Source organism: Dorea sp. OM07-5, from assembly GCF_003481355.1.
GTDB classification, from domain to species: domain Bacteria; phylum Bacillota; class Clostridia; order Lachnospirales; family Lachnospiraceae; genus Dorea_D; species Dorea_D hominis.
The window spans coordinates 1-57,443 of record NZ_QUKZ01000015.1; the positions used below are offsets into that span (position 1 = coordinate 1).

The 57,443-nt window shown below is 39.9% G+C and carries 63 protein-coding genes, 1 tRNA gene, 3 pseudogenes and 1 riboswitch (1 of these 68 running past the window's edge); of the genes and pseudogenes, 54 read left to right on the top strand and 13 right to left on the bottom strand.

The window, feature by feature from the left end:
* Positions 1-268: 268 nt before the first annotated feature.
* On the top strand, positions 269-562 hold the full coding sequence (locus DXC04_RS12375; RefSeq protein ID WP_330426472.1) for an MGMT family protein: 294 nt from the start codon (positions 269-271) through the stop codon (positions 560-562).
* 130 nt (positions 563-692) lie between these two features.
* Positions 693-1,757 (top strand): coiled-coil domain-containing protein, encoded by a 1,065-nt coding sequence (locus DXC04_RS12380; RefSeq protein WP_117538080.1) that lies wholly within the window; start codon positions 693-695, stop codon positions 1,755-1,757.
* 113 nt (positions 1,758-1,870) lie between these two features.
* Here DXC04_RS12380 and DXC04_RS16220 read toward each other — a convergent pair whose 3' ends face one another.
* Positions 1,871-2,017, bottom strand: coding sequence for an IS3 family transposase (locus DXC04_RS16220; RefSeq protein WP_226976841.1), 147 nt, complete (start codon positions 2,015-2,017; stop codon positions 1,871-1,873).
* Positions 1,978-2,106 (bottom strand): annotated as a pseudogene (locus DXC04_RS16300) (hypothetical protein); the annotation flags it as partial. The gene DXC04_RS16220 and the pseudogene DXC04_RS16300, both read right to left, overlap by 40 nt.
* Before the next feature lie 359 nt (positions 2,107-2,465).
* Between DXC04_RS16300 and DXC04_RS12390 the strand changes: the two are divergent.
* Entirely contained in the window at positions 2,466-3,761 is a 1,296-nt protein-coding gene (locus DXC04_RS12390) for an aminotransferase class I/II (protein WP_021860044.1), read from the top strand.
* A gap of 352 nt (positions 3,762-4,113) precedes the next feature.
* A complete protein-coding gene (locus tag DXC04_RS12395; protein ID WP_242992958.1) occupies positions 4,114-4,545 on the top strand; it encodes a 2'-5' RNA ligase family protein in 432 nt (143 codons plus the stop codon).
* Between the two features lie 107 nt (positions 4,546-4,652).
* On the opposite strand, the gene DXC04_RS12400 is transcribed toward DXC04_RS12395, so the two are convergent.
* Both DXC04_RS12400 and DXC04_RS12405 read right to left on the bottom strand, forming a co-directional pair.
* Entirely contained in the window at positions 4,653-5,411 is a 759-nt protein-coding gene (locus DXC04_RS12400) for a GntR family transcriptional regulator (RefSeq protein WP_117538001.1), read from the bottom strand.
* Positions 5,412-5,422: 11 nt separating this feature from the next.
* The gene (locus tag DXC04_RS12405) at positions 5,423-6,451 is read right to left on the bottom strand and encodes a DegT/DnrJ/EryC1/StrS aminotransferase (protein ID WP_117538002.1); all 1,029 of its coding nucleotides are present in this window, start codon (positions 6,449-6,451) and stop codon (positions 5,423-5,425) included.
* Between the two features lie 524 nt (positions 6,452-6,975).
* Between DXC04_RS12405 and DXC04_RS12410 the strand changes: the two genes are divergently transcribed.
* From DXC04_RS12410 to DXC04_RS12445, 7 genes are all read left to right on the top strand, one after another.
* The gene (locus tag DXC04_RS12410; protein ID WP_118520405.1) at positions 6,976-7,737 is read left to right on the top strand and encodes a creatininase family protein; all 762 of its coding nucleotides are present in this window, start codon (positions 6,976-6,978) and stop codon (positions 7,735-7,737) included.
* Between the two features lie 12 nt (positions 7,738-7,749).
* The gene (locus tag DXC04_RS12415) at positions 7,750-8,826 is read left to right on the top strand and encodes a M42 family metallopeptidase (RefSeq protein ID WP_118661153.1); all 1,077 of its coding nucleotides are present in this window, start codon (positions 7,750-7,752) and stop codon (positions 8,824-8,826) included.
* A 286-nt stretch (positions 8,827-9,112) separates the two neighbouring features.
* Complete coding sequence (locus DXC04_RS12425; protein WP_021860039.1) at positions 9,113-9,400, top strand: hypothetical protein; 288 nt, start codon at positions 9,113-9,115, stop codon at positions 9,398-9,400.
* Positions 9,401-9,562: 162 nt separating this feature from the next.
* On the top strand, positions 9,563-9,724 hold the full coding sequence (locus tag DXC04_RS16225) for a hypothetical protein (protein ID WP_243060538.1): 162 nt from the start codon (positions 9,563-9,565) through the stop codon (positions 9,722-9,724).
* Positions 9,725-9,748: 24 nt separating this feature from the next.
* Positions 9,749-10,450, top strand: coding sequence for a gamma-glutamyl-gamma-aminobutyrate hydrolase family protein (locus DXC04_RS12435; protein WP_021860037.1), 702 nt, complete (start codon positions 9,749-9,751; stop codon positions 10,448-10,450).
* Positions 10,451-10,517: 67 nt separating this feature from the next.
* Complete coding sequence (locus DXC04_RS12440) at positions 10,518-10,808, top strand: sugar nucleotide-binding protein (protein ID WP_118288648.1); 291 nt, start codon at positions 10,518-10,520, stop codon at positions 10,806-10,808.
* A gap of 161 nt (positions 10,809-10,969) precedes the next feature.
* Positions 10,970-12,109: an iron-containing alcohol dehydrogenase gene (locus DXC04_RS12445; protein WP_118661155.1), complete on the top strand. Its 1,140-nt coding sequence runs from the start codon at positions 10,970-10,972 to the stop codon at positions 12,107-12,109.
* Positions 12,110-12,313: 204 nt separating this feature from the next.
* Here the strand turns inward: DXC04_RS12445 and coaBC are convergent, their stop codons facing one another.
* Positions 12,314-13,525, bottom strand: coding sequence for a bifunctional phosphopantothenoylcysteine decarboxylase/phosphopantothenate--cysteine ligase CoaBC (coaBC, locus tag DXC04_RS12450; RefSeq protein ID WP_118661156.1), 1,212 nt, complete (start codon positions 13,523-13,525; stop codon positions 12,314-12,316).
* Between the two features lie 164 nt (positions 13,526-13,689).
* On the opposite strand from coaBC, the gene DXC04_RS12455 reads away from it, so the two are divergent.
* The 9 genes and pseudogenes from DXC04_RS12455 to DXC04_RS12495 all read left to right on the top strand — a co-directional run bounded on the left by DXC04_RS12455 (position 13,690) and on the right by DXC04_RS12495 (position 19,141).
* A complete protein-coding gene (locus tag DXC04_RS12455; RefSeq protein WP_118661157.1) occupies positions 13,690-13,953 on the top strand; it encodes a hypothetical protein in 264 nt (87 codons plus the stop codon).
* A 138-nt stretch (positions 13,954-14,091) separates the two neighbouring features.
* Positions 14,092-14,748: an ECF transporter S component gene (locus tag DXC04_RS12460; protein WP_021860032.1), complete on the top strand. Its 657-nt coding sequence runs from the start codon at positions 14,092-14,094 to the stop codon at positions 14,746-14,748.
* Between the two features lie 182 nt (positions 14,749-14,930).
* Positions 14,931-15,001: transfer RNA gene (locus DXC04_RS12465), tRNA-Trp, on the top strand.
* Between the two features lie 523 nt (positions 15,002-15,524).
* Positions 15,525-15,677 (top strand): annotated as a pseudogene (locus tag DXC04_RS12475) (metal ABC transporter solute-binding protein, Zn/Mn family); the annotation flags it as partial.
* A 20-nt stretch (positions 15,678-15,697) separates the two neighbouring features.
* The gene (locus DXC04_RS15590; protein ID WP_158549911.1) at positions 15,698-15,868 is read left to right on the top strand and encodes a hypothetical protein; all 171 of its coding nucleotides are present in this window, start codon (positions 15,698-15,700) and stop codon (positions 15,866-15,868) included.
* The gene (locus DXC04_RS12480; RefSeq protein WP_243112152.1) at positions 15,865-17,022 is read left to right on the top strand and encodes a YibE/F family protein; all 1,158 of its coding nucleotides are present in this window, start codon (positions 15,865-15,867) and stop codon (positions 17,020-17,022) included. Before DXC04_RS15590 ends, DXC04_RS12480 begins: the two co-directional genes overlap by 4 nt.
* On the top strand, positions 17,016-17,765 hold the full coding sequence (locus DXC04_RS12485; RefSeq protein ID WP_021860028.1) for a YibE/F family protein: 750 nt from the start codon (positions 17,016-17,018) through the stop codon (positions 17,763-17,765). Before DXC04_RS12480 ends, DXC04_RS12485 begins: the two co-directional genes overlap by 7 nt.
* 122 nt (positions 17,766-17,887) lie before the next feature.
* A complete protein-coding gene (locus tag DXC04_RS12490) occupies positions 17,888-18,211 on the top strand; it encodes a hypothetical protein (RefSeq protein ID WP_021860027.1) in 324 nt (107 codons plus the stop codon).
* Between the two features lie 21 nt (positions 18,212-18,232).
* Positions 18,233-19,141, top strand: coding sequence for an EamA family transporter (locus tag DXC04_RS12495; protein ID WP_118661158.1), 909 nt, complete (start codon positions 18,233-18,235; stop codon positions 19,139-19,141).
* A 184-nt stretch (positions 19,142-19,325) separates the two neighbouring features.
* On the opposite strand, the gene DXC04_RS12500 is transcribed toward DXC04_RS12495, so the two are convergent.
* From DXC04_RS12500 to DXC04_RS12520, 5 genes are read right to left on the bottom strand one after another with little or no spacing between them, the layout of a single operon-like run.
* Entirely contained in the window at positions 19,326-21,086 is a 1,761-nt protein-coding gene (locus tag DXC04_RS12500; RefSeq protein WP_118520383.1) for an ABC transporter ATP-binding protein, read from the bottom strand.
* A complete protein-coding gene (locus DXC04_RS12505) occupies positions 21,083-22,834 on the bottom strand; it encodes an ABC transporter ATP-binding protein (RefSeq protein WP_021860024.1) in 1,752 nt (583 codons plus the stop codon). Before DXC04_RS12505 ends, DXC04_RS12500 begins: the two co-directional genes overlap by 4 nt.
* A gap of 26 nt (positions 22,835-22,860) precedes the next feature.
* Entirely contained in the window at positions 22,861-23,550 is a 690-nt protein-coding gene (locus tag DXC04_RS12510; protein ID WP_021860023.1) for an LrgB family protein, read from the bottom strand.
* On the bottom strand, positions 23,547-23,924 hold the full coding sequence (locus tag DXC04_RS12515) for a CidA/LrgA family protein (protein WP_021860022.1): 378 nt from the start codon (positions 23,922-23,924) through the stop codon (positions 23,547-23,549). Before DXC04_RS12515 ends, DXC04_RS12510 begins: the two co-directional genes overlap by 4 nt.
* 3 nt (positions 23,925-23,927) lie before the next feature.
* Positions 23,928-24,368, bottom strand: a complete 441-nt coding sequence (locus DXC04_RS12520; protein WP_021860021.1) for an RrF2 family transcriptional regulator — start codon at positions 24,366-24,368, stop codon at positions 23,928-23,930.
* A 139-nt stretch (positions 24,369-24,507) separates the two neighbouring features.
* Here DXC04_RS12520 and DXC04_RS12525 point away from each other — a divergent pair, with 139 nt between their 5' ends.
* The 8 genes from DXC04_RS12525 to DXC04_RS12560 all read left to right on the top strand — a co-directional run bounded on the left by DXC04_RS12525 (position 24,508) and on the right by DXC04_RS12560 (position 32,132).
* Complete coding sequence (locus tag DXC04_RS12525; protein ID WP_117538082.1) at positions 24,508-25,422, top strand: LysR family transcriptional regulator; 915 nt, start codon at positions 24,508-24,510, stop codon at positions 25,420-25,422.
* A 175-nt stretch (positions 25,423-25,597) separates the two neighbouring features.
* Complete coding sequence (locus tag DXC04_RS12530) at positions 25,598-26,716, top strand: 5-methyltetrahydropteroyltriglutamate--homocysteine S-methyltransferase (protein WP_118520381.1); 1,119 nt, start codon at positions 25,598-25,600, stop codon at positions 26,714-26,716.
* A gap of 55 nt (positions 26,717-26,771) precedes the next feature.
* Positions 26,772-26,886: riboswitch (FMN riboswitch) on the top strand.
* Between the two features lie 276 nt (positions 26,887-27,162).
* Entirely contained in the window at positions 27,163-28,272 is a 1,110-nt protein-coding gene (gene ribD / locus DXC04_RS12535; RefSeq protein ID WP_118661159.1) for a bifunctional diaminohydroxyphosphoribosylaminopyrimidine deaminase/5-amino-6-(5-phosphoribosylamino)uracil reductase RibD, read from the top strand.
* A complete protein-coding gene (gene ribE, locus DXC04_RS12540; protein WP_117538016.1) occupies positions 28,254-28,946 on the top strand; it encodes a riboflavin synthase in 693 nt (230 codons plus the stop codon). The genes ribD and ribE overlap by 19 nt, the downstream gene beginning before the upstream one ends.
* 81 nt (positions 28,947-29,027) lie before the next feature.
* Entirely contained in the window at positions 29,028-30,224 is a 1,197-nt protein-coding gene (locus tag DXC04_RS12545) for a bifunctional 3,4-dihydroxy-2-butanone-4-phosphate synthase/GTP cyclohydrolase II (RefSeq protein WP_021860296.1), read from the top strand.
* A 105-nt stretch (positions 30,225-30,329) separates the two neighbouring features.
* Positions 30,330-30,791 carry a 6,7-dimethyl-8-ribityllumazine synthase gene (ribH, locus tag DXC04_RS12550; RefSeq protein ID WP_021860297.1) on the top strand — a complete coding sequence of 154 codons (462 nt, stop codon included), beginning with the start codon at positions 30,330-30,332 and terminating at the stop codon, positions 30,789-30,791.
* An 83-nt stretch (positions 30,792-30,874) separates the two neighbouring features.
* Positions 30,875-31,351 (top strand): MATE family efflux transporter, encoded by a 477-nt coding sequence (locus tag DXC04_RS12555; protein ID WP_118661160.1) that lies wholly within the window; start codon positions 30,875-30,877, stop codon positions 31,349-31,351.
* Positions 31,352-31,514: 163 nt separating this feature from the next.
* Positions 31,515-32,132, top strand: coding sequence for a flavodoxin family protein (locus DXC04_RS12560; RefSeq protein ID WP_118661161.1), 618 nt, complete (start codon positions 31,515-31,517; stop codon positions 32,130-32,132).
* Positions 32,133-32,234: 102 nt separating this feature from the next.
* Here DXC04_RS12560 and DXC04_RS12565 read toward each other — a convergent pair whose 3' ends face one another.
* Complete coding sequence (locus DXC04_RS12565) at positions 32,235-33,593, bottom strand: MATE family efflux transporter (RefSeq protein ID WP_021860300.1); 1,359 nt, start codon at positions 33,591-33,593, stop codon at positions 32,235-32,237.
* Positions 33,594-33,788: 195 nt separating this feature from the next.
* Here DXC04_RS12565 and DXC04_RS12570 point away from each other — a divergent pair, with 195 nt between their 5' ends.
* From DXC04_RS12570 to DXC04_RS12610, 10 genes and pseudogenes are all read left to right on the top strand, one after another.
* On the top strand, positions 33,789-34,145 hold the full coding sequence (locus tag DXC04_RS12570; protein WP_021860301.1) for a hypothetical protein: 357 nt from the start codon (positions 33,789-33,791) through the stop codon (positions 34,143-34,145).
* A gap of 69 nt (positions 34,146-34,214) precedes the next feature.
* On the top strand, positions 34,215-34,883 hold the full coding sequence (locus DXC04_RS12575) for an HAD family hydrolase (protein ID WP_118661162.1): 669 nt from the start codon (positions 34,215-34,217) through the stop codon (positions 34,881-34,883).
* A 64-nt stretch (positions 34,884-34,947) separates the two neighbouring features.
* Positions 34,948-35,973, top strand: a complete 1,026-nt coding sequence (locus DXC04_RS12580) for a PucR family transcriptional regulator ligand-binding domain-containing protein (RefSeq protein WP_118661163.1) — start codon at positions 34,948-34,950, stop codon at positions 35,971-35,973.
* Between the two features lie 12 nt (positions 35,974-35,985).
* Positions 35,986-36,156: pseudogene (locus tag DXC04_RS16305) on the top strand (hypothetical protein); the annotation flags it as partial.
* A gap of 21 nt (positions 36,157-36,177) precedes the next feature.
* Positions 36,178-36,522 (top strand): helix-turn-helix domain-containing protein, encoded by a 345-nt coding sequence (locus DXC04_RS12585; protein ID WP_118661164.1) that lies wholly within the window; start codon positions 36,178-36,180, stop codon positions 36,520-36,522.
* 194 nt (positions 36,523-36,716) lie between these two features.
* Positions 36,717-38,069 carry an amidohydrolase family protein gene (locus tag DXC04_RS12590; protein WP_117538021.1) on the top strand — a complete coding sequence of 451 codons (1,353 nt, stop codon included), beginning with the start codon at positions 36,717-36,719 and terminating at the stop codon, positions 38,067-38,069.
* A 14-nt stretch (positions 38,070-38,083) separates the two neighbouring features.
* Positions 38,084-39,259, top strand: coding sequence for a M20 family metallopeptidase (locus tag DXC04_RS12595; RefSeq protein ID WP_021860305.1), 1,176 nt, complete (start codon positions 38,084-38,086; stop codon positions 39,257-39,259).
* 10 nt (positions 39,260-39,269) lie between these two features.
* Complete coding sequence (locus tag DXC04_RS15920; protein WP_118661166.1) at positions 39,270-40,460, top strand: hypothetical protein; 1,191 nt, start codon at positions 39,270-39,272, stop codon at positions 40,458-40,460.
* 287 nt (positions 40,461-40,747) lie between these two features.
* Positions 40,748-42,985 carry an ATP-dependent helicase gene (locus DXC04_RS12605; protein ID WP_243112153.1) on the top strand — a complete coding sequence of 746 codons (2,238 nt, stop codon included), beginning with the start codon at positions 40,748-40,750 and terminating at the stop codon, positions 42,983-42,985.
* 153 nt (positions 42,986-43,138) lie between these two features.
* On the top strand, positions 43,139-43,795 hold the full coding sequence (locus DXC04_RS12610; protein WP_021860308.1) for a DUF4230 domain-containing protein: 657 nt from the start codon (positions 43,139-43,141) through the stop codon (positions 43,793-43,795).
* A gap of 349 nt (positions 43,796-44,144) precedes the next feature.
* Here the strand turns inward: DXC04_RS12610 and DXC04_RS12620 are convergent, their stop codons facing one another.
* A complete protein-coding gene (locus tag DXC04_RS12620) occupies positions 44,145-44,567 on the bottom strand; it encodes a bacteriohemerythrin (protein ID WP_021860310.1) in 423 nt (140 codons plus the stop codon).
* A 118-nt stretch (positions 44,568-44,685) separates the two neighbouring features.
* Between DXC04_RS12620 and DXC04_RS12625 the strand changes: the two genes are divergently transcribed.
* The gene (locus tag DXC04_RS12625) at positions 44,686-45,354 is read left to right on the top strand and encodes a Crp/Fnr family transcriptional regulator (protein ID WP_118661168.1); all 669 of its coding nucleotides are present in this window, start codon (positions 44,686-44,688) and stop codon (positions 45,352-45,354) included.
* 46 nt (positions 45,355-45,400) lie between these two features.
* Here the strand turns inward: DXC04_RS12625 and rd are convergent, their stop codons facing one another.
* On the bottom strand, positions 45,401-45,565 hold the full coding sequence (gene rd, locus DXC04_RS12630; RefSeq protein ID WP_021860312.1) for a rubredoxin: 165 nt from the start codon (positions 45,563-45,565) through the stop codon (positions 45,401-45,403).
* A gap of 282 nt (positions 45,566-45,847) precedes the next feature.
* Here rd and DXC04_RS12635 point away from each other — a divergent pair, with 282 nt between their 5' ends.
* The 15 genes from DXC04_RS12635 to DXC04_RS12705 form a co-directional block, all read left to right on the top strand.
* Entirely contained in the window at positions 45,848-46,225 is a 378-nt protein-coding gene (locus tag DXC04_RS12635; protein WP_243112154.1) for a hypothetical protein, read from the top strand.
* A gap of 27 nt (positions 46,226-46,252) precedes the next feature.
* Complete coding sequence (locus DXC04_RS12640; protein ID WP_118661169.1) at positions 46,253-47,416, top strand: hypothetical protein; 1,164 nt, start codon at positions 46,253-46,255, stop codon at positions 47,414-47,416.
* Between the two features lie 7 nt (positions 47,417-47,423).
* Positions 47,424-48,239 (top strand): AAA family ATPase, encoded by an 816-nt coding sequence (locus DXC04_RS12645; protein WP_117538029.1) that lies wholly within the window; start codon positions 47,424-47,426, stop codon positions 48,237-48,239.
* Between the two features lie 51 nt (positions 48,240-48,290).
* The gene (locus tag DXC04_RS12650) at positions 48,291-49,190 is read left to right on the top strand and encodes a PDDEXK nuclease domain-containing protein (protein WP_330426474.1); all 900 of its coding nucleotides are present in this window, start codon (positions 48,291-48,293) and stop codon (positions 49,188-49,190) included.
* Between the two features lie 186 nt (positions 49,191-49,376).
* Positions 49,377-49,562 (top strand): helix-turn-helix transcriptional regulator, encoded by a 186-nt coding sequence (locus DXC04_RS12655; RefSeq protein WP_021860318.1) that lies wholly within the window; start codon positions 49,377-49,379, stop codon positions 49,560-49,562.
* A complete protein-coding gene (locus tag DXC04_RS12660) occupies positions 49,531-49,857 on the top strand; it encodes a hypothetical protein (RefSeq protein ID WP_021860319.1) in 327 nt (108 codons plus the stop codon). Before DXC04_RS12655 ends, DXC04_RS12660 begins: the two co-directional genes overlap by 32 nt.
* A 199-nt stretch (positions 49,858-50,056) precedes the next feature.
* Entirely contained in the window at positions 50,057-51,331 is a 1,275-nt protein-coding gene (locus tag DXC04_RS12665) for a 2-hydroxyacyl-CoA dehydratase subunit D (protein WP_118661171.1), read from the top strand.
* 2 nt (positions 51,332-51,333) lie between these two features.
* Positions 51,334-53,031: an acyl-CoA dehydratase activase gene (locus DXC04_RS12670; RefSeq protein WP_118661172.1), complete on the top strand. Its 1,698-nt coding sequence runs from the start codon at positions 51,334-51,336 to the stop codon at positions 53,029-53,031.
* Between the two features lie 2 nt (positions 53,032-53,033).
* Complete coding sequence (locus DXC04_RS12675) at positions 53,034-53,420, top strand: DUF4186 domain-containing protein (protein ID WP_118661173.1); 387 nt, start codon at positions 53,034-53,036, stop codon at positions 53,418-53,420.
* Positions 53,421-53,465: 45 nt separating this feature from the next.
* Positions 53,466-54,020 (top strand): M48 family metallopeptidase, encoded by a 555-nt coding sequence (locus DXC04_RS12680; RefSeq protein WP_118661174.1) that lies wholly within the window; start codon positions 53,466-53,468, stop codon positions 54,018-54,020.
* 47 nt (positions 54,021-54,067) lie between these two features.
* Positions 54,068-54,520 (top strand): C-GCAxxG-C-C family protein, encoded by a 453-nt coding sequence (locus DXC04_RS12685; protein ID WP_118520349.1) that lies wholly within the window; start codon positions 54,068-54,070, stop codon positions 54,518-54,520.
* Between the two features lie 78 nt (positions 54,521-54,598).
* Complete coding sequence (locus DXC04_RS12690) at positions 54,599-55,459, top strand: TrmH family RNA methyltransferase (protein ID WP_118661175.1); 861 nt, start codon at positions 54,599-54,601, stop codon at positions 55,457-55,459.
* A gap of 118 nt (positions 55,460-55,577) precedes the next feature.
* Entirely contained in the window at positions 55,578-57,053 is a 1,476-nt protein-coding gene (locus DXC04_RS12695) for a helix-turn-helix domain-containing protein (RefSeq protein WP_118288631.1), read from the top strand.
* Positions 57,054-57,184: 131 nt separating this feature from the next.
* The gene (locus tag DXC04_RS12700; RefSeq protein ID WP_021860327.1) at positions 57,185-57,382 is read left to right on the top strand and encodes a helix-turn-helix domain-containing protein; all 198 of its coding nucleotides are present in this window, start codon (positions 57,185-57,187) and stop codon (positions 57,380-57,382) included.
* Positions 57,383-57,401: 19 nt separating this feature from the next.
* A protein-coding gene (locus tag DXC04_RS12705) for a hypothetical protein (protein WP_021860328.1) crosses the window boundary here: on the top strand, positions 57,402-57,443 show its start. It continues 498 nt past the right edge of the window; the window shows 42 of its 540 coding nt (coding positions 1-42); the start codon lies at positions 57,402-57,404; its stop codon lies beyond the right edge, outside the window.

Sequence of the window (57,443 nt, forward strand, 5' to 3'; positions counted from 1 at the left end):
GATGAAGTATTTCTTGTATGCAGTTTTGAAGGTATATAAAAGTAAGGAGATCAACGATTGTTGGTCTTTTTTTTGTTATGGCGAGGAGGAAATTATCTGTTCGATTACAAATCTCCTATTCAAATCTCAAACTATGATAGGGATAAGTTATAGAAAGAAATTATAGAAATCAATAACTTATCCGTATTTGTGAGCATGCTTGATCATATTAAAATGTAAGAAAGATTTAGGCAGAATGAAAGGAGATTACGAGAGTATTGAGGAAGATATGAAAAAGATATTAGCTGAATCACTGATTTACGAGATCCTATCTGTAGTGGAAGAAATACCGGAAGGAAAGGTAGCATCCTATGGACAGATCGCCGCCCTGATCGGACGGGAAAAGAATGCAAGACTGGTTGGAAAAGTGCTAAGCGAGGCGGGGGATTACGGAGATTATCCGTGTCACAGAGTGGTAAAACATGCAGGAAGGACAGCTCCGGGCTGGCATATGCAGAGAGCTTCTGGAAGAAGTAGGTGTTATTTCCAAGAAAAATGGATACATAGACATGCGGAAATGTAAGTGGAATCTGGAAGAGTAAAAAGCTTCAGTGTAAACGCATCCGAATTCTGTAAAACTTGCAGTTTTCGGGAAAATAGGTTATAATACATAAATTGGTTCGATAACAAGAGATTTTAAAAGGATGAATTTTATGAAAAGAAGTAGAAAACAACATATTCGATGCGGAGTTGCATTAGCATGTGCATTAATGACTGCCGTACCGAGTATACCGGTACAGGCTTCAGAAGTTAACAATCTTGCAAATAAGACAAGTAATCTTAAAAATCAGTTGGATGGACTGAACCAGGATTTGGTAGCGATCAGTGATAAGATATCAGCTACACAGAAGAAGATCGATCAGTCGGATAATGAAGTGTACAGACTGGAAGCATCATTGAAGATTTCTTATAACAATGAAGAGAAGCAGTATGAGAACATGAAGACTCGTATTAAGTATATGTATGAGAATGGTTCTTCTACTATGCTTACGTTACTTCTGAAAGCTGACAGTATGGCTGATTTCCTTAATAAAGCCGATTTCATAGAGAATGTTACAGAGTATGACCGTAACATGCTCGAGAACATAGTTAAGGTGCGTAAGGGAATCGAAAAGCAGGAAAAAGATTTGAAGAAACAACAACAGGAACTGTCAGATCTCAAGAGTCAGATGGACAGCGAAGAACAGCAGTTAAAAAACAAAGCAGATGCGACATCGACGGATCTGAATGATTTTAATAAGAAGCTTAAGGCCGCACGTGCGGAGCAGGCAAGACAGGAAGAACTTAAGAAGAAGCAGGCACAGCAGACAAAGACTGCGAAGAAGTCTACTTCAAAGAAATCCAGCACGAAAAAACACAATAAAAAACCTTCGTCTAATAACAGCGGTAATACCGGAGGAAATACGACAGGCGGTTCCGGAGTTCATCATGGCAATTATATTATCCCATCTGGCGGTCTGACGCCGCAGAAGGGGCGTATAACGTACAATGGACATACAGAGACATATTATTCCCAGCGTGTTCTTCCAGGCGGTGGATTAGGCATTCCTGGACGTCATATTGCAAGTGACGGAACGATTCGTGACTCAGGCAATTATATTGTTTTAGCAAGTGATGATTATCCGAAAGGAACGGTTGTACAAACGTCTCTGGGACCTGGTAAAGTATACGATACTGGAAGTGGAAGAGGAAACATCGATCTTTATACAGACTGGTAAATGAAATAACGACGGAGAAAAGGACTGTCGTACACTAAGCTGCTCCCCGTCAAGTAGACAATTGAAAAAATATAAATTTTTCCTGCCAGTAGAAATTTATCTGCTGGCAGTTTTTATGCAGCTTGCAAGTAAATTTCGTGTTTTTTCATTGGTGTTAAAATTCCGAGATTCCTTTGTAAGCGTTTATTGTTATAGTAATCTATATAATCTTCAATCATTTTTACGAGAGTACCTCTATCAGTGAATCGCTTTCCATAGATTCATAGTTTCGAATCCATTGTTGGACAGATGCGAGACTTACATCAAACATATAGGCAATTCGCCGTTGGCTTTCTTTTCCATCCAGATATAGATTTACAGCATATTATCTTATCCTCAACAGATACTTTTCTTTTAGACATAAAATATGCTCCCTCCTAAGTGACAAGTTTTTATTATTTCACTTGTCTACCTAGAAGGGAGCATATCACTTTCCTGTTTTTTTTCCCCTGACAGTCTTTTCATTTATTTCTACATATTCCGCAACACCTTTATCATATCGTTTTCACTTCATTTTTTGAATAACAGAGTGGAAAATGTTTCAATTTTCTTTTTTGTTTCTACGGAAATTCAATATTTCTTTTTGTTTTTTGCAAGAACGCATTGACGAAACGTCAAAATATGGTAAAATAATAAAAGTCTACAAAAATTATAACGGAGGGCATGACAATGATACCATATAAAGAATTATCAAAAGAAGAGTTATTAGAAATAAAATCCGATCTCGACGCACAATTTGAAGCAATCAAAGCAAAAGGATTAAATCTTGACATGTCCAGAGGAAAACCTTCCACCGAACAGTTAAATCTTTCCATGGAAATGATGGATGTTCTGACAAGTGAATCTGATCTTGTCTGTGAAGAAGGAGTTGATTGCCGTAACTACGGTGTTTTGGATGGAATTAAAGAAGCCAAACAGCTTCTTGCTGATATGATGGAAGTACCAAAAGACAATATTGTTATCTTTGGTAATTCCAGCCTGAATATTATGTATGATACCATTGCACGTTCCATGACACATGGCGTGATGGGCAGTACACCATGGTGCAAACTTGATAAAGTAAAATTCCTCTGTCCGGTTCCTGGATACGACAGACATTTTGCTATCACGGAATATTTTGGAATCGAAATGATCAATATCCCAATGACTCCAACCGGTCCTGATATGGATCTTGTTGAAAAATATGTAAATAATGATCCTGCCGTAAAGGGTATCTGGTGTGTACCAAAATACTCCAACCCGCAGGGTATCACATATTCAGATGTAACAGTACACCGTTTTGCAGCATTAAAACCGGCTGCTGAAGATTTCCGTATTTTCTGGGACAATGCATACGGAATCCATCATTTATATGAAGATAAGCAGGATTACCTGCTTGAGATTCTGATGGAGTGTAAGAAAGAGGGCAACCCGGATATGGTTTACAAGTTCTCTTCTACTTCCAAGATCAGCTTTCCAGGTTCCGGTATCGGTGCTATTGCCGCATCGGATGCAAACCTCGAAGACATCCGTAAGCAGATGCGTATCCAGACAATCGGTCATGACAAGCTTAACCAATTAAGACATGCAAGATATTTTAAAGATATCCATGGTATGGTTCAGCATATGAAACGCCATGCAGATATCCTTAGGCCAAAATTTGACATGGTTTTGTCTTCTCTTGATCGCGAATTATCCGGTCTTGGAATCGGAAGCTGGATGGCTCCACGTGGCGGTTACTTCATTTCCTTTGATTCTATGGAAGGATGTGCCAAAGCTATCGTTGCCAAGGCAAAAGAAGCAGGTCTGGTCATGACAAATGCCGGTGCAACTTTCCCTTATGGAAAAGATCCGAAAGACAGCAATATCCGTATTGCTCCGTCTTATCCGACAGTAGAAGAATTGAAAACGGCATGCGAGATCTTTACTCTTAGTGTAAAACTCGTCAGTATCGATAAACTTCTCTCTAATATACTGGGTATCTAATTTTTGATATTGTGTCGTTCTTAAACAGGAGGCTGATCAACTAATGATTAGTCTCCTGTTCAATATATGTAAAAAAGAACCATCGCACTTTAGTGTGATATGCTGTAAATCTATATCTGGATGGAAAAGAAAGCCAACGGTGAATTACCGATATGCTTGATGTAAGTCTCGCATCTGTCCAACAATGGATTCGAAACTATGAATCTATGGGAGCAAATAAAGTCGATAAAGTGATGAAAAATAGTTTAAAGGAAAACACATGTATCTTATTTCTATTTATTTTGACGAGAAAACAAATAAAATATTGCAGCGGTATATAGACAGAATTGCAGAAAAATCAGGCAATTATTTTATGATTGAGAATAAAGTACCGCCACATATGACAATTGCTTCGATTGAGGCGAGAAATGTGAATGTTTTGAAGCCGGCATTTGAAGATTTGAATGGAAAATTGTGTGCAGGGAACATGAAGGTTGTTTCGATTGGACAGCTGTTTCCGTATGTACTGTATGCAACGCCTGTGATGAATCAGAAGCTGTTTGATCTGTCTGGGGAAATATATAAAGCATTTTGTGATATTCCCGAGACAACGTTGAGTGAATATTATAAGCCTTTTTCATGGCTGCCACATATAACTCTTGGAAAAACATTGGATAAAGTGCAGATGCAGAAGGCATTTCAGACGATGCAGGAAAAATTCATACCATTTACAGCACGATTTGGAGAGATTGGTTTGGCAAAAGTAAATCCACATGAAGATGTAACTAAGTTTACATTATTATAAAAACTATTTCACAATTGAAAAATCTTGACTTCACAGCTGTAAAGGATAATCAAAGTTCAAGAGGGTCTGGAATAATTCCAGGCCCTCTTGAATGTTAATGAAACGAATTAAAAGCTCTGTTCTTTCATGAGTGAAAGTCTGTATACACGTCTGCCGGTTTCTTCATAATGCTGATCCAGAAGAGCACAGGTTGCCTGGAGGTCGTTACTTCGGATGGCTTCCAACAGGCTTTGGTGTGTCCATACTGCAGCACCTCCGTTATGAGAGGTGCGTGAATCCGGAGTGTTTGGTTCTAAGCATTTAGCATTCTGAAGCGTTTCAGCATCTCCGTTTAACTGTCCAAAGTGATTAGCATTTTGAACCGAGAGAAACATGGCACCATTCAGGGGGCTTAGAAGCTCCCACATTTTGGTCAATCGATCAAGCTGAGCAGAGCGAATGATCTGTTGGTGAAATATCTCATCTGCGTGAACGGCCTTCATGGTATTACCTTCGAGAACAGCCTTTCGAAATTCTTCAATGCTGGCTTCCATTATCAGGAGACTATAATCACTAAGTCGACAGTTACTTTTTTGAATTGCCAGTTTTTCGAGGCTGCCACGTAAAAAGAAGACTTCATACGCATCTTGTGGAGAAAGCAATGCGACTGTACATCCTTTGTTAGGACAGTAATCGACTAAACCTTCGACGGCAAGCTGTCGAAGTGCTTCGCGCACAGGACCTCGGCTGAGTCCGAATTTCTGGGCAATTTCAGCCTCTACCAGTTTTTCCTGAGGCTGAAGGGTTCCGTTAATAATCTGCTCCCGCAGAGATTCAAGAACAATTTCTGATGTAGTTGTGTTTGATGCTTTTCGTTGTTCCTGCATATTTACCTCATCTAATTTTCAGAATAATCCATTAAAACTTGCGCAACATACTGCATATCAGAAGGTGTGAAGCGTTGATCGCAAGGAACGGATACAATATGGTCATAAATGTATTGTTCTGATGAATCTGGCAGTGGATGAACCAGCGGTCCCACTGGCCAGTAGACAGTCGAGCGAATCTGGTGATCTGTCAGGTATTGCTGAAATCTCTCACGATTTTCGGCATATAGGCAGAAATGGCTTGGAACAGTAGCCTCTGGAAGTTCAGGAAAGACTACTTGCACACCATGAAGAGGTGCGGTAAGAGCGTCTAAAAGTGCAGCGTAGTTTTCACGTCTTGTCTTGCAAATGGAATCAAAGTCAGCATGGCGAAGGAGATATTCTGAATTATCATCTCCGGCAAAGCTGTCAAATATCTGACGAAGTCGCAGCTCGCCTTCCCAGAAAACATCGCCGTCTCCTGTCTCGTAGTATTCTTTTCGCTGTTTAAGATGTGTTGCTTCTACTGGCAGAAGAGGAGTTTCAAAGGTTCCGTTTCGTTTAACGGCGAATCCACCGCAATCAACCCCCATCCATTTTCGGAAGCTTCCGGCAAAATAATCACAGAGAGGATCGATACCGTCAGCTGAGAGCATGGAATGAGTTACATCTTCAAAAATTACAACTCCTTTTTCTTTGCAGGCTTTAACAAAGTCGTGATCATAGTTGCAGAAGCCATAGTAGCCGCAAAGAGATAAAACACTGATTTCATCGATAACCGAAGTATCGAAAATACTGTGCAAATCCTGGTCCAGCTCATAAAATTTCAGCTGATATCCGGCTTTCTCAAAAGGAGCAAGGACTGTCTCACAGGTATACAAAGGCACATATGCTACTTTACGCGTATCGTGCAGTGCAATATCCTGTAAACAATAATAGATACCGCATCGTCCAGACATGGTAAATGCCAAATCATCATTAGGTGAGCAGATACGTGAAAAGTATCCGTTTTCGATAGGTTTGCTTGGTTCATAGTTGAATAAACCGCCAATTTTTCGCATGTTTTGTTTCCTCCTTACTAATAAAAAAGTTATACGGGTGTCTTTTGTCCGTTATCTAAAAACTAATTACAATTATAGTGGATTGTTAACAAAAGCGAAAGTATTATTTTTTTACAAAAAAATACATGAAAAGTCACATAATAACATTATTAACAATTATTGTTTTGAAAAATTGGTACAAAAGCATAAAAAAGCATGTTATGCAGTTGTAAAAAGTTTTAAAAACACTGTTTAGAGAAAAAAATATGGTGAAAATCAACAAAAATACTGACATTTTTTTGTTGTTAACATCAATTCGAAATTGTTGACAATCCTATTTGCCTAAACTATACTTATTTTATCAAGAGCGGCTCGAAAATTATAGGCGTATCTGTTTGGATATTACGAAATGGGGATAATAACGGACACTACAGCCTGGATAAAGTTAAAGTAGCACAGTAACGAACGGATGTCGGACTGTCCGGTTTCCGGATAGTCCGATTTTCAGAAGAGAATAATTATTATATGTGAAAGGGAAAAAAACTATGAGACTTACAGATTTGACTTGGCCGAAAGCCCAAGAATATTTTGAAAAAAATGATATGGTACTTATTTCTATCGGTAGTATTGAGTGTCACGGTCGTCACATGCCGCTTGGAACCGATACACTGATTCCGGATCATTTGTTAGAGAAAATTGAAAAGAAGAGTGATGTTTTGATTGCTCCGACTATTCCATACGGTTCCTGTCAGAGTTTAGCTCCGTATCCGGGTACAATTGATATTGACGGCGAAGTACTCTATCAGTTTTGCCGACAGATTTTCCTGAGTCTGTATCGTCACGGCGCAAGAAAATTCGTTTTCCTGAACGGACATGGCGGAAACGTTAAGATGATTGATCGCCTTGGCATGGAATTCGAAGATAAAGGCTGTCTGGTTGCTATGCTTAACTGGTGGCTGATGGCATGGGATATGAACCCAGCATGGAAAGGCGGTCATGGCGGCGGTGAGGAAACAGCTGCAATTCTTGGAATCGATCCGTCTCTAGTTGATAAGAGTGAGATCGGTGGGGAACTTAAGTTTAAGCACCTGACTGATAATCTGAAGACAACCGGTTTCCGTTCTGTTGAGTTCAAGGGAGTTAGCGTTGATATTGTACGTCATACTCCGAACGTAACAGACAGTGGATGGATTGGACCAGATCATCCGAGCACCGCTACAGAAGAGTGGGGCAAGGAGATGCTTGAGACTACAGCAAACTATATTGTTGATTTCATGGAAGAATTCAAGAAAGTAGAACTTTCATAAAGGGGTATTAAAATGGATAAAAAAACGACGCTGGAAATGATTGCAGCAATTTCAAATGCAAACGGTACATCCGGTTTCGAAGATGAAGTGGTTGCAGCGATTCGTCCTTACGCAGAAGGACTTGGAGAAATTAAAGAAGATCGCATGCGCAATCTATATATCCGCCGTAAAGAAAATAATGGTAAACGTCCGGTTGTTCAGCTTGACGCACATAGTGATGAGGTTGGTTTTATGGTGCAGGCTATCTGCCCGAACGGAACACTTCGCATTATTCAGGTCGGAGGATGGGTTAACCACAATATTCCGGCTCATAAAGTCCTGGTTCGCAACCGATTCGGAGAATATATTCCAGGTCTTACTGCCAGCAAGCCTCCGCATTTCATGACAGAGCAGGAGCGTAAAGCACCTCTGGATATGAAAGATATCACAGTAGATGTTGGTGCTGTTTCTAAAGAAGAAGCAATTGAAAAGTTCGGCATTCGTATCGGTGAACCGGTAGTGCCGGATGTGACATTTACATATTCAGAAAACACAGATCTGATGGTGGGCAAGAGCTTTGACTGCCGTCTGGGATGTGCGGCAATTCTTAAGACTATGCATACACTGGCTGGTGAGGATCTGAATGTGGATATTGTTGGCGCTTGTGCAGCACAGGAAGAGGTTGGTGTACGTGGTGCTACCGTGACAGCACAGGTGATTAAGCCGGATATTGCAATTGTTTTTGAAGGATGCCCGGCAGATGATACTTGTGTTGAAGAGTATATGGTTCAGACAGCTATCAAGCGCGGACCGATGCTGCGTCACATTGATTCCCGTATGATCACGAATCCACGTTATCAAAGATATGCGTTGGATTTGGCAGAAAAGCTTGGTATTCCGGTTCAGGATTCAGTTCGTAGTGCCGGTTCAACCAATGGTGCAGCTATACATTTGACTGAAAAAGCAGTTCCGGTTATCGTTATCGGAGTTCCGGTTCGCTATGCACATACGCATTATGGAATTTCAGCTTATGCCGACTTTGATAATGCTGTTAAGCTGGCATGCGAAATTCTTAAAAGACTTGACGAAGAACAGATTATGAGTTTTTAAAAATCTATAATGTGTACTACATATAATATGTAAAAGAAATTCTGGATTTTATGCAGGAGCTGAGATAAGCAGAAACTGCATAAAATCCTTTTTTATTTAGTGAAAGAAATGATGTCAAAATCCGAAGTCTATGTGTTTGAAATGGATAAAATGATACAAGGATAAGTTGCTGTCGATATTATCAGAAATCATAAGACAACAAGAAAAGTAATACATAAAAATAGTGGAAAAATCGTTCATAAAACGATATAATATATGGACGAAACTGGAGGTGAGAAAGATAACTATGGAAGAAGAAATTCGCAATACAAAACAAAAAAGAATTTCTATTGCATTGACAATTGTTTCGATATTTGTAGAAATAATTGCCTGTTTAATATGGCTGGCACCAGTTTCAGGGTTTTTCATATACCCATTTGTAAGTGGATTCGCGGTAGCATTAAACATTATCAGTCTTATTATATCAAGAAAAAATAAAGCAATAGTGATAATCAATGGATTGATCAGTATTGTATTAGTTGGATTGATTGCTTATGACTTGATTTGTTGCTTGAGATTTTTTATAGGATTTTGACAGAGTGCTAAATTATTAGAAACAATGCAACATATGCAGGACTAAAAGGGGATGGCATGACTTTGGACAAAGCATAAGAGCGAGAAACAGAAATGTGGAATCAGATTTTCAAAGAATGTACCGGATTTTGGCCGTGGTACCGGAGATATTTCATTTCAATATTTGCAGTATCAGCCTACACATAAAATATTGGGAATTGATGCCTCAAAAGTCGGTATTCAATTTGCAACGGAAACGGCAAGATTGAGTGATTATAAAACAGCAGCTTTTGAGTATCCCTGGCAGGAGGGAATGAATCGCCTGTTCGTTTACCAAAGCCTGTAAAAGTATGTATTTGAGAGGAAGAAAATGATGAGAAAAGTAATTGGTGTTATGCCACTGTATGATAGAGAAAAGAAATGTTATTGGATACAGCCGGATTATCTGGAAATGTTGGAAGCAGAAAATGCGATACCTATGTTACTTCCTTTAACAAGTAACCATAATGAGTTAGATTATTTCCTTGAAATATGCGGTGGATTCTTATTAACCGGAGGACCGGATGTGGCGCCTTCTATTTATAATGAGGAGCAAAAACCATGGTGTGGAACTTTGTGTGAGGCACGAGATGAAATGGAACAGTATATTTTAAAGAAAGCAGTCGAAAAAGACCGTTCTGTTTTAGGTGTCTGCCGTGGTATACAGCTAATGAATGTCTGTTACGGGGGAACTTTGTATCAAGACCTGAAGTCGGAATATGATAGTGATCTCGACCATCGTATACAACCGTCATACAATGAAATGATACATTTTAATACAATACAAAAAGATACCCCGCTTTATGATCTTTTAGGTAAAGAGCAAATGAAAGTGAACAGCTACCATCATCAGGCAGTTAAAAAATTATCGCCTCAATTTAAGCAAATGGCAATTTCAGAAGACGGCTTGATCGAGAGCATTTATATGCCGGATCGTAAATATGTAGTTGGTGTTCAGTGGCATCCTGAATTTTTATATCAGAAAGATGAAAACAACCGAAAGATTATATGCTCTTTTGTTGATTCAATATAGATGAGAAGTAGAATTTTATAGAAAAATCTTGACTTTACAGTTGTAAAGAAGTAGAAGAACAACGTGTTTGACGGCTTACCAGGAGGCAGGCCGTCATTTTATTGATAATGAAGAGTATGGTCTTTACCATGTAGTGTGCCCGGGAAGCTGCAGCAGATATGAGTTTGCAAGAACGATCCTGAGTCTTACAGGAAAGACAGGAGAACTGGAATTGTATCCGGTTGTAAAGGAAGACGCTGCACGCCCGACTTATTCCGTTTTGGATAATATGATGCTCCGTCTCACAGGTATCGAGGAACCGCAAGATTGGAAGACAGCTTTGAAAGAATATCTGGATGAGACAGGAGGAATGGAATAATGACGAAAAATACTGCAGAAAAAACAAAGAAGAAACTTGGTATATCAAAAATCAGTTGACAAACAGAAAAGACACAGATAGAATGAAACTAACTGGAAGCGAGGAAGCTATGGCAGAGATGCTGTAGCTTTTTTATTTAAAATAAGAAAGGTTGAGAGAATATGGAACTGAAAGCATTTGAGTATGAATTACCGGTACATTTGATTTTCGGAGCAGGAAAAGCAGAGTGCATTGGAAAAGAAGTAAAAAAATACGGAAAAAAAGTGTTGATCGTAACCGGACGTGGGAGTACAAAGCGTTCCGGATTACTGGATCGCGTAGAAAAATTGCTGGAGGCAGAAGGCCTGGAGCATTTGCTGTTTGACGAGGTGGAACCAAACCCACTTGCATCTACGGCAGAAAAAGGAGCACAGATTGCACGTGAAAATGGCTGTGAGGCAGTACTTGGTCTGGGTGGTGGAAGTATTATGGACTGTTCGAAATCCATCGCATTTGCAGCATTAAATGAAGGAAAAATATTTGATTATATTTATGGAAAAAAGACTGGTAAAGGAGCACTGCCGTTGATTCTTGTACCGACGACCTGCGGAACCGGAAGTGAAGGAAACTGTTTTGCAGTGCTGACAGATGATGAGACGAAGGACAAAAAGTCTTTGCGGGATTATTCTGTGATTGCCAAAGCATCTGTTATTGATCCGGAACTGATGATGACAATGCCGAAGAAAGTTCTGGCATCGGTTGGCTTTGATGCGCTCTGCCATTGTATGGAAGCATATTTAAGCAAAGCATGTGCGCCGGTAACGGAATTATTTGCAAAAGAAGGAATTCGAGTGATCGGTGAAAATCTGGTTAAAGCCTATGAAAATTATGAAGATAAAGATGCGTGGGGAGCGATTTCACTTGCAAGTACTTATGGCGGAATGGTGATCAATCAGGCAGGAGTTGCGGCACCTCATGGCCTGGAACATCCGGCAAGCGGGCTTAGAAATATTACTCATGGAAGAGGACTTGCGGCGTTGACACCGGTTATTTATAAGAAGAGTATTCCGGCAGCACCGGAAAAATTTGCTGAAATTGCAAGACTTCTCGGCGGGAAAGATGAAAATGAACTGGTTGATATTTTAGAGCAGTTATTGGAAACGCTGGAACTTAAAACATCTCTGGGCAACGAAGGTGTAAAAATGGAAGATGTAGACTGGATGACAGAGAATGCATTCAAGGTATCTCTTGCAAGCATTAATAATCACCCGAGAGTATTTACAAAAGAAGAAGTGCGGGAGATTTATATAGAAGCGATGTAATGCTGCCAGAGACAGTTTGTGGAAGCATGAAGTGAGTAAGAACCTGAGAGTATTATATTAAGTAAAGAATTATAATAAGGCGGTGGTATAGAATTGGACATCTATAGCACCGCCTTGTTTCATCGCTATGATTAAATTTAATGACGATTCATCGTCTGAAAAACTAAAACAGCAGATGAACCAGGGACATAGAGTAATTTATATCTAAACTTCGTTTTTTGCATCTTTACAGACAAGGATGTGATCCAGAATATGAAAAGCAACCTCTTCCTTGCTCATGATCGGAAGCTCTATAGTGGTATCTTTCGTCAGGATTGTCACGATATTCGTATCTGTTTCAAAGCCGGCGCCGGCTTCTTTTAAGTTGTTAGCGATTACCATATCTAAATGTTTCTTATCCAGTTTCTTTCTGGAATTTTCAATCATGTTCTGCGTTTCCATAGAAAAGCCACATAAAAACTGCCCCGGTTTTTTGTGATCGCCGAGGTATTTTAAAATGTCATCGGTGCGTTCCAGTTCAATGGAAAGCTGTCCGTCTGCTTTTTTTGTCTTTTCAGAAGCAACAATAGCAGGACGGTAATCAGCGACAGCAGCAGCTTTGATGATGAGATCCATGTCGGCACTTCTCTCGGTGACTGCTTCGTACATATCACATGCAGTTACGACAGGAATCGTTTCAACAAAAAGCGGAGGAGTCAGGGATGTTTTTCCGGTTACGAGAGTGACATCCGCACCACGTAGCATACAGGCTCTGGCAAGATTATAGCCCATTTTCCCGGAAGAATGATTGGTAATATAACGGACTGGATCAATTGCCTCCTGGGTAGGCCCGGCTGTGATCAGTACTTTCATGCCTGTCATATCTTTTTCGCATGCACACGTTCTGTAAATATATTGAAGCAAAGTATCCGGCTCCGGCATTTTTCCGGCTCCGGTGTCACCACAAGCGAGACGTCCGCTTGCCGGTGTGATGACTTCCATTCCATAAGACTGCAGGCGTTTCAGATTATCTTGTGTGATTGGATTCTCATACATGGCGGTATTCATTGCCGGAGCAATCAGTTTTGGCGCTTTGCTTGCGAGAATCGTTGTTGTCAGCATATCATCAGCAAGACCGTGTGCCAGTTTTGCAATGACGTTTGCAGTTGCAGGGGCAACCATGATGACATCTGCCATCTGTGCAAGAGATATGTGTTCTACTTTAAATTCAAAATTGCGGTCGAAAGTATCAATGATACATTTGTGCCCGGTCAGAGTTTCAAATGTGACAGGTGTAATAAAATTTGTTGCATTTTCAGTCATGATCACATGGACATCTGCGCCGTTTTTTACAAGACTGCTTGCAAGAGTTGCAGTTTTGTATGCGGCAATGCCACCTGTTACGCCAAGCAAGACATGTTTATCTTTTAAGTTCATAAAAAAACCTCTTTCTATTCTGATATTTTCTAGTATTCTAATGTTCACTATATCGTTTTTTTCAGAATCTTGCAAGTGGATGACTTTCCTGTGGTATGAAATGCTTCATAATATGAAAGACAAACTTATACTAAACGCTAAATAATTTATAACATTTAGCGAAAATGATTGTTAAAATAATTGCAAAGATGACGATTTTCTTCTTTCATTCTGGCGGTGGTGTGACAATCAGTGGTGGAGAAGTGCTTTTACAGGCAGATTTTGCACAGAAGATTCTGAAGTCCTGCATAGAACAGAGAATTAAAGAGAATCTGATTCGTTTAAATAAAGAATTTAAAGAAGATATCCATATCCGAATTTCGACGATTCCGACAGTAAATTTATCTGAAAAAAATATGAAAGAAATTCCTTCCGAAAATCTATCATAAAGCAAAGATTGTAGAATTATAAAGTACGTAAAATTATACAAGAAAATCCTTGTGCTATCGTGTCTGGGATGATACAATAACGAGCGTAATTGTATTGTATCCTGCAAGGCAGGAATGATAACAAGGAGGAATTGAATAATGAAAACAAAGAAACACGACACAAAGTGGATGGTAAGTGTTGCACTTATGGCAGCAATTGTAATCGTACTGGCGAACACACCGCTTGGGATGATCCAGCTTCCGATTATTAAGGCGACAACGGTACACATCCCGGTAATTCTCGGAGCGATTTTACTTGGACCGGCAGCAGGAGCAATTCTTGGCGGCGTATTTGGTATTTGCTCTCTGATCAGCAACACGATGGCTCCAACATTGTTATCCTTTGCGTTCTCACCATTTATGAGCACAACAGGACTTACTGGTGCAGTAAAGGCAATCTGGATATCTGTAGGATGCAGAATTTTGATCGGAGTAGCTGCAGGATGGCTCTGGATTTTGTTTGAGAAGATTAAGATGAATGCAGTTATTGCACTTCCAATTGTTGGATTTGCAGGATCAATGGTGAATACAATCTGTGTGATGGGAAGTATTTATCTCTTGTTTGCAAAGCAGTATGCAGAAGCAAAAGATGTTGCGGTCAGTGCAGTATGGGGCCTTGTCATGGGAACCGTAACAGCATCCGGAATCCCGGAAGCGATTGCAGCAGCAGTGCTTGTACTCGCAATTGGGAAAGTCTTGCTCAGTGTATTCAAGAAGATGGATATCGGAATAGGACGTGCAGAAGTGGCAAAATAAATATAATACAGAATATAATTATAAGGCGGCAGATTTTTCTGTCGCCTTATTTATGCGATAGGAAATCATGCCTTCTAAATAAAGAGATATAAAAATTAAATGAAAAAATTTAGAAAAAGTATTGACATATAGTGCTGATCTGTGGTATAAATATCTAGTGTCAATCGCACAGACAAGCACATAGGGGATTGGTCAAGTGGTATGATAGGGGTCTCCAAAACCTTTGGCGGGAGTTCGATTCTCTCATCCCCTGCTCCTTAAGAATCTGAAAGTTAAGACTTTCAGATTCTTTTTGTGTTATAAGAAAGAGCAATTTTTAGTATTCTGTATTATATGTAAATGGTTTTGATACTGATGGGAACGAACAAAGTACCAGAAGAAATCTAAGAAAAATGAAAATGATTTCCAAATTATATTGACAAGATTAAATGCTGTGATAGAATGAAAACGATTTCCAAATTGAAGGGGAGAGATCGAAATGGCAAAAGCCAGATACAAGACAAAACAGATGACAGAGTTAGTTAATTATTTGAAATCTATACAAGGACAGCATGTTACTGTACAGGAAATTTTGTGTTAATAGCTGTAGTTTCTCTGTTTCCGGCATGCTGTTGGATTTTGCTTACGTTCTCCTTGGTAAGCCAGAAGGTCAGGATAAATGATTGAATAAAACGTTTCTGGAAAATAGGATGGTATAAAAAGATACCGTCTTGTTTTTGTATGCTTTTTTAGAAAATATGCAAAATAACGGAGGGTTTTATTCATAAAAAAGCAAGAACATGGAACTGACCATGTTCCTTGATAATGGTGTGGATTTACACAGCTATCAACCGACAACAGCAGATCTTGCAAAAGTATCAGATTGTGATCTGTTCATCTATGTAGGAGGAGAGTCTGATGCATGGGTAGACGGTGCACTGAAAGAAGCTTTGCAGTAGGAGGTTCCGATATGCAGACAGCTATACAAAAAGATTTTCCGAACAGGAAAGAAATAGTCAGGATGAATACCCCTAAAGATGAGACAGAGATAGAGGTAACTGGTACATTCGAAACATATAAAGAATCCGAAGATGATATGTTGTATGGTCATCTTGTAAATTCAAAATTACAGATAAAATGAGAAAAGAAAAGAAAAAAATGAAACTGATTACAAAGAAAATAAAAGAATACATAAAGAAAAGTAAAAGAGCAAAGCTATATGGAATATTCGGAATGATATATCTGATTATGGTTATATTTGTTATGAATGATGCCTGGTTGTATCAGACGCCGATTGCAAAACTGACAAAAGTTGAGACAAGCAAGGTGGGAGAGAATAAGAGCACCCGTGGAACACATGAGATCAAATATAAGCAAAAGATTCGGGGTGTCGTGCTGAATGGGAAAAATAAAGGAGAAGTTGTTGACTTTTCCAATGAATACACAGATACAGGAATGTTGAAACAGAAATATCACAAAGGCGATAAAGTACTGTTGAGTGGATCTTACAGTAATGTGGGTTCCGGTATTCAAGGAAAGAAAAGGGATGCTGAACTTGTCATATTATTGGGGCTTTTGATATTTATATTGATGACCATTGCGGGAAAGAAAGGCATACTCACTATCGTGACGGTGGGAATCAACATCATAATATTTTCGATCGGATTTCTAAGTAGTAGTGATGAGGCAGACGTGGTAGCAATCTGTAATAAAATGGTAATTTTCTTTGCAGTTTTTACATTGGTTGGTTTAAACGGAATCCATAGAAAAACATGGGCAGCACTAGTGTCAACATTGCTCGTACTGGCGATGATCATGGGAGTATTTGACGTTGTGATTCGTCATGTTGATGAGTTAGATTATTCTACGATGGAATATTTGGGAAGCATTGATACTCCAGACAAGATTTTTCATGCGGAGATTTTGTTGTCTGGACTTGGCGCGATTATGGACGTTGCAGTGGCAATTGCAGCGGCGCTGAGTGAACTTGTTACGAAGAAGCCGGAAGTTACATTCCGGGAGTTGTTTCGGTCCGGAAGAGAGATTGGATATGACATTATGGGAACAATGATTAATGTGTTGCTTTTTGTATTTGGATGTGGTTTGATTCCGATGTGTCTGATCAGAATGAATAACAGTGTTCGGCTTATGACGATTATCAGATTGCATATACCTTGCGAATTATGTAGATTCTTTGTAGAGAGTATTGGAATTGTATTGGCAATACCTGTATCCATTCTGATCACATCTGTGATGATGAAATTAACAGTGAGAAAGGTGAAGAAGACATGTTGATAATACTTGGTTTGCTGTTACTGTTCTTGATTGTCGTTATTGGTGGAGACAGAGGGGTTGTATCCATTATTTCATTGTGTGGAAATATGCTGTTTCTAAGTTTGGCAATCTGGCTCATGGCCGCGGGTGCACCGGTGCTTCTGGTTACAGTCGGAGCAGCTGTCATTATTTCCTGCATAACGTTATTTTATCAAAATGGCACAAATGTCAAGACAAAGAGTGCATTTATAGCAACATTACTGACAATGACAGTTCTATTTGTTTTTATCTATATAATAGTATGGAGCAGCGAAACAGGAGGGCTGAATGAGATTCAGGCGGCGGAAGAGGATGTGTTGTATTATAATATGGACCTTGATATCAATATGCGTAATGTTGCAATAGCTGTGATTATACTCAGTACATTAGGAGCTGTGCTTGATATGGCGCTTACTGTGACAACTTCTGTATATGAAATCAGCATTCATAAACCGGATATGAGTATTGTGGAAATTATAGAAAGTGGAATACAGATTGGAAGAGAAGTAATCGGAACAACAGTGAATACATTACTATTTGCTTATCTTGGAGAATCTTTATTGCTATTTTCGTATTTGAAGATGCGGAATTATACGCTGGAAACATTATTGAATTCAAAAATACTGTTTCAAAATTGTGTATCTATGATATTTGGTGCGATTGCATGCGTTATCGTGATGCCGATGGCGGCATTATTGATAGGCAAACAAAGCAGAAAAGCCTGAAAATAGATAAAAGACATTCGAATTATTTGACAAGGTATTCCTACTTTTGGTATCATGGTGACTGATTCATGTATCAATTTAGTCATGTGAAGTCCACAAAAGAAAAAGCAGGAGTGAGAAATATGAGAAACGTGGTGGAGATTCTGGATGAATTGCAGATAAGGGCAGGGAAGGATCCGGATTTGCGAAAACAGCTTCTTGGGACGCGCCTGGAATCCGATCCGGTGAGTGCTTTTTGCAGAACTTGCCGTGGGATGGGATACGAGCTATATGAGATGGAGCTGATTGCCAGTGGTGAAGAATTTCACGCGGCAATGAAACGCAGCACGAATGGCGGTGGTGAGAATTCCCCGATGCTGACAGCAGAAGATGACTTCTATGAATTATTTTTCTCCAGCCTGGAAAGCCTTGATGGAGCTAAGACTGAAGATACAGAGAAAAACTAAAGAATAGAGGAGAAATAAAAAATGTGGTTTTGGCTTGCATTGATTGCGCTTCTTTGCTGGAGTGGCTCAGATCTTTTTTCGAAGATTGGCTGCCGTAATGGTAATGAAAAGTACAATCATTTAAAAATGGTAATTGCTGTTGGTGTAGTTATGGGTATCCATGCGGCGATTGAGATATTTGTTCAGGGAGTAGAGATTAACCTTCATGTAATCTGGACATATTTACCGGTATCTTTATTATATATCGGTTCTATGACACTGGGATATCTGGGACTGCAGTACATTGAATTGTCCATCTCTTCACCAATCTGTAATGCATCCGGCGCACTTGTAGCAGTAACAACGCTGGTAACCGGACAGTTTGATACAGAGCATAAGGCAATACTGATTGCAGTTATTCTTGTATGCGTCGGAGTAATCGGCCTGGGTGTTGTTGAGTCCAAAGAGGATGATGAGCTTCGCAAGAAGCGTCAGGAAGCAGGAAATTATCAATATGCAAAGAGTTGGCTGGCTCTGGCACTGCCGCTTGCATATTGCCTTTTGGATGCAGCAGGGACATATGCAGATAACCGTGTTCTTGAGACACTGAATGAAAGCAGTGCAAATGTAGCATATGAGCTGACATTCTTCTTCGCAGCTATTGTCTGCTTCATTTATGTGATTGTGATCAAGAAAGATCATTTTACATTGAAATTAGAAGTTCCAAAGTATACAGGAGCTATTTGTGAAACAGCAGGACAGTTTGCTTACATTTTTGCAATTGCAGACAGTAAGCATCTTACAATGAGCGCGCCGATGATCTCATCTTATTGCGTTGTGTCGGTTTTGTGGAGCCGTATCTTCTTAAAGGAGAAGCTTTCATGGAAGCATTATTTGATGATCCTGTTTGTCGCAATCGGTATTGTGATCATGGGAGTATATGACGTATAAGATTATTAGATTGCAGAATTCAGGCAGAATGTATACAAAAAGAGTATATAGAAAACAGAATAAATAATCAGTTATAAAAAGCAGATTCCGTATGAAGAGCATTCATACAGAATCTGCTTTTTGCATCGCTATAATATTTATAGAAATCAGCCAGTGGCAGGTTCGGTAGGGTCTATTGTTATAATTATTCGGTTACCTTTGCAAACTGGCTGTTGTATAAGTCTTTGTAGAAACCGCCGGCGTGCATCAGTGCATCGTGTGTTCCCTGTTCGATTACTTTTCCGTCTTTCATCACAAGGATGAGATCGGCGCTTCGGATCGTTGAGAGACGGTGTGCAACGATGAAACTGGTACGTCCTTGCATGAGTCTGTCAAACGCTTCCTGAATCTGCACTTCTGTACGTGTGTCGATACTTGAAGTTGCCTCATCAAGAATCAGCATAGACGGCAGACAGAGCATGACACGCGTAATGCAAAGGAGTTGCCTTTGTCCCTGGCTTAAGCTGTCTTCGTGGAGCATCGTATCCAGCCCATCCGTCAGACGACGGATGAATCCAAGACTGTGGGATCGTTTAGCAGCTTCGAGAATTTCCTCATCTGTTGCGTCAGGCTTTCCGATACAGATATTCTCGCGGACAGTCCCGGATTTAATCCATGTATCCTGAAGAACCATACCAAAACTATGTCTCAGAGAATGGCGGGAAATCTCTTGAATGTTCTGTTCATCAATGGAAATAGAACCGCTCTGAACATCATAGAACCGCATAAGCAGGTTAATAAGTGTTGTTTTTCCGCAGCCTGTAGGACCAACGATCGCTATACGCATACCCGGTGTTACGTTTAAATTAAAATCACGGATCAACTCTTTTGACGGATCATAACTGAAGGATACGTTATCAATGGTCACTTCTCCTTTTATATCTGTCAGCTCATTTGCTGAATCCGCAGATTCCGGCTCTGCTTCCAGAAGCTCAAAAATGTGGGAAGCACATGCAAGCGCATTCTGCAGCTCTGTAATGACGGAACTGATATCGTTAAATGGTTTCATATACTGGTTTGCATAGGAGAGCATAACGGACAGCCCGCCGACGGTCAACATTCCATAAGGAACAAGGAAGGCACCTAGAAGCGCTACACCTGCGTAAATGATGTTGTTGACAAAACGTGTGGACGGATTTGTCAGACTGCTGTAAAAGACAGCTTTCTGGCTGTATTCTTTCAGATCCTGATTGATCTCATCAAAGCGTGTAGATGCTGTGGTTTCATATCCAAAAGCATGTACGATTTTCTGGTTTCCAATCATTTCTTCAATAAGAGCTGTCTGCTTTCCACGTGTAGTACTTTGCTTGTGGAACATCTCATAAGAACGAGAAGAAATAAATTTCGCAACAAAGAAACTAAACGGTGTCAATACGATGACAAGTAAAGTAATCCAGATATTTTTGGATAACATGAAAAGTAAAGTTACAATAATTGTTACAATTCCGGAAAACAACTGAGTGAAGCCAAGAAGCAGACCATCAGATAATATGTCTGTGTCTGCAATGACACGGCTTACAATGTCTCCGGTACTGTGTCCGTCCAGATAAGAAAGTGGCAGACGCTGAATCTGCCGGATCGCTTTTGAACGGATATCCTGTACGGTACGGTAAGTCAGCTGGTTATTGATCATATTCATAAACCAGGTAATGATACTGGAAAGGATAACCAGAGTTGTTATGCGACCGAGGAAATATATCATTTTATGGAAATGTACCTGATGCTCCGCGATGATCTGGTCAATCGCATCTCCGAACAGGATTGGCACATATAACTGCATGACGACAGTGATGCAGGCAAACAGGATAGACAGAATCAGAAGGAAGCGATATCTTCCGATAAAACGTAATACTTTCCAGAGAGTTGTTAAGCTTTTCTGGTTGGAGCTGTTTTTGTTCGGGTTCATACGTTTGCCTCCTTTCTTCCTTTATTGCGTTCTTCCGGAAATTGCGAATAATAGATTTCCTGATAAATACTGCAATGTTCTAATAAGTCATCATGAGTTCCGGTACCGACAAGAGATCCATCATCCAGTACAAGGATGAGATTTGCCTGACGGATGCTGGCTGCACGCTGGGAAACAAGGAAAGTTGTTGTTCCTTTGCAGTAATTATGCAGTGCTTTTCGAAGTGCTGCGTCTGTGGCAAAATCAAGTGCGCTGGCACTGTCGTCCAGAATTAGAAGCTCCGGATGTTTGACAAGTGCACGGGCGATCGTCAGACGCTGACGTTGTCCGCCGGAGAGGTTACGTCCGTTCTGTGCAATATCAAAATTAAGACAACCTTCTTTTGCTTCTACAACATCTCTTGCCTGTGCAACATCCAGTGCATTCCAGAGCTCCTCATCTGTTGCATCCGGATTGCCCCAGTGGAGATTATCGCGGATGGTGCCTTTGAACAGAACGGATTTCTGCGGAACGACGCCGATTCTGTCGCAGAGATCATTGCGGCTGTAATCTTTTATGTTTTTTCCATTTAAAAAAACTGAACCGGCAGTTGCATCGTAGAATCTGGCGATCAGATTTACTAGTGTGGACTTACCACTTCCGGTACTGCCGATAATGCCGACGGTTTGTCCCCTCTTTACAGAAAATGAAACGTCACTCAGGCTGGCGGCACCTGCGCCCTCATAAGTAAAGCTGACATGCTCAAAAGCAACGGCTGTGTCGGTATTGTCATTGTCCGCTTTTGTTTCTTCCGGATAAGTCATGGAAGAAGAAAGGTTGAAGACAGAAGCTACACGATCTGCGCATGCCATGGATTTATTCAGAGTGATAATGAGGGAAGCCAGTTTGATGAGCTCCACAATAATCTGAGCCATGTAGTTATAAAGGGCAACGACCTGTCCCTGCTTTAAATTTCCAAGATTTACTTCAATTCCGGCTTTGTAGATCAGAAAGACCGTTGCCATATTGATCAACAGATAAGTCAGTGGATTTAACAATGCAGAAATACGTCCGACAAATTCATTTAATTTTGTCAGAGCGAGGTTGGCACTGTCAAAGTCGCGGACAGAGCTTTCTTCCTGGGAGAAAGCCCGGATAACACGTACACCGGTTAAATTCTCGCGCGTAAGCCCGGTTACATGATCTAAGTGTCCCTGTACTTTTTTGAAAAGCGGGATGCTGACAAGCATGATTGAAAATACGACGACAAATAAAATTGGGATCGCCAGAACAAAGATCAGGGCACAGCGCACATTGATCATAAATGCCATAACCATTGCACCGATTACAATGAAAGGACTTCTAAGAAGAAGACGAAGCCCAAGATTCAGACCGTTCTGTACCTGGTTTACATCATCGGTGATCCTTGTGATCAGCGTGTCTGTACCAAGTGTATCCAGCTCTGTAAAGGAAAGCGTCTGAATATGGTCGAACAGAGCCTGTCTTACTTTTGTAGCAAAGCCTACGCTGGCTCTTGCGGCGTAAAATTGTGCCGTAAAGCTGCAGGCAAGTCCGATCGCTGCCATCAGGAGCAGGATAAGAAATTGCTGTAAAATGTAAATGCGGTCATTGTTCACAATGCCCACGTCGATGATCCGTGCCACAACCAGTGGTACGATCAGATCGAAAACGACTTCCAGAAGTTTGAAAAAGGGAGCCAGAAAGCTCTCTTTTTTATAACTCGAAAGATAAATTACAAGTTTTCGCATAAAGAATCCTCCATAGTTATTTGATACTACATAAATTGTGCAAATATGGATGCACCGATAACTGTGATAAGTCCCGACACCGCAATGGAAAGACTGCTCATTGCACCTTCAATCTCGCCCATTTCCATAGCTCTTGCAGTACCGATGGCGTGCGAAGCACTTCCAATAGCAATTCCGCGTGCAATCGGTTCTGTAATTCGGAAATGGCGACAGATAAACGGCGCAATAATATTACCGAGAATACCGGTCAGGATAATTACGGCAACCGTTAATGTCACATATCCGCCAAGTTCTTCTGATACACCAATGCCAATTGCTGTTGTAATAGACTTCGGAAGGAATGTAATGTATTCTTTGTGGGATAAGCCGAAGAATACAGCCATTGCAAGAATGGAACATAAGGATGCAAAAACTCCGGAGAAGATTCCACATATGACAGCAGCCAGATTTTTCTTCAGCAGCTCGAACTGTTCATACAATGGAATTGCCAGACAGACGGTTGCAGGCGTGAGCAGATAACTCAGGTACTGTGCGCCACTGTAATAAGCTTTGTAATCAATGTGGGTGACCGCAAGCAGGGCGATAATAGATGCCACAGAGATGAGGAGCGGGTTCAGTATAGCCAGCTTAAACTTGCCCTGTAGGGCGTGACCAAAGCCATAAGCGATCAGACTTATTGTGACGCCGAAGAAGACAGAGTTTTCAAAAAAATTCATGAGTCCTTCCTTTCCTGATTGTCTTTGCTTTTTGAAAAGCGGATAAATGCCTGTGTCGTGTGACCGGCGACAATCATAACAAAGATGGTAGATAATACCGTTATAATAAGGTAAGTTCCGATTTTGGAACCGATGGTTTTCCAGGATTCGATCAGACCTACGGCCGCAGGAATGAACATGAGTGGCATGATTTCTATGAGAAATTTGCCGGAATCCTTCACGGAATCAATATGTACAATTCCAAAATGCAGACAGAGAAGCATCAGAACAAGACCGTAGATACTTGCCGGAACCGGGAGAGGAATCAGATAATTCATAATCTCTCCGATAAAAGAGATGGCAAGAATAATGCCAAATTGTTTAATAAATTTCATTTGTTACAACTCCTGTGATTGATTTTCTGTTGTTTGACCAGAGCGATTTTCCAAAAGGTCGGCTAAGGTAATGCCAAAAAAGAAATCATGCACCATAGAATCGAATTTTTGCCACATTGGTAATGTGAGACAGCACGAAGCACGGTCACAGGATTCAGCATCCGGTGCAAGACAGGCTACGGAAGATAAATTACCTTCGGTAAGCATGAGAATCTCGCCAACGGTATAGTCTTTCGGTGCGCGTGTCAGCTGATATCCGCCGCCTTTTCCACGCATACCCCGTAATAGTTTCTGTTTTACAAGTGTTTTCAGGATGATCTCCAGATATTTTTCTGAGAGTTCCTGCCTTGAGGCAATTTCCTTCAGCGGAATATAACGCTCAGGATCCTGCATGGCAAGATCTAACATAACGCGAAGGGCATACCTGCCTTTTGTAGAAATCATATTTTTTTCCTCCAATCATCAATAACCTATTATAGCGGAGGGTAATAGGGGATTCAAGACAAGAATCAAAAAAAGTTGACAATGAAAGGAAAAAGAAAGTATGATAACACCAAATGCCACACAGGAAGGAGCAGGGAGGATGACACTGGCACAATTAAAATATGTAGTTACAGTTGCAAAGGCAGGTACGATGACAGAAGCTGCAAAAGAACTGTTTATTTCACAGCCGAGTCTGACAAAATCAATCAAAGAGCTGGAAAAAGAAATGCATGTGCGGATCTTTGATCGGACCAACAAAGGAATTGTTGTATCAAAAGACGGTGAAGAATTTCTTGCATATGCAAGACAGGTGTTGGAACAGGCAGAACTTCTGGAAGAAAAATACATGAATAAAAGTGCCAGAAAACAGGAATTCTGTGTATCGACGCAACATTATTCTTTCGCAGTAAACGCTTTTGTTGACTTGATTAAAGAATATGGAAATGAAAAATATGATTTTTCTCTACGCGAAACACAGACATATGAAATCATTGAAGATGTGGCAAGTCTGAAAAGTGAAATCGGAATCTTATATAAGAACTGCTTTAATGAAGCGGTGATCGACAAGCTTCTGAAGTCGAATGATCTCCGCTTTGAGAGACTGTTTGTCGCACGACCGCATATTTTTGTAAGTTCCGGAAGTCCGCTTGCAGGCAGGAAAAGCGTGACAATGGAAGAACTGAAACCATATCCGTACCTGTCGTTTGAACAGGGAGAGCATAATGCATTTTATTTTTCGGAGGAAATATTCAGCATGGTAGAGCGTCCGAAAAATATTCGTGTAAGAGACCGGGCAACATTATTTAATCTGCTGATCGGTCTGAATGGATATACGGTGTGCAGTGGTGTGATTGATGAAGATCTGAATAGTTCAGACATTGTTGCAGTTCCGCTGGATGAAGAAGGTGAGATGGAGATTGGAATTCTGTTGCATAAGAAATTTCATCCGAGTAAACTTGGAGATGCGTATCTTAAGGCACTGCGGAAATATGCTACAAATCCGCTGTCACCATAGTTTTTTAGAGTTTAATTATAAATAATGCGTATAAGAAATAGTTGCTTGATATAGCTTAAAGTTATGACAAACAACTATTTTTGTGTATTTTACGAATAACAGGAATGCCGATATAATAGCCATTGTACACAAGATACCAAAGCAAATAAAAATAGATTACAGAGGAGGAATTACAATGGCAAAACAGAACACACCATTTCGATATGATTATGTAGGAAGCTTTTTGCGTCCGGAAGCGCTGAAAGTGGCAAGAAGCAAATATGAGGCAGGAACCATTACAAAAGAAGAACTGACAAGTGTAGAAGATCAGGAAATCCGCGCACTGGTTGAAAAACAGAAGGCAGCAGGATACAAAGTGCTCACAGACGGAGAGTTCAGAAGAGCAACCTGGCATCTGGATTTCATGTGGGGATTTGACGGAGTCGGACACAGCAAAACAGAGACAGGACTTCCGTTCCACGGGGAAGCAGCTATGATCGATGACACTTACCTGACAGGAAAAGTAGCTGTAACAGGAGAGCATCCGTTTGTAGAGCATTTCCGTTTTGTGAAAGCACTGGAAGATGAAAACACAGTTGCAAAACAGACAATTCCTGCTCCGGCACAGTTTTTAGAACAGATGATCATGCCATTTGCAATGCCGAATACGAGCAAATATTATGAAGATACAGAAGAATTGGTGCAGGATATTGCAGAAGGATACCGTAAAGTGATCAAAGATCTGTATGCAGCAGGATGCAGAAATTTACAGTTAGATGACTGCTCCTGGGGCATGCTGGTAGATCCAAATGCAAAAGCATTTTTCGGAACAGATGAAGAAGGATTGGAAGCGATCAAAGAGCAGCTTGTTCGTATTAATAATCTTGCAATTGAAGGAAAACCAGAGGATATGATCATCAATACACATGTATGTCGCGGTAATTTTCATTCTACTTATGCAAGCAGCGGAGCATATGACAGCGTTGCAAAAGTATTATTTGCAAGAGAAAATGTAGACGCATATTATCTGGAATTTGACGATGAGCGCTCCGGTGGATTTGAGCCATTGGCAGCCGTATCGGGCGAGAAGAAAGTTGTACTCGGACTTGTGACAACAAAATCTGCGCAACTGGAAGACAAAGACAAGATCATTGCAAGAATTCATGAAGCTGCAAAATATATACCACTTTCCCGTCTGTGTTTAAGTCCGCAGTGTGGATTCGCTTCCTGCGAGATTGGAAACAAACTTACAGAAGAAGAACAATGGGCAAAACTTGCACTCGTTAAAGAAGTAGCAGAAGAAGTGTGGGGATAAAACTCTCTCTTGACAGATTCTTGCGCAGTGCTATAATAAAGGCAGTCAATTGAATAACTATCTTCAGGGCAGGGTGTAAGTCCCTACCGGCGGTAAAGCCCGCGAGCCGTAAGGTATGATTCGGTGAGATTCCGAAGCCGACAGTATAGTCTGGATGAAAGAAGATGAGAAGAATCTTTGATAAGCAATACGAAGAATCAGATTTGAACATTTAGCTCTGGAATGAACATCCATTTCAGAGCTTTTTATATTTTATATCTGATAAAATAATCAAAAGAAACTTTTAAATGTCTTGAATGAGGTAGAATTCAAGGCATTTTCTTTTTTGTTATGGCGACGAGGAAAATGCGCCATGCTTGAATGGTTGCATTTAACGACCCGCTAATCAGCAAATAAAACTCGCAAAACGTGTTTTATTGCTGTAGAAAACAGGAGGTGAAAAAGGAATGACAGATGAGAAAGAATTTTATATGCAGCGTGCGATTACGCTTGCTGAAAAAGGAAAGGGAAGAGTGAACCCGAATCCGCTGGTAGGTGCTGTGGTTGTCAAAGACGGAAAGATTATCGGGGAAGGTTATCACGAATATTATGGCGGACTGCATGCAGAGCGCAATGCATTAAAGAACTGCAAAGAATCTTCGGAAGGAGCAACTCTTTATGTGACTTTGGAACCTTGTTGTCATTATGGAAAGACGCCGCCATGTACGGAAGCAATCTTAGAACACAGGATTCGAAAAGTTGTTGTAGGAATGACAGATCCGAATCCTTTGATGGCAGGAAAAAGTATTGCGCTTTTGAAATCAAAAGGCGTGGAAGTAGAAGTTGGGGTTCTGGAAAAAGAATGCATGGAACTGACACATATTTTTCGGAAATATATAACAACAAAAATTCCTTATATATTAATGAAATATGCAATGACGATGGACGGAAAGATTGCAACTGCAAGCGGAAAATCCAAATGGATTACCGGTGAGACGGCAAGAATGTGCGTTCAGAAAACAAGACTGGAATATCAGGCGATCATGGTAGGAAGTGAAACAGTCAGAAAAGATGATCCGCTTTTGACCTGCCGGATTGCCAATGGAAAAGATCCGGTCCGTATCATTTGTGATACGTCGCTTCGCACTTCAACGGATTCGCAGATTGTGAAGACAGCAAGGCAGGTAAGGACAATTTTTGCAACATGTGAAACAAACCGGGAGAAAATAGAACTTTATCAAAAAGCAGGCTGTGAAGTTCTGGTGATCAGTAAGAAGAATGGGAAAATAGATCTTAAAGAGCTTGTACAGAAAATCGGAGCACTTGGAATTGACAGCATTTTGCTGGAAGGAGGCGGCACATTAAATGCAAGTGCATTAGAAGCACAGATTGTGGACCGTGTACAGACTTATATTGCACCGAAGATTTTCGGGGGCACCGGAATCGGACCGGTAGGCGGTATGGGCGTTGATGAACCGGCAGATGCATATCAACTGGTGAACAGTCGGCTCAAACAGATCGGAGAAGATTTTTTAATAGAAAGCGATGTGAAATATAAATGTTTACAGGAATCATAGAAGAGGTTGGAAAGGTAAGCAGTATCCGGACAGAAGATGCCTCAATCCGTCTTCAGATCCAGACAAAGGAAATATTAAAAGATATTCATATAGGAGACAGCATCGCCGTCAACGGTATTTGTCTGACAGTGACGAAATATGACACGGACAGTTTTTGTGCAGATGTTATGCATGAGACAATGAACCGGACTTCCCTTAAACTTCTTAGAAGAGGAAGCAAAGTGAATCTGGAACGGGCAATGGCGGCAAACGGAAGATTTGGCGGTCACATTGTCAGCGGACATATCGATGGGACAGGCACAATCCGCAAAATGCAAAGAGACAGTATTGCAATATGGTATACGATTGAAACAACAGCTGGGATACTACACTATATAGTAGAAAAAGGATCGATCACAATCGATGGAATCAGTCTGACAGTAGCGGCAGTTGACGATAAAACCTTTCAGGTATCTGTTATTCCACATACACTGAGTCATACTGCACTGCAGGAAAAGAAAGTGGGGGATCCGGTAAACCTGGAAACAGACTGTATCGGAAAATATGTGGAAAAATTCTTGCGGGAAAGGAACAGTAATTTGCAGAAACCAGAAGGAAATACAGATAGAAAAAATGGTAAATCTTCAAAATCAAGTGGAATTACGGCAGAATTTTTGGAACGTTACGGGTATTAACAGACAGGAGATCAAGAGGAAACTGTCGATGACAGGTTCAGCAGAGAATTAATAATTTAGTAAAATAGAAGGAGAGAAACTATGAAATTTCAAAAGATAGAAAATGCTTTACAAGCATTGCGGGATGGGAAAAATATTCTTGTTATGGATGACGAGACCAGAGAGAATGAAGGTGATCTGATCTGTGCGGCACAGTATGCGACAACAGAAAATGTAAACTTTATGGCAGTGCATGCGAAAGGGCTAATCTGTATGCCGATGAGCAAAGAAGTAGCAGCAAGCCTTTCACTGGCACCAATGGTTGCACACAATACAGATAATCACGAAACTGCGTTTACCGTATCTATTGACCATGTGGATACAACAACCGGAATATCAGCAGAGGAACGTGGATTTACAGCAAGAAAATGCATTGAAGACGGTGCAAAACCGGAAGATTTCAGGCGACCGGGACATATGTTCCCGCTGGTTGCAAGAGACGGCGGTGTGCTGGTACGGAACGGACATACAGAAGCAACCGTAGATCTTATGCGCTTAGCCGGGCTTAAAGAATGTGGGCTGTGTTGTGAGATCATGAAGGAAGACGGTACGATGATGCGTACAAGCGAATTAAAAGCATTTGCAGAAAAACATGGAATTCCGACAATGACTATCAAAGAGCTGCAGGAGTACAGAAAAGTAAAAGAAACACTCGTTTCCTGCGAGGCAGTAACGAAGATGCCGACAAAATACGGATTATTTACTGCGTATTGTTATGTGAATAAATTGAATCAGGAACATCACATTGCGCTTGTTATGGGCGAGATCGGAGAGGGAGAAAATGTGTTATGCCGGGTACATTCGGAGTGCCTTACCGGAGATGTATTTGGATCTCTCCGTTGCGACTGTGGACAGCAGTTTGAATGTTCCATGAAAGAAATTGCAAAAGAAGGACGTGGAGTACTTTTATATATGCGGCAGGAAGGACGCGGAATCGGTCTGGTTAATAAATTAAAGGCTTATTGTCTGCAGGATAATGGGATGGATACATTGGATGCAAATCTGGCACTGGGATTTGAGGCAGACCAGAGAGAGTACTATATCGGAGCACAGATTTTAAGAGAGCTTGGAATCCGTTCGCTTCGTCTTCTGACAAACAATCCGGATAAAGTATATCAGCTCCAGGATTACGGAATGGAGATCAGCAAGCGCGTGCCGATCCAGATGGATGCAACGAATTATGATTTGAAATATTTGAAGACAAAGCAGGAACGTATGGGACATTTATTACAATTTTAAACAGACAAAACAGAGGGATAATTTTGACAGAAGCAGATTGTTCAGGAACAATACATAAATAAAACAGAGCCGGAAATGACTCTGAAAAAGAAAAGAGGATAAGACATGAATACATTAGAAGGAAAATTAGTTGCAACAGACATGAAAGTAGGAATCGTAGCAGGACGATTTAATGAATTTATCACATCAAAGCTGGTAGGTGGAGCAATGGATGGATTGCTCAGACATGATGTGAAAGACGAAGATGTAGATATCGCATGGGTACCGGGAGCATTTGAAATCCCACTGGTTGCATCGAAAATGGCAAAAAGCGGAAAGTACGATGCAGTGATTTGTCTTGGCGCGGTTATCCGTGGAGATACAACGCATTATGATTACGTTTGCAATGAAGTGTCCAAAGGAATTGCGACAGTTTCCCTGGAAAGCGGAATACCGGTTATGTTTGGAGTGCTTACAACAGAAAACATTGAACAGGCAATTGCGCGCGCCGGAAGTAAAGGCGGAAATAAAGGATATGATTGTGCACTTGGCGCGGTTGAGATGGTTAATCTGCTCAGAACAATATAAGCGAGAAGGAAGTAGCAGAAAATTTATGTTTTCCTTTACCTGTTTATGCGAAATGATATAAAATATAAAGTACAAAAACCTGCATGAAAGGTCAGAGAGGAAAAAAAATAAATGAAGCAATCATTTTTTTCAAAGGATCCGGTGTTTTACCGGTCCTTTTTCAAGTTGATGGCAGTGATCGCATTGCAGAATTTGGTAGCATACAGTGTCAACATGCATTGAAAGCCCCCTTATTGTCTATGTACCGGTTAAGTGCGCAGGCAACTTTATATGCAGATCATTTTATGATGATCATGAGTGTGGTTATGGTTGGAATGGCGTATCAAATGCCGGTTGGAGTGGGGCTCATTCAGGGTGGTGGAGATACAAAATTTTCCATGTATCTTAACCTGATCTCGGTTTGGGGGATTGTCATGCCATTATCCTTTTTAACTGCATTTTACTGGAAACTTCCAGTTGAAATAGTAGTGATCGCAGTTCAGTCAGATCAGATATTTAAGTGTCTGCCGATTTTTCTGCGTTTTAAAAGTTATAAATGGATTCATAAGCTAACAGGCTAACTCCCTGATCTTTGGATCCTTCTTTCAATTATATTTATAGTGACAAAGATTGCACTAAGCCACAGGCAGTTGGTGATGTGTTTAGTGGTAACGTGATTGTCAGTGTATTTGTTGTATCACTGCTGTTGAGTTTATTATTACCAAAAGAAGGAGGAAGCATAGGATGAAAGTATTAATGATCAATGGAAGTCCACATGTAAAAGGAAACACAAAAGTTGCTTTAGAAGAGATGGTGAAGATTTTTCGTGAAGAGGGAATCGAGACAGAGATTCTCGATATCGGAAACAAAGACATCCGAGGATGTGTTGCCTGTTATACATGTATGGAAAAAGGAAAATGTGTTTTTGATGATATTGTAAATGAATCCGCAGCAAAATTTGAAGCATGTGACGGTCTTGTAATTGCGAGTCCTGTTTATTATGCATCCGCAAATGCAACATTGATCGCTTATCTGGATCGTCTGTTCTACAGTACACATTTTGATAAGACGATGAAAGTCGGAGCCAGTGTAGTTGCCGCAAGAAGAGGCGGACTTTCAGCGACTTTTGATGAACTGAATAAATATTTTACAATCTCCGGAATGCCGGTCGCATCCAGCCAGTACTGGAACAGTATCCATGGAAGAGAACCGAAGGAAGCTTGTCAGGATGCGGAAGGACTGCAGACAATGCGTACACTTGCAAGAAATATGACATTCTTAATGAAGAGTATCAAGCTTGGAAAAGAAGCATATGGACTGCCGGAAAAAGAAGCAAGACGGGGAACAAACTTTATACGATGATTTACAGTCATCAAATGATGTCGCACGAGAAAGGGCGTATTTACTCGCTGTCATAAAAAAGGATTCGAGAAATGAAATCTCGAATCCTTTTTTACGCGATCATTATTGATTAAATAGTTTATTCCTTGTGAGGAAGTATGCAGTCAAAACCATCGTTCCGGTAAGTACCCAGGAAATCGGATAAATCCAGATCAGCAAAGTGTAATTGTGCCAGATACGGATGGCAGTTGAGATCCAGATCAGACGCAGAACACAGGAACCAAAGACTGTAAGTGCGGCAGGTGTCATTGAGTGTCCCATCCCACGAAGTGCAGCGCCGCTGATTTCATAAGTACTTGTCAGAAGTTCCAGAGAAGTAATAATCACAAGGCGGATCATTGCATAGTGGATGACATCCGGATCTGTCGTATACAGACCGATAAAAAAGTTACGTCCGAGAACAAAGACCATACTTAAAATCCCGCAGAAAATCATACTTGCAAGCATGGCTTCCCGAAAGACTTTCTTGCAACGGTCATACATTTTTCCACTGTAATTCTGACTTGTGAAAGTCACTGTTGTCTGCGCAAATGCATTTACGATAAAATAAGTAATGTATTCAAAATTTAACGCAGTAGAAGAACCGGCAATCGCCTTTGAGCCAAAACTGTTGATGGAAGACTGGATACAGACATTGGCAACAGAAAAGACCATGCCCTGCAGTCCGGCAGGAACACCGATTTTTAAAATACGGATAAGTTCCGAAGTGTTGATTTCGAGCTTTTTAAAAGAAACCCGGATCGGTTCTTCTTCATGCAGTAAAAACAAGATGACAAGCAGTGCACTTACACCATTTGCAACAACTGTAGCAATACCGGCACCGGCAACATCCATGTGGAAACAGGCAACAAGCAGGAAATTTAATATTACATTTACCACACCGGAAACAATTAATGCCAGAAGTGGTCGTTTTGTATCTCCGATACTCCGAAGAATCGATGCGCCGAAATCATAGAGCATCATGAAAGGCATACCGAGAAAATAGATCCGCAGATAAACGGTTGCCAGATGAAGGACATCCTTCGGTGCGCCCATGAGCAGCAAGATTGGATGTGAAATGATCTGACCAAGCAGAAGTAATAGTATTCCGCTTATAAGTGCCAGCGTAACGGCAGTATGTACAACGCTTGGAATCTTTTGCTGATTGCCTTCGCCGATATAGCCGGCGATGATTACATTTGATCCAAGTGAAATGCCGGAAAATAATGTAACCAGCAGGTTAATAACAGCCCCATTGCTGCCAACGGCAGCGAGCGCTTCACTTCCGGCAAAACGACCGACAACGGCGACACCGACAGAATTAAATAACTGCTGCATGATACTGCAGGCGGCGAGCGGAAGTGCAACGATCAGCATATTTTTGAAAATTTTGCCATGGAGCATATCCATCTGGCGCGATTCTTTTTTCGTAGTTTCATTCATATTATTAAATCTCCTGTTAAAATCGATCAATCTGTATTTATAATTACAGTAAAGTACTATAATTCTATCTGGCAAATACATTATAGATTTCAGAAAAAAGAAATACAACCCTGATTGCAAAATTATGCGGATATGCTTATAATTTGAAATAGAGAATTCCGGCAAGGGTAATAAAAGAAAGGAAGTAGTGTAGAAATGACAGAGAACGTAAAAACTTATGTAACAGAAAAAACAAAAGAACTGATCGCGGCAACATCCTGCTCAGCAGAAGCAAAAGAAGCAGCAAATGCATGGCTTGAAGCAGTTGGGACAGAGAAAGAAGCAGAAGTAACAAAGAATTATATTGCAGAACTGGAAGAAGATATCATGCCGATCGATGGACTGATTGCATTTGCAGGATCTGATATGGGAGCAAAAGTATTCGGAGATGCTGCAAAAGGTATACTTGCTCATGCAGAAGAGATCAAAGCAGCAGGTGCGAAGTATTGTGACTGTCCGGCATGTGCGGCATGCGAAGCAATTCTGGCAAAGAAAGACGAGATATTAGCATAATTGCGATGATGTCAGAAATCTTGATATCATAAATAAAAAACTGACATAAGAAACAGAAAGGTTTACAAGATGATAAAAGCAGTTATATTTGACATGGATGGAGTACTGATCGACACAGAGCCACTGCATTACCGATGCTGGAAAGAGATCTTAAAAGAACACTATGATGTGGAGTTTGATTATGATATTTATTTACCATGTATCGGATCAACCAGACAGTTTTTCAGAGATCTGGTAAAGGCGCATTATGGAGTGGATTTTCCGGATCTGGATGAAATGAATCGGATTATGAAGGTGAAGAAATCACAGATTGTTAAGGCAGAAGGATTTCCGGAGATGCCAGGAGTAGAAAATGCTTTAAAACAATTAAAAGAAATGGGATACAAGCTTGCAGTTGCTTCTTCCTCACCAGAGAGTGAGATTATGGATGCAATGACAAGACTTGGTCTGATGCCGTATTTTGATAGCATTACAAGCGGAGATCATGTAGAACATCCAAAGCCGGAACCGGATACGTTCCTGCTTGCGGCAGAACGGCTGAATGTTCCGACAGATAACTGCCTTGTCATTGAGGATTCTACGAATGGCGGCAGAGCAGCACTGGCAGCGAAGATGGATTGCGTATGGCTGCATAATCCACACTCCGGACATCAGGACATCCCGAATGCAATTCTGGAGATCCCGGCGTGGACGGAAGATGGCATAGAGAAGCTGGTTAAGCTGATACAGGAAATGTAGGAAAAATAGTTATTGCGTTGATTAACAGACAATAAAGGCGGTTTAGAGGAATGCGGGTGAGAAAATGATAAGACTCAGAGATATTCTTGCCATGGATATATTTCGGAATTTTAAGATTATAGCCGGGAAAAACGGCAGTGATCGGGAAGTGAAAACGGTCAGTGTTATGGATGCGCCGGATATTTATAAGTGGATGAAAGGCGGTGAGTTTTTGATTACATCTGGTTATGTAGTCAAAGATCAGCCGGAATATTTAGCTTTTCTAATTGAAAATCTGGACAAACATGGAGCATGTGCTCTGGGAATAAAGTTAGACCGGTTTATTTATGAATATCCGCAAGATGCAATAGAAAAGGCAAATAAATTGAACTTTCCCATTATTGCTATTCCATTCGAATTTGCATTTGCAGATGTGATCAATCCAGTGCTGCAGGAGGTGATTAATCATCAATCCAGAATCCTGCAGTATTCGGAACGAGTGCATCAGGCTTGTACAAAGATGGTATTGGAAGATGAAGATATTTCTACTATTTTATCTTTTCTGGAAGAACATATTCATCAGGAAGCCGCATTTGTAGATACCTGTTTTGATAAAACTTATTATACGAAAGACACCGCCCAGGGGGGAATAGAAGAAACAGGGCGGTATCGGATTCATATCAATGAAGAAGAATACGGATACCTTGTATTTGGAAGTAAATGGAACGACTATGATGAATCCTTTCGGGATTATTATCAGATTGCGATTGAGCAGGCGGGCACTATTTTAATATTAAAATTACAGAAAAAACTTACAGCGCGCCAAATTGAAGCTGATTACAGAGAGCAGTTTGTGCAGGACATGTTAACCAGAAATATTAACTCTAAAGAAGAAATCATAAATCGTGCGATGATCTATAACTGGGATTTTTATCTTGGTGGAATCGTATTTATTGTAGATATTGATCATTTTAAAAAACAGTATTTAAAACATCTGGATGAAAATGTAAACAGACGTATGATGGAAATGATGACACGGGTTTTGTTAATCAGCAAACAGCGTGTCGGACAGGAATATGCACACTATGTGTATAGTAAATTAAGTGATTAGATTGTATTTATTATTACAGAAAAATACGAGGATGAAGAGACGTTTAGAGGAAACTTAAAGAAACTGGCAAAGGAAATTAAAGATGAGATTGCTCGTGTAATTCCATTTACGGCGACTATCGGAATTGGAAATTACAGAAAAGATATAAGCCAGATTCATGACAGCTGGGAAGAAGCCAGAAAAGCGATAGAAATTATCCGTAGTATGGAACGTGAAGATACGGTTGTATTTTATGATGAACTTGGGATTTTTAAGTTGCTGTCACTGGTAAGTCATAGTGCAGAAGCGAAAGAGTTTGAAAAACAATATATCGAAAAAATTTGTACATATGATCGAAAGCATCATACAGATATGATGGATACTTTTATTGCTCTGGTAACGAATGGATGGAATTTAAAAATAACTTCAGAAAAGTTATTTATTCATTACAATTCTATGAAATACCGATATCGTAAACTGGGAATGATATTAGAACTGGATCTGCAGGATCAGGAAGAACGTTTAAATCTGGAACTCGCATTGAAGTTATATCAGATGCATGAAAAATAAAAATATACAGCTAATAAATTTTGTAAATAGGAATTTTTTAGCTGTATATTTTTTCGTATATTTTTCGCTGTTGTCCACTTGGTACAATAATTTACTGAGAAAATAGTATCAAAAAGATGAAGAAAGTCAAAATAAAGTCTGGTATACTACGTCACATAAATAACAATACAGTATTCAAAGAAGGAGGCAGACAAATGTACGAAAATAAAGTAGGATTTTTGGACGGAGCACTGGCAACTGTAAAAAAGAATCAGATGCAGGATACAATCGGGCAGATACAAAAGAGCGGACGGTTAATTTTAAAGGGCGGACATGTTGTTGATCCAAAGAATAAAGTAGACAAACAGACCGATATCCTGATTGCAGATGGGATTGTCTGTCAGGTCGCAGATGATATCGCAGCAGAGACCGGTGATCGCGTAATTGATTGCGAAGGACTTACTGTTATGCCGGGACTGGTTGACATGCATTTACATCTTGGTGATTTATTTGAAGTAAGTACAAATCCAATTTTCTGTGCAGCAGAAGATGGCGTGACATTAGGATTATCACCGGGAGCCGGAAATACATTTATGGCACCATCTCTTCTCGGTGCGGAAGTAGATCATGGAGTTCCGATTAACCTTGGCGTTTATCTTGGAGCTGCAAATGTACTTGGAACACAGATGTCAGTAGATGAGTTGATTCGTATGTTTAAAGGCGAGATAGATGCAGATACATTATCTACAAAGATGACAAGAAATGGAATTACCAATACAACGGCTGCTTTAACGGTTGGAATTAAAGATCATATGGGACATTTTATTATGTCTGATGAAAATATTGATAAGATTTATGAAATTACTTCAAAAGCAAATCTAATTTATATGTCCCATACACAGGACCCAGAACATGCGGAAAGACTGGTCTCACTTGCAAAAGGACGTCCATTACATCTGGCACATGCTACAGCGGCAGGATGTGGAACACACATGGGAGCAGCAGAAGGTATGAAACGCGTTCTTGATCTGGTAAATGGAGACAATATTTCCGCAGAGTTTGTTACAACCATGCTTCGTGCAGGACGAGGAAGTCGTGAAGGGCTTCAACTTCCAAAAGAATCGCAGAAATTAGCATATGATGCATTGGAATCAGGAAAAGTAAAGATTCTGATTTCGGATGGACAGAATCAGGGAACAATGAAAGGATTCGGGGATACACGAGATAATATTCCGGCTATTATAGAACTTTCACAAAGTGGAGTTTTAAGCCTGAGTGATGCAGTTGCGACAATGACCTGTAATCCGGCAGCGTTAATCGGAAATAGAACAGCAAATAATTGGTGGACAGATAAGATTGGTCATCTTGGTGTTGGCGCACTTGCGAATGTTACAGTTGTAGATATGGACGATAAACTTGCAACGTACACAATCGTAAATGGAGAAATTGTATCCTTTGAAAACCGTGCGGTGAGAAGAAACTGTGGAGCAGGTGGATGGATTAGCAAATTTGGTATGGTAAGAAAGACCGGAGTAGGTGAGCTTGTAATGTTTTCGTACCAGAAATAAAGGGGAGAAGACAGTTGAAAAAAGAAGATGATAACAAGTATGCACAGATAACAACTGAACAATGCAAACAAATTCTTCAGAAACTGGTGCAGATCAATACTTGCCAGCCGGAAGGAAATGAAGGGAAACTTGCGGATGTCATATTAGAAATGTTACCAGAAAACATCGTATATAAAAAAATTAATCATTCAAAAACCCGAGCGTCTCTGATCATAAAAGTAAATGGAGAAACAGAGGAAGGCGGTATCGCATTTGTCGGTCATATGGATACGGTTGCATGTGGAGATTACAGTCAATGGAGTTATCCGCCACATGATGCTATTGTAAAAGGTGATATCCTCTATGGACGCGGATCTGCTGATATGAAGGGTGGAGACGCGGCCATGATATTGGCATTAAAATGGATGCTGGAAACAAAAAAAAGACCAAAGAAATCTATTTATTTCTGCTTTACTGCGGATGAAGAAAGTAAGGGAAGCGGAATTTGCGGAATTTTAGAAGATGGTATGGTGAATAAAGTTGATGAAATAATTATATGCGAACCTTCAGATGAGAAAATAGGTACTTGTGAAAAAGGTGCATTTTGGTTGAAAATTACGGTGCAAGGGAAGCAGTCGCATGCATCCAGACCAGACCTTGGGATTAATGCTGTTGAGTATGTAGAAAAATTAGTCGCAGAGTTAAAAGAACAAGTGGAAACCGGGGAGGTGCATCCTATTCTGGGAACGACAACAGCATCCGTTACAAAACTGTGTGGCGGAATTATGACGAATATTATTCCACCAACTGCAGAAGCAGAATTGGATATACGCACAGTTCCGGGAGTCAGTCATGAACATATTTTAAAATGTACAGAAGAGATTGCAGACCGATTCAGAAAAGAAATGCCGGGAATTCAAATTACCGTCGAAGTGATGAATGACAGACCGGCATTGGAAACATCAAAAGATAGCCCGCTGGTGAAGCAGATCATGAAAACAGCACAGATGGTGGGAATTTCAACAGAAGATAAAGGACATTATTTCTATACAGATGCATCACAGATCATTCCTGAAATATCTGTACCATTTGTAATCGCAGGACCAGGAGATGATGCACTTGCACATTGTATTAATGAACATATTTCTCTGGAAAGCGTAAGAAGATATGCAAAATTGTATCAGAAATATCTGGAAAAATATTATCTATGAGGAGGTAAAAATGGGTGAGACAGTAAAGACGAAAGAAAAAATGACTGGCGCATTACCGGGATTTATCATAAGTATAGTCATTGGATTTGCATTTTATTTTGGCTTAAAAGCATTAAGCGGTAATAATGCAGTATTTGATTATAATAATATGATTTCTGGAATTTTGGATTCTGTGCCAAAACAGATTGCCTGGTTCTTTATGAATTTTACAGAAGCACAGTTTTATGCAAGTGTATTTGCCGGAATAGGAATTATACTTGGAGGAATTGTAGCATGGATATTGGCGATCAAAAATTCAAAATATGCAGGATTTGATGTCTGCTATGGAAGTAGTACCTTATTCCCGTGGGTGTTGGCATCACAGCTCATCTCCCTGGGATTGGCAATTTTTGTATTTCGTTATATTAATGGATTTGCAGATTCATCCGTAACATGGATCGCAACATTTATTACTGTAGTAGGTGCTCCACCGGCAGTTATGTTGCTTTACGGTCCAAGCGTTCCGGCATTATTGACATCTTCCATTATCGGTGGTTTAATCTGTGCCCCTACTGCAATATGGATTGGAAACGCAATTGTGACTCCGTGGAAACTTCCGGGAGTCGTAGCAAATGTGTCAACGATGGCAATTACGGGAATTATTGTATGTATGGTTTGTAAGATTCTTCCGTGGGTAAAACCTGTGCCGGTGAAACCACATCGGACGGAGGCAGCACCGGCAGATGATGTATATAGTACAAGCTGGTTTGTACGCAGGGTTTTTGCAGATTTTACAGAAGCACAGTTTTATGGAAATGAAGTGGCATCTGCATTTTTGCTGGCAGGCGCAGTGATTGGCGCAATCGTATGTGGAAATCATGGAGCATATGGCTCAGGAGCTGTACCGGCTATAATTTTATCACAGTTTGTCGGAGCGGCAACGGGAGTGTTCCTGTATGCAGGAAAATTTGATAATGGTGGCTGGTATGCAACGTATGTTCCGGTTGTCAGTGTCGGACCGGCATGTGTTCTAATGTATGGTGCGAATATTCCGGTGGCGGTATTTGCAGGTGTTCTCGGTGGAATTATAGGAGGACCGATTGCACAGTTTTTCTCAGAAAAACTGCCGGAGGGTGTACATGGAACAGTAGCGAATGTAACATCTATGACAATTTCAACAATTACGGTATCTGTTGTAATCAGTGCTCTTCCATGGTTTTAATTAATGGATATTATTATTAAAAAAAAGATACTATAAAAAGAAAATAAAAAGAACCATTGCGTGATAGATAGATTTCGATGTAATATCTATTACACAATGGTTCTTTTCTCTATTATTTTTCACTTGGTGAATAATTATTATAGCATGAAAAAAAGCAAATGAATGAAACAGACATTTTCAGCAGGTTATTCGACATAATTGGCAGATAAAAACAGAGAAAATAAGTCAGAAAATAATAATATTGTAAAGAAATAAAGGAATCAAGAAACAGGAAGGATTTTGAAATCATGAAAGAAATGTCATGGGAAGCATTTGAAAGGCAGTTTCCTGTACAATTAAATGAACAACAAAAGCAAGCGGTAAAAAGTGTAGACGGACCGATACTTCTCTTAGCAGTACCAGGATCCGGTAAAACGACCGTATTGGTTACAAGGCTTGGATATATGATTTTCTGTAAAGGAATCGCACCGGAGAAAATCTTGACAGTGACATACACAGTCGCAGCAACAAAAGATATGTCCAGGAGGTTTGCATCTTATTTTGGAGAAGAACTGGCTGAACGGTTAGAATTTCGCACAATCAATGGAATCTGTGCAAAAATTATACAGTATTACAGCCGGAGTGTCGGTAAATCTGCATTTGAACTGGTGAAGGATGAAAAGATCATCCTTCATTTTCTGATAGAAATCTATCAGGAAACAGAACACAGTTACCCGACAGAAAGTGATCTGAAAAATGTGAGGACATTGATTACATACATAAAAAACATGATGCTGACAGAAGAAGAAATCCGGCATTTAGAAGAAAAAGAAGAATTAAAACTGTTGGAAATCTATCAGGCATACTGTGTAAAAATGCGGAAAGAAGGTCTGATGGATTATGACGACCAGATGGTATACGCTTACAATATGCTTCGTAAATTTCCTGATTTACTGGCATATTTTCAGAGACTTTATCCGTATATTTGTGTGGATGAGGCGCAGGATACATCCAGAATTCAGCATGCAATTATAAAACTTCTTGCATCTGGAACAGAACAGTTATTCATGGTGGGGGATGAAGACCAGAGTATCTATGGCTTTCGTGCGGCTTATCCGAAAGCATTGCTTTCGTTTGAAAAAGATCATCCGAGAGCAAAAGTACTCCTGATGGAAGAAAATTTCCGTTCTAATGCAAAAATCGTAGAAGCGGCAGACCGGTTTATCCAAGAGAATCAATTCCGACATGAGAAACATATGCGGGCATCAAAAAAAGCAGAAAGAGAGATACGGGAAATAGCTTTGAAAAGCAGAAGAGCACAATATCAGTATCTGTTAAAAGTAGCAAAACGTTGTGAAATCCAGACAGCTGTTTTGTACCGGGATCATGAATGTGCAATTCCGCTTATTGATCTTTTGGAACGGCAGGAAATTCCATATCGGATGCGGAACGCAGAAGTGACTTTCTTCACGAATCGGGTTGTTCTTGATATTGTTCATATCATTCAATTTGCTGCAAATCCAAGCGATGAAGAACTGTTCCTGCAGATTTATTATAAACTGAGACTATATTTAAGCCGGAAAGAAGCGTTGGAAATTATAGAATTCAGCCGTGAAAGAGATTTGCCGATTCTCGATGCTGCGCTTTTAAGTCCAAAACTTGACGACTATAAAAAGAGCAACGCAAAAGCAATGCGCACACATTTAAAACATCTGTTACAGGAACCGGGTGACAAGGCAGTGAATCGCATTACAAATTATATGGGGTATCAAGATTATTTACAAAGAAACGAAATAAATGACAGCAAGCTGGAAGTTGTGAAGATTATTGGGAAATTAGAGCCTACGGCAGAGGATCTGATCCGGCGCTTGGATGAATTGAAAGAAATCATTCAAACTAAGAAAACATCGGAAGACTGTCCGTTTATTCTTTCTACGATTCATGCAAGTAAAGGATTAGAATATGAAATTGTATATATGTTAGATGTAGTGGATGGGATCCTGCCGGCACAGATCCCGAGGAGCCTTCATAGTTCAAAGCCTTCCAGAGAAGAAATGGAAACATACGAGGAAGAGAGACGTTTATTTTATGTGGGAGCAACAAGAGCGAAGCAGGATTTACGGCTTATGACAACGAATCGAAAGAGCAGTTTTTGCGAGGAACTTCTTGGAAAACGGGAGAAGACAAACACTCGCTCTGGGAAAAAAGAAAGCGTTTATAGTAGCTTGTCGAATAGCGCAACCGGAAATAGAAAAAACGGAAACAGATCGAATAATAGTAGGGCAGGAAGAAATGGGGAGCCCGCAGGATATAAGAAAGACGGGGTATATCTGACATATGCATCTCTTGCAGCCAAAAAAGATTCTGCTACTGGAACGCAGCATAAGATAGAAAAAATTCATCCTGGCATAACTGTTGTGCATCGGAAATTCGGAACTGGAACCGTGATTGCTGTAGATGAAAAGAATGTGCAGATACGGTTCAAGGATAAGATACGAAAATTAAACCTGGCAGTTGTTGCAAGTGGAGGGTGGTTGCAGATATAACTTTTATATCAGGGGAATAGGGGTAGATAATTCCCTGATACGGAAGTATATTTATAGAGACAGAATCCTTATACTTAGAATCAACAAAAGTAAAAAAGACAAGCATTTCAATTACATTTTCACAAAATGCAATGTCATAAGGAGGAAAAAACGATGAAAGAGTTTAAAGAGATTGAAACAACAAAGGAAAACGGAGAAACAAAAATGAACATGAAAGAAACATCGAAAAAAGCAGCGAAAAAAGTGAAAACAATTTGTATTAGCCTGGTTGTTGGAATTGTCATTGGAGCAGTTGGTGGAATTAATATTTACAATTCAATGACTAAGACAGAAGTTACCAATGATTATATTTCTGGAAAACTGGAAGACGTTGGTGAACTCGCAACACAGCAGGTTACCTATTCGTCCACAGAGCAGATGGAAGATGGAAGTATTCCGTTTATTAATAAGAAAAGTTTTTTGATGCATTACAGCGCAACTTTAAAAGCCGGAATCCAGATGGATGAGGTGAAAGAAAAGATTACAGACAAAGAAGTAATTGTTACGATTCCACATGCAAAAGTGTTAGGAAAACCACAGGTGGATCCGGATTCCATCAAGTTCATGGATGAAAAGAGAGCCATTTTTAACTGGCAGACAAAAGAGGATGCCAAGAAGGCAATTTCTTTAGCAGAAAAAGATATAGAGAACAATGATGATATAGATACATCCTCACTTCTGGAGAAAGCAGATGACCATGCAAAAGAACTGATCCATAAGATCCTTGACGGCTCGGTAGGCGGACGTAAGGTCGTAGTACAGTTTAAATAGAGGTCTGATTTTTAATGGTGAGCCCGTCTACTTCAAAACAAGTAAGCCATGGATAAGTTACATAATTTACAGAAATATCTCCCGTGGCAATAACTCCATCAGAGCGATAATACACATTACCAAGAGGACTTCGCTCGCAGACATAACCATCTGCCAGTAAGTCCTCTTTTTTCTTATCAGTAAATCCTACTGATATCTCCAGACGCGGAGGCGCACATCAACTGGTAATCTTTTCTATCGAGAGAAGAATATCTTTGTGATTATATTTCTGCATATAAGCGATAGCTTCTGGATTGAGATGAACCATATCGTGTGCCCTCCTGTCTGAGTTTATGTTTATTAATTTCCATTATAAACGTTCAGAATTATCGTGCAAGTGGATATATTCAGCAACAGAACGGTCGAATGTTTTAATGTGATGGAATAACCAGTCTACAACGTTACGTTTTACCTGTTCAATAAATTGCTCATTCGGACCTTCATTTTCATTGAGAAAATCATACAGCTCCTGAATAGATTTCTTGAACTCTTCATGTTTTGCATGATGATTTGCTAGCTCAGGATATGCAACTTTTTCCTGAAGAGTCTCTTCCTCTTTAAAATGAAAATCTGTATATGCGTCAAGATAATCGAGCATTTTAATTGCTTTTATTTTCCCGTCGCTGGATTCACAGGCAGTCACAAACTGCTGGATACGATCAATCAGTTCTTTATGCTGTGTGTCAATTGTTTCATTTCCTGTAATTAAATTATTATCAAAAGTAATTGTCATAATAAAAACCTCCGTATTTTCGTTGAAAGACTCATATATCTGCCCTATAATAGCTATTAACAAAGATCCGGGTTCATATCCTTAATTGCCGGGCATATCAGAGAGAAGGGCAAAATATATGAAATTAGAACAGTTGCAGATATTTCATAACCTGACAGAAGATGAGATGCAGAAAAGCTTGATCTGTTCTCAGGCTGTCGTACAGAAATATCAAAAAAATGAATATATATTCAGGCAGGGTGACCGCCCTGAAAAACTTTATTTTCTGTTAAATGGAGATGTGGAAGTCGGCAGTATCAATCTGAATGGTAAAGTCACAAGAATCGGTCAGGTAACAGAAGGAGAAGATTTTGGCGAAATAGAATTGTTTCTCCATCATTCGGCTTATTCAGGCTATGCAAAAGCTAAAAATGAAGTAAAAGTTCTGGAAGTATCGAAAAATTTCTTTGGAGGCAGATGCGGAAATAATTGTGTTCATCACAGCAAAGTTGTTTTCAATATGCTTCAGGTCTTTGCAGAAAAAGCCGATAAAAATAATCATCAAATTGAGGTGCTGACCAGTGGAAATCTCCGTCAGCGAGTTGCTACATATCTTCTGGAAAACTGCAATGCAGATAATCAAGTGAATTTGCAAATGAATCGTGAAGATCTTGCATCTTATCTTAATACAACCAGACCATCTCTGTCGCGGATGCTTCTTAACCTTCAGGAAGAAGGAACGATCCGTCTGGCAGGTAGAAAGACAATTGAGGTTTTAGATCATGCGTCTTTGCAGTTAGAAGAATAGCGCAATTTTTTTCACTAAATCGAAACCGTTTTGCCTGGAAGAAGCATTAAGCTTCTTCCGGAACAAATACTTCTTTTCCCATTCCGCAAATCGGACATACCCAGTCGTCCGGCAGGTCTTCAAAAGGAGTTCCCGGTGCAACACCATTATCTGGATCTCCAACAGCTGGATCATATTCATAGCCACATGGTTCACATACATATTTTTTCATAATTAAAATCTCCTTTTTTTAATTTATAAGTTAATGTGTTGTTTCTTAACTTGTGATAATAGTATAACGAAGAATGAAGAAAATAGATGTAACAAATGTTACGAAAAGGGAAATGTTGTAAAAAAGTTTAAAAATATCCTTTAAATATCTTAAATATCTTTAAAAATATCCTTTAAAAATATCCGCTTGAGGACTTTTTATTGGACAGCTATGGAAATAGAGTATAACCAGTGAGAAACAGATAGGGAAAACCAATACTTATTTTGGAAGGAGAACAAGATTATGAGAAAAGAAGGACATAGCAGCAGAGGATTTTTTGGAAATATTAATCATTACGATGCCAGCGGACGTAAAATCGGAGAGAGCCGGAGAAATTTCTGGGGCGGCATGACGAACTACGATGCCAACGGACACAAAACCGGAGAAAGTAGAAGAGGCTTCTTTGGCGGTGTAAATCATTATGATAACAGCGGGCATAAGACAGGGCACAGCAGTCCGGGATTTTTCGGCGGTATGAATCATTATGATAACAGCGGGCATAAGACAGGGCACAGCAGTCCGGGATTTTTCGGCGGTATGAATCATTATGATAACAGCGGGCATAAGACAGGGCACAGCAGTCCGGGATTTTTCGGTGGCTGGAATCACTATGATGATTAACCGGGATTCGGGAAGAGGGCAGAAGCTATGAATGAAGGCAATTTTTATTATATTATGGACTATAGTGGTAATTATTATCGATTGAATGGTGAAGATGAACTGGTAGTGGCGGATGTAAAAGACGCAACAATTTTTACCGGTGATCAGATTCATGACAGACTTGTCGGAAAGAAAGCGGCTTTTTACTGCCCGGTTCCGGCAGATGGGGAAGCAGAAATAAAAGTGCAGGAAGAATCGGAGGATGAATATGTATCTCCCGTAAAAGATATCATATATGAAGAAGTGCATGATCCAGTCGAAAAAAGCGTAGCTTCCTATGATTTGTCTGAAATAAACTGGAAAGAATATCTAACTCATTTTACCTATATGGCAGAAGGAGCGAAGGAATATCATGACAGTCTTACAGAAAAATTATCCGATGTGGACCAGAAGATTTGTGATATTCTGCATTATATTGAACTTTGCGAAACAGATGCGGAAGAAGATACTGATCTGATAGAGCTGCTGAGAATATGTCGGGAGAACCGTAGAAATATTAAAGATGAAGAACTTAAGGTAGAATATTTCCGGACAAATTTAGGGACAAATACAAATGTGCTAAAAGCAAAACAGGCCTTAAAAGGAATTCAGGGACTTGAAAACAGGAAATATAAACCGCGAAAGTATGATGAACTGTTTGAAAATTGTGTAATAAAAGAGAGACCAAGAGAAAGAACTGATTATGAGTGGCCTGATACAAATGAAGAAAGGAGTTTGCCGATGAAAAAGAAGTGTGAAGTGAAGATAGATACGCCCTATGATAGAAGAGAAAATGACTGGCTCGCATTTGCCAGACAACAGGCAGAATTTTATCAATATGCCAAGCAGTATATTGCAAATCTGCAAATAAGAACAGAAGAGATTGACCAGGAGATTGAAGAGATTTTACAGGAAACAGAAGATGCCAAATGTAATGTGACACAGGGATATAAAGTATTTAAACGCATCAAAGAGCTGCGTGTAGAACGGCGTGTAAAGGCGGATGAATTACAGTGCCTGTACGCATTAACCGATTATGTGGACTGTGATAAAATGGCAGAAACCTGTGAGGAGAATCTAATAGAGATTGAGGATATTTTACAAGTTACGAAGGAAGAGCAGGATGCTGCCGCGTGTGATACTGTGGTGACAGAAGAGCCGATGGTGGGGTAAAAGAAAAATGATTTATTTAAGCAGTTTTAAATTAAGCGACAGGAAGATAAAGAATCCCAATATTTATCCATATTCTGTATTCCGAGATAAATACACAGAGCCATTTGTATTTGCACCAATTACGATTTTATATGGAAATAATGGATCTGGGAAATCTACGATATTGAATCTTATAGCGGATAAGCTAGAGATAAAAGGCAGGGAGCGGGCAACAAGCAATTCTTTTGGAATAACAGATTATGTGGAACAATTTATAGAAGAATGTGGCATTGCATATGGAGAAGATGAGGATGGAGAGCCGTACTACAAGGTTCCGGATACCAGCCGTTATATAAAAAGTGAAGACGTCCTTTATGAAATTAAAAAGATTCAGCAAAGGAAGGTCTTAGGCGAGGGAATGGTTTATGACATGGTGCGGGAAGGCTGGAAGAAGCAGGAAGCGGAGAAGTTCCTGGCTTCAAAAGATGGCTATATGCAGAAACAATATATTGAATTTGCACAGGAAAAATATTCCAATGGTGAGACATCCATGCAATACTTTGATGCATATCTCCAGCCGGACGCCTTATATTTGTTAGATGAGCCGGAAGTGTCACTGTCGCCTGCCAATCAGGTGAAGCTCGCAGAAGAGATTAATAAGTTAGCCAGATTGCTTGGATGTCAGTTTATTATAGCAACACATTCACCTTTTATGCTGGGAACACTGCAGGCGAAGATCTATAATATTGATTTGAAGGAATACGAAGTTGTAAAGTGGAGCAAGTTGGAAAATATCCGATATTTTTACGATTTCTTTAAGAAGCATGAAGGGGAATTTGAGTAAACGATAAGTTCATATCTAGGTATGGGAGATCAATAAGCAGGAGGGAAAATAATTGTTGAGCATGAACAAAAAAATAATGATCGGGCTGATTATGGAAAACAGACCTTAAAGCAACTTTCTAAAGAGTTAACGAAAGAATTTGGAAAAGGTTTTTCTGTATCGAATCTTCAAATTATGCGACGCTTTTATCAAAGTTATGAAATTCAACAGACAGTGTCTGTTAAATTGTCATGGTCGCATTATTGCGAGTTACTGACGATTTCAGATCCGGACAAAAGAAGCTTTTATGAAAAAGAAGCTATTAATTCCGGGTGGTCTACACGTGAATTAAAGCGACAGATTTCTACTTCGCTCTATGAACGATTATTACTGTCAGAGGGAAAAACGAATAAGGAAACCGTTCTTGCGCTTGCAGAAAAGGAAATTGAGATGTCCACTCCGTTAGATATTATCAAAGACCCTTACGTATTTGAATTTCTGGGCGTACCAGAAAATAAGCCCATGCTAGAAAGTGATCTTGAAAAAGCGCTTGTCGCACAGATAGAGAAATTTCTTCTGGAATTAGGACGAGGTTTTATGTTTGTGGGAACGCAACAGCGTATTACATTGAACAATACTCATTATTATGCGGATATGGTTTTTTATAATAAAATTCTTCGTGCGTATGTACTGATCGAATTAAAGACAACTAAGCTTACACCGGAAGCGGCAGGACAGCTTAATATGTATCTGAATTATTATGCTGCAGAAGTGAATGATGAACATGATAACCCACCAATTGGTATTATCCTTTGTACGGACAAAGACAGTATAGCGGCTGAATATGCACTTGGTGGTTTATCTAACAATATTTTTGCTTCGCGCTATGTTTCTTATATCCCAAATAAAGAGCAGCTAATTGCACAGGTGGAAGCTGTTTTGAATGAATGGCATAAACAGAAAAAAGAATAACAGCAGAAGAAACAAGCAGGGGCTGTCGCAATTATTATCAATCAAGTGAAATATATAAAAAATTCTATATAATACTTTCAATATGCAACCATTAGTTGCTAGAAATGTTCTCTCTGGTTGGTGGAATAATCAGCTCATATTTTATAAGATATTCTTATCAAAGATAAATATACGGAGGGACATGTTATGAAATTAGGTCAAAATATCGCAATATACAGAAAGGAAGCAGGGCTTACACAGGAACAGCTTGCGGAAAAGTGTGAGGTTTCGCGACAGGCAGTAACGAAATGGGAAAAAAGAAGAAGCAAAATTAAATCATGCATATTACCGCTTTATTTATATGGCAATAATGATTTTATGGGGCGCAGATAAAGATGAAAAATTGAAAGAATCGGAGCGTGTGTTGGCTTTAAAAGCTTTGTACGAAGTTGTAGAAACGGAATTCATAAATGAACAAGGAAAAATATACGAGAAATATCTTGTGAAAAACACAACGGAAGAGGAAAGGAAAAATTACATCAGAATGCCAAATAGAATTATTACTCCAAAAGAGGAGTGGAATCCTTTTGACGATTACATAGAAGGAAAATGTGAAGTTACTGTGGGACTTCAGGAAATAGAAGAACGGCTTGAAAAGGAATTGAATGCACTGCAACCAGGAGAATAAAAGAATATATACATACCACCATTGAAGAAATCCTCGTCATTGACGGGGATTTCGCCATGTTTACACAGCTCATTCTTGCAGTGAAAAAAAGAAGAGAGTATAATTGTATGGCATATCTGAAGCAAAGTCATATTTACACTATGAAATACGCATCAAGATAAAAGATTGATAACCATACAATGAAAGGAAAGGTTTTATAATGAACATTATAGACAAATTTGGAAATATGGTGAGCAGTGCTACCTTGAAAGACTCAGAAAAAGCTCGCCGCCTTCTTCTCGCGGGATACCGCCTGCAGGAGAAACGGTTATGCCTTTTTCCGGATCGTGCACTTCCATCATCAGGTCGCTATGTGGCGAAAATAGTTATGAAAAATATTATTCAGGCACTGTCCAGACCGGAAAATTCCGCGATGGTCAGTATTTTTGTGCCGGGAGAACTGCTGACGGCAGCAGGATTAACACCGTATTCGGTTGAGGCAATGTCCTGTTTTATGGCAGGAACAAATTGTGAACAGACATTTCTTAGAAGAACGGAAGAAGAAGGATTTCCGGAGACGATGTGCTCTTATCATCGTGTGTTTTTAGGGGCTGCACTGACAGGATTCCTGCCAAGGCCGAAATGCACGATTTATACAAATCTTGCCTGTGATGGCAATATGATGACATTCCCTTATTTGAAAGAAAAATATCATGTGCCGGGATTTTATATTGATGTCCCGTATGAGAAGAATCAGGAAGCAATCGAATATGTTGTGGAACAGCTGCGTGAGCTGACGATATTTTTGGAGGATGTAACTAAGAGAAAGATTTCCGGTGAGGCAGTGGAAAAAGCAGTTGCAAACAGTAGAAAAGCATCTGAATATTATCAGCAGCAGCTCGCACTTCGCAAAGATCATGATCCGGTGACTTCTCTGACAAATGAATTATATGCAATTTTTATGTGTCATCTTCTGGCAGGTTCAGAAGAGGCAGTGAAATATACAGAATTACTGTTAAAAGATGTGAAGAAAGCTCCAAAAGGCGGTGGTTTGCATGTCCTCTGGATGCATATTATGCCATTTTTACAGCAGCCGGTGAAAGATGTCTTCAACTATAATCCGAAGATGCACATCAGTGCCTGCGACTTTGTCGCGGATGGATTTCAGAAAATGCATGCGTCGGATCCATATGAGGCTCTGGCTGAAAAAATGGTCAATTGCATTTACAACGGAAGTGTAGATCAGAGAATCCAGGTTGCAGAAAAACTTGCGAAAGAGACGAATGCAGACGGTGGAATCTTATTTGCACACTGGGGCTGCAAAGGAACGATCGGCGCCTCTAGCTTGATAAAAAGTTCATTGGAGGAAGCAGGACTTCCAACGATGATTCTTGACGGAGACGGCTGTAACCCTGCAAATACCAGTGATGGTCAGGTGTCTACGAGATTACAGGCATTTATGGAAATGCTGGAAAAAGGCAAGGAGGATAGATAGTCATGATATATTATGTCTGTAAATATACACCGATAGAATTATTTGAAGGTTTTGGTGAAACCTGTGCCGTTCTGGAAGAAATGCCGGAGAATTTTGAAGAGTCGGATCAGATTGCACACGCAAATTTATGTGGATTCGGAAAATCTGTCATTCAGGCAGTTCTGGAAGGAAAAGCAGATGAGCTGGTTCTTGTGAATTGCTGTGATTCGATGCGCCGCGTGTATGATATTGTAAAAAATACAAAGAAATGCAAATTCATTTACATGCTGGATCTGCCTCATGACGATAATGAATGTGAAAAGGAAAAATTTGCCCGCGCAATTTGTGGATTGAAGGATGCCTATGAGAAATATTCGGGGAAAACATTTGACAAAACACGATTTATAAATAGTTTTGCAACATTTCCCGCAAAAAATAATCCTTATATCGGAGTGATGGGGGTACGCGTCAGTGGTGTTTTGGAAGAAATGATCCAGGAAAATATACAGATGGATGTGAAAAACCTTACTTGTACAGGAGGAAGAAAACTATCTGTATTGCCGGATGAAATGAAAAAACTGGATGAAAATGAATTATTTCTTGCATATGCGGATGCACTTCTTGGACAGCTTCCGTGTTTCCGTATGAACCAAAGTTCCAGAAGAAATGAGCTTTATCTCGATCCGAACCTGAAAGGAATTATTTATCATACGATCAAATTCTGTGATTATTATGGGTTTGAATATGCAAGTATAAAGAAGAATATGAAAGTTCCACTTCTTAAAATAGAAACTGATTTTACAAGCCAGAGTGCCGGACAGCTGTTGACGAGGATTCAGGCTTTTTCAGAAACAATTGAAGGATCAGAAGATATGGATGCAGCAAAAGGAATCAGCGAGGAGGCAAAAGAAAAAATGAAATCAGGAGTCTATTATGTAGCGGGAATTGACAGTGGATCAACAAGTACAGATGTTGTTATTTTAGATCAGGATGGAAAAATCAAATCTACGATGATCATTCCGACCGGCGGCGGTGCGATGATGAGCGCGGAGAAGAGTTTAGAGAAAGCAGTAGAGAAAGCCGAAATTAACAAGGATGATATCGTGCGTATTGTCACAACCGGATATGGACGTGCTTATATTGACAGCGGTGATGACAGTATCACGGAGATCACCTGTCATGCGAAGGGTGCGCATTATCTGAATCCGAATGTCCGCACGGTCATTGATATCGGTGGACAGGATATTAAAGCAATCAGTATTGATGAAAACGGAGCGGTTACGAATTTCCTTATGAATGATAAATGTGCAGCCGGAACCGGACGTTTTCTGGAAATGATGGCGAGAACGCTTGGAATGCCGCTGGAAGAGATGAGTACCAAAGGTCTGGAATGGAAAGAAAATATCGTTATTTCCAGCATGTGTACTGTATTTGCCGAATCAGAAGTGGTGTCACTTGTTGCGCAGAATAAAAATGTTGCAGATATTATCCACGGATTAAATGTGTCTGTAGCATCGAAAGTCGGTGCACTTGCAACGCGTCTCGGCAAGAAAAATCCGGGTGAATATATGATGACCGGAGGAGTTGCGAAAAATAAAGGTATTATTCAGGCACTGGAAGAAAAGCTTGGAGCAAAACTGTATATTTGCGATGAAGCACAGCTTTGCGGAGCGCTTGGAGCAGCATTATTTGCATATAAGAAATGCAAAAACGAGGAATAAAAATGACGAAAGAAGAATGGTATGAGCAGTTATTTGACCGGTTGGAACATTCCAAATTCCGTAGCGGTTTTCATTTGAAAAAGAAAGATATTGATTATATTAATGAAAAAGGACTGGATACGATCCGGGAGCATGCAAGAGACTTTATCGCAAAGCGGGAAGCACCGGCAGTTATTCCAAATGATGGGAAACAGACACCAATGCGGGGACATCCGGTATTTATCGCTCAGCATGCGACAGCTACCTGCTGTCGGGAATGTATCCGCAAGTGGCATAAGATGCGCCCTGGACGGGAATTAAGCCCGGTACAGCAGGAGTATCTGGTGGATGTGATCATGACGTGGATTCAGAAAGAGATGGAAGCATATAAAAACGTGCATAAGAAGTAAAGCTGGCATTTCTGTAAGTATAGGTAGATAGTAAGGAGAATGTAGATGGAATATACAGTCATCCGTTCCGGAAGAAAAACGGTGGCAATTCAGTTAAATCAGGACTTAACGGTAACAGTACGGGCACCATGGCGTGCTTCCCAAAGCGAGATTGAACGAATCTTACAGGAGAAAAAGCCATGGATCGAAAAGCATCTTGCTCAGATGAGAAGAAGAAAAGAGCATTATGATGCATCCGGAACGGATAAATTAACCGATGAAGAGATACAAGAATTAGCGAACAAAGCATTGAAGTACATACCGGAGCGGGTGGCATATTTTTCAAAAATCATAGGAGTTACTTACGGAAGAATTACGATTCGTAACCAAAAGACAAGATGGGGAAGCTGCAGCAGCAAGGGGAATTTGAATTTTAACTGTCTGCTAATGCTTGCCCCACCGGAAATCATAGATTATGTTGTCGTTCATGAACTTTGCCACAGAAAAGAAATGAATCATTCAAAAAATTTCTGGAGAGAAGTAGAGAAGATACTTCCGGATTATAAAAAATCGGTGTTGTGGTTAAAGAATGAAGGCAGTATGATAATGGCAAGGCGGTAGAAAAGTGTGTTGTATACAGCATAGAAGTAAGAACGGAGGAAATGGAAATGAGTAAAGCAGACAGGGCAGAAGAATTATTCAGAATGGGTTACAATTGCAGTCAATCTGTTTATGCAGCTTTTGCAGAAGAGCTTGGTATAAGTATCGAAGAGGCGGCGAAAAAAGCCAGTCCATTTGGAGCAGGATTCGGAAAACTTCGGGAAGTGTGCGGCGCTGTGACGGGGATGACTATGGTACTTGGCGAGTTATATGGATATGAGAATCCGAAAGATGCTGCCGGAAAGAAAGAGCTTTATGCACTTGTGCAGAAATTATGTGGCTCTTTTGAAGAATCGGAAGGAAGTCTGATCTGCAGAGAGCTTCTCGGTTTGAAAAAAGGAGAAGCTCTAGAAGAGCCTGCAGTAAGAACGGAAGAATATTATCAGAGCAGACCGTGTGTGAGAGCCTGTAGAAGAGCAGCAGAGATTCTGGAAACTTATATAGATTCATGCGTTGCATGACGCGCATCTCGCATCAAGAATGCCGAGGGCATTCTTGCAAAATTTAGAAAAATAAGATGTATGGAGATAAATTTTCAGATGTTAAATATAATCGAAATAAATGACTTCCATTGTTCGGAGCTGGATATTTATGCCAGATATACCGAGGCGCAGTTGCTGAATAAGGATCATCCGGAAGACGGAATGTTTATTGCTGAGAGCCCTAAGGTGATCGGCAGAGCGTTGGATGCGGGATATGAGCCAGTGTCTGTTCTTGTTGAAAAGAAGCAGATAAAGGATAATGAAGAAACAAAAGAATTGCTTCAAAAATTTGAAAATACAGAAGTTCCGGTTTTTACTGCGGAATTTGACGTACTGTCGAAGCTGACAGGATTCAAGCTGACAAGAGGAATGTTGTGTGCAATGAGTCGGAAGAAGCTGGCGAGATTTCAGGATATGTGCGAGGGAAAGCAGAGGATTGTGATACTGGAAAATGTAATGAATCCTACGAATGTCGGTGCTATTTTCCGCTCGGCAGCAGCCTTAAATATGGAAGCAGTGCTTCTGACACCGGGATGCAGTGATCCCTTATATAGAAGAGCGTCCAGAGTCAGCATGGGTACTGTATTTCAAGTGCCATGGACATTTATTCAGGATGATAATGAAATGCGCTGTGAGCGGGAGAATCTCTGGCCAGAGCAGGCAATCATGGAGCTTAGAGATTTGGGTTATAAGACTGTGGCGCTTGCGTTGACGGATGATTCTGTCAGTATCGATGATCCGGTATTAGTGCAGGAAGAAAAGCTGGCAGTAATCCTGGGCACCGAAGGTGAAGGACTTATGGATAAGACCATCGAGTTGTGCGATTATACGGCGAAAATACCGATGAGCCACGGCGTAGATTCCCTGAATGTCGCAGCAGCGAGCGCGGTTGCGTTCTGGCAGCTGGGGCGAAAGTAGAATAAGAAAGTAGAAATCCTTTGGCAGGTGAGAGGATTTCTACTTTTATTCTACATAGAAAAATTGATAATTCTCAGAAATGCTATACAATAGTATTAGCAAGTAACGGAGGATAATCATGAAGGACTATAGTTTGGGAAATTTTATCAGTGCATTAAGAGAGAAAAAAGGCCTGTCTCAATATCAGTTGGGTGCACTCGTAGGTGTCACAGATAAAGCAGTGTCAAAGTGGGAAAATGGAGCTTCTAAGCCAAGAATCAACACAGTAAAAAAACTGGCACAAGTATTAGATGTGGGCATAGACGAGCTGTTGACTTGCGAATATGCTACTTTCGGTAGAAAAAGGAAGGACCTATTTGCAATGAAAAATGATATATTAAAAATAGCAGAAGAGAGGGTAAAAGAAATATATGGAGAAAACCCACCGCTTGATGTAGTAAATCGTTTTCAAACAGAAGAATTGCTACTTGAAGATCGAGAAATTCTTTTATGGATGGGCTTCTTTGGAAAATTGCAGGAAGTGTTTGAAAAGGATAATGGATATGCGCTTGTACGCGGAGGTCAGTTGGGTGCATCTTTTATTGCGTGGATTTTGGGTGGAACCATTGTTAATCCATTACCTGCGCACTATTATTGTCCTGCATGTAAAAAGATGGAGTTTTTTAAAGAAACAAAATGTGGAATTGATTTACCGGATAAAAAGTGTTCCTGTGGTGAAAAGCTAAAAAAAGATGGATTTGGAATTGCTACTGTAAATATATTTCCATTAAGAAAATGGATGGAGATTACAGTTTCAAAAAATGGAACAGGATTGGTAAAAAAATGTTTGGATAATTATTTTAAAGAATATGGTGTGGTGCGAGAAGTTATAATTTCTAACAACGTTAAGGGAGAGGATGCATTTGATCGATTTAACGTCAAAAGGTATATGGTAGTTTCGGAAGAATTGAATAAACGATTTCCAGAAAAAATTGTCAGATTGTCATTCGAGGAATATTATAATACAGCACATGATATATTAGGCATAACGGTTGTAGAAGCGGATAAAAGCGTTGAGTTTAAATATGTAGATATAGAATTTTCAAAGAAACAGATAAAAGAATATTACAATTATGCTAAAGAAAACGATATTTTTGATGATCCTGTCAGAAATATACATTTACCAAAGATTTTAGCAGATATAAAGGAACCAAGTTTCGGCGATTTGGTTGCAATAAATGGCTTTTTGCATGGGACAGGAGTATGGGAAAATAATGCAGAATATTTATACAAAAAAGGCATTCCATTGCAGGATATGATTTATTGTTGTGAAGATGTGTATTCTTATTTATATGATAAACTTAAAGGCGTAAATTCTGATAATCTTTCTGGTCTTATTTGTGAAATAAAAAATTCTGTATGTAAGGGAAAATATTTGAAAAATACAATGCCGCAAGAAATAGAAAAACTTCTTGATGAGAATGAAGTACCTGAATGGTATATAGAAAGCATGAAAAAAATACGATATTTGTTTCCAAAAGCACATATAATAGCTTCGTTAAAAAAGGATATAGAGGAATTTCTTATATTGGAGAAAAATAGGAAACTGTATTAAAAGCCGATGAAAATAATTTGTGTCCGTATCACAAGAGGAATCATGGACGTCTATTTTTTATTGACAACATGATTCCTTTTATATTATTATAAATTAACGCAATGCGTATATTAGCTGGGAGGAGAATAAAAATGAGCAGAGGAAGAGAAGTAAAAGAATTAAGAGAAAAGATGGGAATGAACAGACGGGAATTTAGTGATTATTATGGAATACCATATCGTACAGTTCAGGATTGGGAAGCGGAGAAGCGGGAGCTGCCGGAATATTTGCTGCGATTGCTGAAATATAGAGCAGAGGCAGAGTGTAGGATTAGAAGTGAAGATGAATAGGCAGGGCAGGGAGGTAAATTTGGAAAGAAAAGTAGATGTAGTAGAGGATTTAGATGGCAAG

Bases quoted from the DNA above. Each gene is read 5' to 3' on its own strand.
- DXC04_RS12375 (WP_330426472.1), top strand. From the start codon at position 269: ATGAAAAAGATATTAGCTGAATCACTGATTTACGAGATCCTATCTGTA.
- DXC04_RS12380 (WP_117538080.1), top strand. From the start codon at position 693: ATGAAAAGAAGTAGAAAACAACATATTCGATGCGGAGTTGCATTAGCA.
- DXC04_RS12390 (WP_021860044.1), top strand. From the start codon at position 2,466: ATGATACCATATAAAGAATTATCAAAAGAAGAGTTATTAGAAATAAAA.
- DXC04_RS12395 (WP_242992958.1), top strand. From the start codon at position 4,114: ATGATTGAGAATAAAGTACCGCCACATATGACAATTGCTTCGATTGAG.
- DXC04_RS12400 (WP_117538001.1), bottom strand. From the start codon at position 5,411: ATGCAGGAACAACGAAAAGCATCAAACACAACTACATCAGAAATTGTT.
- DXC04_RS12405 (WP_117538002.1), bottom strand. From the start codon at position 6,451: ATGCGAAAAATTGGCGGTTTATTCAACTATGAACCAAGCAAACCTATC.
- DXC04_RS12410 (WP_118520405.1), top strand. From the start codon at position 6,976: ATGAGACTTACAGATTTGACTTGGCCGAAAGCCCAAGAATATTTTGAA.
- DXC04_RS12415 (WP_118661153.1), top strand. From the start codon at position 7,750: ATGGATAAAAAAACGACGCTGGAAATGATTGCAGCAATTTCAAATGCA.
- DXC04_RS12425 (WP_021860039.1), top strand. From the start codon at position 9,113: ATGGAAGAAGAAATTCGCAATACAAAACAAAAAAGAATTTCTATTGCA.
- DXC04_RS12435 (WP_021860037.1), top strand. From the start codon at position 9,749: ATGATGAGAAAAGTAATTGGTGTTATGCCACTGTATGATAGAGAAAAG.
- DXC04_RS12445 (WP_118661155.1), top strand. From the start codon at position 10,970: ATGGAACTGAAAGCATTTGAGTATGAATTACCGGTACATTTGATTTTC.
- coaBC (WP_118661156.1), bottom strand. From the start codon at position 13,525: ATGAACTTAAAAGATAAACATGTCTTGCTTGGCGTAACAGGTGGCATT.
- DXC04_RS12455 (WP_118661157.1), top strand. From the start codon at position 13,690: ATGATTGTTAAAATAATTGCAAAGATGACGATTTTCTTCTTTCATTCT.
- DXC04_RS12460 (WP_021860032.1), top strand. From the start codon at position 14,092: ATGAAAACAAAGAAACACGACACAAAGTGGATGGTAAGTGTTGCACTT.
- DXC04_RS15590 (WP_158549911.1), top strand. From the start codon at position 15,698: ATGCAGACAGCTATACAAAAAGATTTTCCGAACAGGAAAGAAATAGTC.
- DXC04_RS12480 (WP_243112152.1), top strand. From the start codon at position 15,865: ATGAGAAAAGAAAAGAAAAAAATGAAACTGATTACAAAGAAAATAAAA.
- DXC04_RS12485 (WP_021860028.1), top strand. From the start codon at position 17,016: ATGTTGATAATACTTGGTTTGCTGTTACTGTTCTTGATTGTCGTTATT.
- DXC04_RS12490 (WP_021860027.1), top strand. From the start codon at position 17,888: ATGAGAAACGTGGTGGAGATTCTGGATGAATTGCAGATAAGGGCAGGG.
- DXC04_RS12495 (WP_118661158.1), top strand. From the start codon at position 18,233: ATGTGGTTTTGGCTTGCATTGATTGCGCTTCTTTGCTGGAGTGGCTCA.
- DXC04_RS12500 (WP_118520383.1), bottom strand. From the start codon at position 21,086: ATGAACCCGAACAAAAACAGCTCCAACCAGAAAAGCTTAACAACTCTC.
- DXC04_RS12505 (WP_021860024.1), bottom strand. From the start codon at position 22,834: ATGCGAAAACTTGTAATTTATCTTTCGAGTTATAAAAAAGAGAGCTTT.
- DXC04_RS12510 (WP_021860023.1), bottom strand. From the start codon at position 23,550: ATGAATTTTTTTGAAAACTCTGTCTTCTTCGGCGTCACAATAAGTCTG.
- DXC04_RS12515 (WP_021860022.1), bottom strand. From the start codon at position 23,924: ATGAAATTTATTAAACAATTTGGCATTATTCTTGCCATCTCTTTTATC.
- DXC04_RS12520 (WP_021860021.1), bottom strand. From the start codon at position 24,368: ATGATTTCTACAAAAGGCAGGTATGCCCTTCGCGTTATGTTAGATCTT.
- DXC04_RS12525 (WP_117538082.1), top strand. From the start codon at position 24,508: ATGACACTGGCACAATTAAAATATGTAGTTACAGTTGCAAAGGCAGGT.
- DXC04_RS12530 (WP_118520381.1), top strand. From the start codon at position 25,598: ATGGCAAAACAGAACACACCATTTCGATATGATTATGTAGGAAGCTTT.
- ribD (WP_118661159.1), top strand. From the start codon at position 27,163: ATGACAGATGAGAAAGAATTTTATATGCAGCGTGCGATTACGCTTGCT.
- ribE (WP_117538016.1), top strand. From the start codon at position 28,254: ATGTTTACAGGAATCATAGAAGAGGTTGGAAAGGTAAGCAGTATCCGG.
- DXC04_RS12545 (WP_021860296.1), top strand. From the start codon at position 29,028: ATGAAATTTCAAAAGATAGAAAATGCTTTACAAGCATTGCGGGATGGG.
- ribH (WP_021860297.1), top strand. From the start codon at position 30,330: ATGAATACATTAGAAGGAAAATTAGTTGCAACAGACATGAAAGTAGGA.
- DXC04_RS12555 (WP_118661160.1), top strand. From the start codon at position 30,875: ATGAAAGGTCAGAGAGGAAAAAAAATAAATGAAGCAATCATTTTTTTC.
- DXC04_RS12560 (WP_118661161.1), top strand. From the start codon at position 31,515: ATGAAAGTATTAATGATCAATGGAAGTCCACATGTAAAAGGAAACACA.
- DXC04_RS12565 (WP_021860300.1), bottom strand. From the start codon at position 33,593: ATGAATGAAACTACGAAAAAAGAATCGCGCCAGATGGATATGCTCCAT.
- DXC04_RS12570 (WP_021860301.1), top strand. From the start codon at position 33,789: ATGACAGAGAACGTAAAAACTTATGTAACAGAAAAAACAAAAGAACTG.
- DXC04_RS12575 (WP_118661162.1), top strand. From the start codon at position 34,215: ATGATAAAAGCAGTTATATTTGACATGGATGGAGTACTGATCGACACA.
- DXC04_RS12580 (WP_118661163.1), top strand. From the start codon at position 34,948: ATGATAAGACTCAGAGATATTCTTGCCATGGATATATTTCGGAATTTT.
- DXC04_RS12585 (WP_118661164.1), top strand. From the start codon at position 36,178: ATGGAACGTGAAGATACGGTTGTATTTTATGATGAACTTGGGATTTTT.
- DXC04_RS12590 (WP_117538021.1), top strand. From the start codon at position 36,717: ATGTACGAAAATAAAGTAGGATTTTTGGACGGAGCACTGGCAACTGTA.
- DXC04_RS15920 (WP_118661166.1), top strand. From the start codon at position 39,270: ATGGGTGAGACAGTAAAGACGAAAGAAAAAATGACTGGCGCATTACCG.
- DXC04_RS12605 (WP_243112153.1), top strand. From the start codon at position 40,748: ATGAAAGAAATGTCATGGGAAGCATTTGAAAGGCAGTTTCCTGTACAA.
- DXC04_RS12610 (WP_021860308.1), top strand. From the start codon at position 43,139: ATGAAAGAGTTTAAAGAGATTGAAACAACAAAGGAAAACGGAGAAACA.
- DXC04_RS12620 (WP_021860310.1), bottom strand. From the start codon at position 44,567: ATGACAATTACTTTTGATAATAATTTAATTACAGGAAATGAAACAATT.
- DXC04_RS12625 (WP_118661168.1), top strand. From the start codon at position 44,686: ATGAAATTAGAACAGTTGCAGATATTTCATAACCTGACAGAAGATGAG.
- rd (WP_021860312.1), bottom strand. From the start codon at position 45,565: ATGAAAAAATATGTATGTGAACCATGTGGCTATGAATATGATCCAGCT.
- DXC04_RS12635 (WP_243112154.1), top strand. From the start codon at position 45,848: ATGAGAAAAGAAGGACATAGCAGCAGAGGATTTTTTGGAAATATTAAT.
- DXC04_RS12640 (WP_118661169.1), top strand. From the start codon at position 46,253: ATGAATGAAGGCAATTTTTATTATATTATGGACTATAGTGGTAATTAT.
- DXC04_RS12645 (WP_117538029.1), top strand. From the start codon at position 47,424: ATGATTTATTTAAGCAGTTTTAAATTAAGCGACAGGAAGATAAAGAAT.
- DXC04_RS12655 (WP_021860318.1), top strand. From the start codon at position 49,377: ATGAAATTAGGTCAAAATATCGCAATATACAGAAAGGAAGCAGGGCTT.
- DXC04_RS12660 (WP_021860319.1), top strand. From the start codon at position 49,531: ATGGCAATAATGATTTTATGGGGCGCAGATAAAGATGAAAAATTGAAA.
- DXC04_RS12665 (WP_118661171.1), top strand. From the start codon at position 50,057: ATGAACATTATAGACAAATTTGGAAATATGGTGAGCAGTGCTACCTTG.
- DXC04_RS12670 (WP_118661172.1), top strand. From the start codon at position 51,334: ATGATATATTATGTCTGTAAATATACACCGATAGAATTATTTGAAGGT.
- DXC04_RS12675 (WP_118661173.1), top strand. From the start codon at position 53,034: ATGACGAAAGAAGAATGGTATGAGCAGTTATTTGACCGGTTGGAACAT.
- DXC04_RS12680 (WP_118661174.1), top strand. From the start codon at position 53,466: ATGGAATATACAGTCATCCGTTCCGGAAGAAAAACGGTGGCAATTCAG.
- DXC04_RS12685 (WP_118520349.1), top strand. From the start codon at position 54,068: ATGAGTAAAGCAGACAGGGCAGAAGAATTATTCAGAATGGGTTACAAT.
- DXC04_RS12690 (WP_118661175.1), top strand. From the start codon at position 54,599: ATGTTAAATATAATCGAAATAAATGACTTCCATTGTTCGGAGCTGGAT.
- DXC04_RS12695 (WP_118288631.1), top strand. From the start codon at position 55,578: ATGAAGGACTATAGTTTGGGAAATTTTATCAGTGCATTAAGAGAGAAA.
- DXC04_RS12700 (WP_021860327.1), top strand. From the start codon at position 57,185: ATGAGCAGAGGAAGAGAAGTAAAAGAATTAAGAGAAAAGATGGGAATG.